The organism is Peribacillus folii (assembly GCF_030271255.1).
In the GTDB taxonomy this organism is placed as follows: Bacteria; Bacillota; Bacilli; order Bacillales; family DSM-1321; genus Peribacillus.
This window is the reverse complement of record NZ_JASJOM010000011.1, coordinates 115,343-157,684: the sequence shown is the minus strand read 5'-3', so window position 1 is coordinate 157,684 and position 42,342 is coordinate 115,343. Positions and strand designations below refer to the sequence as shown.

Below are 42,342 nucleotides of genomic sequence, written 5' to 3'. Positions count from 1 at the left end.
TACGTCCAAATGTACAAGCCATAAAAAAAGTAGACAAACTCGATTTTCATCGAGTTTGTCTACAGTCTGAAAGGAGGCCCCTCAGGCTCCTTTTTTTTTAGTTTCTCAATAGCCTTAGACTATTCAGGATAACGAGGATCGTGCTGCCTTCATGTCCAATGACGCCATAAGGCAGGTCTAGGAATTGAAGGAAGTTGGATGCGATCAGGATCATGATGACCGAAATCGAAAAAATGACGTTTTGTTTAATGATACGATTCATTTTTTTGGATAGTTTGACGGCTTCTGCGATGCGGGGCAGGTCATTCTTCATCAAGACGACATCCGCCGTTTCAAGGGCGACGTCCGTTCCTTCACCCATTGCAATCCCCACAGAAGCAGTTGCGAGTGCAGGTGCATCATTAATCCCATCTCCGACCATTGCCACCGTGCCGAAATGCTCTTTCAGCCTTTTCACTTCATGAACTTTCGTTTCAGGCAGGCATTCCGCAATATATGCATCAATATGGCTCTCCACAGCAATCGCTTTAGCCGTTTTTTCACCGTCACCTGTCAGCATCACAGTATGGATGCCCTCATTTTTTAGAGCTTCGATGGCGGCAATGGTTTCTGAACGCACGACATCTTTCAAGGTAAGTATACCTGCAATCCCTTTATCATCCTTTGCAAAAACCACTGTTTTGCCTTGTGCCGCGAAAGTCAGGGCAATGCCATCGCAGAATGCTTCAGCTTCGCTTCGACCGACGAAATCAGCTTTTCCGACTTTCCACAGCACGCCATTGATATAAGCTTGAACACCGTTTCCTGATATATCCTCCATATTTTCCGGCTTGACGATTTCAGTGGCCATTTTCGTTTTTGCATAGCGTACGATCGATGTTGCCAGAGGATGGTTCGAATAGTTCTCGACCGAGGCAATATGGAATAAGAAATCCTCTTCCGTCAAACTCTCACGGATGATGACATTGGTTACCTCTGGCTTTCCCTTTGTCAATGTCCCGGTTTTATCAAGGGCGATAGCCTGAAGATTGCCCAGGTTCTCCAGATGGATGCCGCCTTTGAATAATATGCCATGACGGGCGCCGTTTGAAATGGCGGATAAGGTAGCTGGCATAATGGAAGCCACAAGGGCACAAGGCGAAGCGACAACGAGCAGGATCATCGCTCTGTAAAATGTTTCCGTCCAGGTCCATGCCAATAAAAAGTGAGGCAGGAACATCATCAAGCCGACCACAGTAAGTACGACCTTTACGTAAGTACCTTCAAACCGTTCAATGAACAGTTGTGAAGGGGACTTTTCGCTTTGGGCCGACTGCACGAGTGTAATGATTTTTTGAAATAATGTTTCACTTGCTGCCTTGGTGATTTCCACGGTAATCGTGCCGCGAAGATTCACCGTACCGGCAAATACTTCATCGTTCAACGCTTTACTGACAGGAAGCGATTCACCGGTGATGGCGGCTTCATCGATATTGGTACGTCCGTCAATGATTTTGCCGTCCGATGGCACTCGCTCACCTGGCTTCACCAAAATCAAATCTCCAATATTTAGTTGAGATATAGATACGGTTTCTTCATATCCTTTGGTGATGCGCAACGCTTCTTCCGGCTGAAGATCCATGAGCGCCGATATTTCTTTATGGCTTTTGTTCATCGTGTAGGTTTCAAGTGCGCCGCTTAGAGCAAAGATGAATATCAATATCGCGCCTTCGGTCCAGTAGCCTATGATTGCCGATCCGATAGCCGCGAGAATCATCAGCATTTCAACATTCAATTCGCGGTCTGCAATCGTATCTTCGATGCCTTCTTTTGCTTTTGCATATCCGCCAATCAAAAAAGCAGCCAAATAAATGACGATCGAGGCGGAATCCATTCCGTTTTTTGAAAGGAGCCAGCCCAAGACTATTAATAAACCGCTGAATAATGCAGCAATAAGTTCCATATGTGGTTTTGCCTTTTCCAACCAGGTGGTTTTGCATGCAGTTGCCGGTTGGGTTAATTGTTTTGTTTCAGTAATCATAAGATTTCCCTCCCACATTCTTCTCTATTTTGTGTAATTGATATAGATTATCAGTAATATCCTATCTAATTGAGAAAGATAATCAACGTCATTTTTCTCCTTAAAATATGAAAGCTGCCATCGAAATTGCGATGACAGCAATGTTTTAAGGATCTTTTGACGAGATTTCCTTTTTGATACTATTATAGTACCACATATCATATTCAAAAATAAAGAAGAATGATTCTAATCTAGGAGAAAATATAAAGTGCCAGTTATTTCAATGTGCAAGGCTGGTTGTTAAACGACCTTACGCTTGAATAATAAATGAAGGAGTTCAGATAATAAATGAAACTACATACTTGTCACAGGCGACTTCTCCTTGAAAAGAGCCAATGCAAGGAAGACCATGAAAAGCATGATGCTGATCATATAGAAAAAACTCCCACCCTTAAAGTGATCGATGACTATTCCGCCAAAAAATGGACCGCCGATACTGCCTACACTATAGAAGATACTGCATAATAAATTTCCGGCAGGTAAAAGGTTTCGCGGCAATAGATCTGCCATATAACTGATGCCTAATGAGAAGGTGGAACCGACCATCATTCCGCCAAGCATGAAGCAGAGGAAAAGGCCAATCACTGAATGGGAGTAGATTGCGGCAAGAGTGAATATCGTAAACCCTGAAAAAATGATGAACAGTAAAGTCCTTCGCCGTCCATAGCGGTCACTGAGCATTCCAATGGGAATCTGTGTTAGCAGCGTACCGCCTGAAAACGCCGGAATGATAATCGATACGGCGGTTAAATCGATTCCCGACCGCAAAGCGAATACTGGAAAGTTGCTATTCAATGAAGCTTCGAGCACACCAAACGTGAACGGCAATAAAAAAGCGACCCAAGCGATGCGGCTCACCTTCGTAAACCTTTTGAGCGTACCAAGAAATGACGTGTTATCAAATTCATCCTGATCAGGAAGCTCATTCCTGATCAGGAATATGGTTAACCAGGTGAGCAGGCTGATTATGGATGTGATGATGAATGGCAGTGATTGATTGATTTCGAGAAGCTTCGTCATCAGCGGACCGACCATGAAGCCAAGACTGAAGAAAAGGCCGTAAATGGCAAGATTCCTTCCTCGCTTTGCTATCGGTGAAATGGCGGTTATCCATGTTTGGGTGGCAAAGTGAAGTGTATGATCGCCGATTCCAATCAAGAAACGTAGGAGAAACCAAAACCAGAATGATTTCCAAACAGGGAATAAGGCCAAAGAAAGGATGACGGTGATCCCGCCAAATAATATCAATGGTTTATATCCATATTTACGGAGGGGTGCTTCCATGAAAGGGGAAATCAACAGAATCCCAATATAAAGCGAGGCAGCATGAAATCCGTTTAAGGAAGAACTGATTCCGTCACCTTCAAAGATGATGGCAATGATCGGCAAGAGCATCCCTTGGGAAAAACCGGATATGCCGACAATTAAGATTAAAACACGTATAAGCAGTTTATGATTCATATATTCAAGTCTCCTAAGAAATGTGTATCATGTTGATGTTACATCCTAGGTACAGGGTTAAGCAATAGAATTTTGGGTAAATATTGACAAGAAGGAATACAATGATAAAATTTTCCTTTGTCAAAGTCTTAAGATTATGTATGATAGTTTTTGTCATATAAAAAGTACATATAAGATTGTGAGGAGAAGTATCTTGAATAAAATATTTTTGGGGCTTGTCGCAGTGGGTGTGCCCATATCCGTCATTGGTTCTTTGCTTCATTGGCCAAGCGTTCTCATGTTCGTCGTATATTGTTTAACGATCATTGCGCTTGCAGGCTTCATGGGCAGGGCGACGGAAAGCTTAGCGATTGTCATGGGGCCCAGGGTAGGCGGGCTATTGAACGCTACCTTTGGCAATGCAGTCGAATTGATCATATCCATCTTTTCTTTAAAAGCAGGGCTCGTGGGCGTCGTATTGGCTTCCTTGACCGGTTCCGTTTTAGGAAACCTGTTGTTGGTGGCAGGATTATCCTTTTTTATCGGCGGCACCAAATACAAACGGCAGAAATTCAACGTATTCGATGCGCGACATAATGCAGGATTGTTGGTTTTTGCTGTTATAGTGGCATTCGTGATACCGGAAGTGTTCACACAGAATATGAGTGAAGCAAGCACGATGTCGTTAAGTGTCGGAATCTCGATCATTTTGATTTTATTATATCTTGCTGCATTATTCTTTAAATTGGTTACTCACCGCGGTGTATACCAGCATAATGAAAAAAAAGAGGAGCATGAAGACGAAGTTCCGGAATGGAGCAGGAAAAAGGCCATCATCATTCTTGCCCTTGCAACAGTCGCTGTTGCTTACGTATCGGAAAAACTTGTCCATACGTTCAGCGAAGTGGGGGAAGCCTTCGGGTGGACGGAGTTATTCATCGGTGTCATCATCGTTGCGATCGTAGGTAACGCAGCTGAGCATGCATCCGCGGTTATAATGGCATATAAAAATAAAATGGATGTCGCTGTGGAGATTGCAGTCGGTTCCACGCTGCAGGTCGCGATGTTCGTGGCTCCTGTACTCGTGTTGATATCGTTATTATATCCTACGCATATGCCGCTTGTATTCACATGGCCGGAGCTCATATCGATGGTTACGGCCGTCTTCCTGATGATCATGATATCCAATGATGGTGAAACGAACTGGTTTGAAGGTCTGACGCTTTTGGCCGCTTATTTCATCATGGGAATCGGATTTTACTTATTATAAGAAAAAGGCCTTCCGTCGCGGAAGGTCGTTTTTTTCATAAATAAAAATGACTCTGCCGAGGTTAGATTTAGCAGAGTCATTTCTATATGAGTAAATTACGATTCATAAGTTAATCCAAAATTTTTCATCATGCTTTGTGAAAGTTGAGAAATATTCTAGAGTGTTACACCATCCTTTTACATCAGATTTAAGTATTGGCGATTTCGTTTTCTATCATCCTTTAAAAAGGTGTCATGGATTGTTCGATAAGCATACCCCCTGAATGTGTGATAGGTATGAACGATTTCGCCTCCTTTTTATAATGTAAATGAAGTATAACAGATTTCAAAAGAAAAGTAAATATTCTGAACTTTACAAATTCATTACAAAATCGACATTCGATTGAAATGTATAGAATGCTGCTTAGTAACAAAATCTATAAACAAAAATGAATGAACCCTTGAAAAGGAGTGCGACAGCATGAGAAGAATAATTCTTTGTACGATGATTGCTTTATTTGCTTTCATTCAGGCAAATGTAAGCTTTGCGGCCGAAAAACCCGGAGATAAGGCAGCTCCGACTAAGGTGAGCATCCCGCCTTCCGTATTGAATATTGCAAAGGAAAACACATATCCTAACCCGACTCAAGATCTTCCGATGCTGCAGCCGAGTAAGTTTGCCGAACAATTGATCGAATCATCGGATATAAAAATTGAAAATCCAGAACTTATTCATATGTTGAATGAATCGGCAATCGCCAAGGCCCCGCTTGCCTTTGGATACAGGGCAACCATTTATCTTGGTCATTGGGCTTTGAATTATGAATCGTCGGAAACGGCACCAAACTGGGAATACCAAAAGATCAATATGAATTACTATGATAACCGCGGCGGGGAAGTCCCGTATAGAATCCGTTATGTACAGGAAAGCCAGAAGGCCATAAGCGGAGGCTTGACCGCCAAAATCCCAAAAGCCGAGGATGTGCAGAAGATGATGCTCTTGAAGGCGACGGAAAAGACGAATTTGCCTTTGGCCTTCGAGACGATCGTCGGAGCTGGCACGAAAAAGGATGAAGTATACAATGTAGCTTCGAACAGGATTGGGTACCTATCGAGTTATGCCTCCGCCGTAAATGAAAAAGGCAAGGTCACTTATGGGGAAGTATATTTAAACTTGAAAGGCAATAAAAGAACGATTACGATCAAAAACATCACTTCACAAGGGATCGGGGCATGGATACCGGTCCAGGACCATGTTTCCTTTAGCTTCACAGTATCCCAGCAGCCGAGGTAAACGAAAAGAACTCGCCGGATTGGCGAGTTCTTTCTTATATGTTTGATTTTCTTGTCCTGAAATCTTCCTTCGGATAATAAGCGTTTTTGACGAGTACATTCGGCCCTAAGCATTTGACGGCCGGGCAATGGCAATTCAATTCATTGGCCAGCTTTGAATCCATCCAGGTGTCATACGATTCGGTCAATGGTTGGTCTTTGATATTACCCAAGGTTGGCGCATCACCGAAGTCGGTCACGATGACCTCACCGGTAAAAATGTTGATATTCAAGCGCGACCGTCCATCCGGGTCATTGCGGACCGTCACTTTATGCGTCCCGTAAAGACGCTGAAGCAGTTTTGTATCCTCTTTATTATCATTACAAGGATAAAATGGCAATGTACCGAAAAGCATCCAAACATTTTCATCACGGATATCGAGTAAATGATGAATCGCTTCACGCATTTTGTCCAAAGATAAAGTCTCAAGGGCCGATGCGAAATCACTTGGGTACATCGGGTGGATTTCATGCCTTTGACAGCCCATTTCATCGACGATTTGTCTGTGAATGTGCTCAAGATGGGGCAGGGTGCGTTTATTGAGCATCGTTTCTGCCGATACCAGTACACCAGCTTTCGTGAGGGCACGAGAATTTTCAATCATTTTATCGAATAATTTCTTACGCTGTTCCCGTGAAGGTTTACGATCCATCATGGCGAAGCCAATATCGATGAATTCATCAATCGTTCCCCAATTATGGGAAATGTGCAGCACATCCAAATACGGAATGATTTCCTCGTACCGTTCCAGGTCAAGGGTCAGGTTGGAATTGATTTGTGTCCGCACCCCACGGCTCCGGGCATATTTCAATAGAGGCAATACATAATTCCGCACTTGTATCCTTGATAACATCGGTTCTCCGCCTGTGATGCTGAGTGAACGAAGCAAGGGGATTTCATCAAGCCGTTGTATCAGCAATTCCAAGGGAAGAGCATCCGGGTCTTTCGGCTGCAGGGTGTAGCCGACTGCGCAATGCTCGCAGCGCATATTGCATAGGGTGGTGGTGGTGAACTCCACATTGGTCAAACTCATCTTTCCATATTGTTCAACGTCCATGTATGCTTCCCAAGGATCATACTTGGGTGTAATTGGTATTAAAAGATCTTGCTTGATAATTGACATGTTTAAAACTCCTTACGTAATAGTGCACTAACCCATTATGAACAATCCGGACAAAAATTGTCAAATAGCGAAGAGCTTAATTTTAAGCCTTGCCATTGCACTTTGAAGCAGATTTCGTTACGATATTATTGAGAATGGAAGGAGAGTGCCTCATGGGAAAGTCCATTACAGGTAAAAACGAACAATTAACTTATTTAAAAGAACGCCTCACGATGTTCATGGAGGTTCTTGACCATATCGAACCGGAAAATACGGAATTGGAAGATATAGACCGCTTGATCGGCATGCTGGATGACTTGGAAGGAAAAGTCGAACAATTCAAAACCCGCGAAGAAGAATGATATATGTTTCGATAATATGAAGTTTTCGATATTTTTATTCCCGACGGGATGGCAAGCAGCATGTGCCATCCCTTTTTCCACGGCTTCAGGCACGATCCGTGCGCATTTAATGCCCAGTCCACTCCTACTTCCCTGTATCAAGATCCACCCAAAATGCTTTCTTTAAGAAAAATAATTACTTGTTTTCGAAAGAATAGGTAAGATGTATAATAAAACGGGTGTTGTCACATCCGTTTTTAACAGGAGAACAGAGAAAAAGTTTAAACATAGGGGTAATAAGAGGGGGAAGAGAAATTTGGATATTCAAAAATTCCAAGAAAGTATGTACAGCTTAATCGTTGAAACTTCAACGAATTTGCCAAAGGATGTTCGTCGGGCGGTAAAAAGTGCAAAGCAGCGTGAAAATGCTGGAACTCGTTCAGCTTTGAGCTTGGATACGATCACCAACAATATTACGATGGCTGACGATAATGTATCGCCGATTTGCCAAGATACAGGTCTGCCAACTTTCAAAATTAAAACTCCAGTTGGCGTAAACCAACTTGAAATAAAAGAAGCAATCCGCAATGCCATCATTTTGGCAACGAAAGGCGGTAAGCTTCGTCCGAACGCCGTTGATTCCCTATCGGGTGAAAACAGCGGGGATAACCTTGGGGAAGGTCTTCCTGTCATGAAATTCGATCAGTGGGAAAAAGATTACATCGATGTCCGCCTGATATTAAAAGGTGGCGGATGTGAAAATAAAAATATTCAATACAGCCTCCCGATGGAGCTTGAGGGATTGGGAAAAGCAGGCCGTGACTTGGACGGCATCCGTAAATGCATCCTGCATTCCGTCTACCAAGCACAAGGGCAAGGCTGCAGTGCCGGATTCATCGGGGTTGGTATTGGCGGAGATCGTTCATCCGGATATGATTTGGCCAAAGCCCAACTTTTCCGCAGCAATGAAGATGTTAATCCAAATGAAGACCTTCGCAAGCTTGAAGAATACATCATGGGGACAGCAAATGAGTTGGGGATCGGTACGATGGGCTTCGGTGGCGAAACTACGCTGCTCGGCTGCAAAATTGGGGTCATGCACCGCATCCCGGCAAGCTTTTTCGTTTCCGTTGCCTATAATTGCTGGGCCTTCCGTCGATTGGGAGTGAAAGTGAATCCTGAGACAGGCGAAATCAATGAATGGCTATATCAAGAAGGTGAGAAAATCGACTTTGCTTTAGAAGCCGAAAAAGCGGCTAAGGAAGAAGTAGCGGCCGCTGTCGAAGCAGACATTGATGCACCGCGTGAAATGACCTTGCAGGCACCGATAACGGAGGAACAAATCCGTGAATTAAAAGTCGGGGATGTGGTCCATATAAACGGCAGAATGTATACCGGCCGTGACGCCATTCATAAGCACTTATCTGAAAACCCTGCACCCATCGACCTTGATGGACAAATCATCTATCATTGTGGACCGGTCATGCTGAAGGATGAGGAAGGAAAATGGCATGTGAAGGCTGCTGGTCCGACAACAAGCATTCGTGAAGAACCTTATCAAGGCGATATCATGAAGCGATTCGGCATACGTGCCGTTATCGGAAAAGGCGGAATGGGCCCAAAAACACTAGAGGCCCTTAGTGAACACGGCGGAGTTTACCTTAATGCGATCGGCGGGGCTGCCCAATATTATGCAGATTGCATCAAATCGGTCGAAGGCGTGAACTTCACCGAATTCGGGATTCCTGAAGCGATGTGGCATCTGAATGTGGAAGGATTTACAGCCGTAGTCACCATGGATTCACACGGAAACAGCCTTCATAAGGATGTTCAGCAATCTTCATTGGAAAAGCTGGCACAATTCAAACAACCGGTATTTAAGTAAGGAAGACGGAAAAGACGCTCACCAACTCGGCGGAGCGTCTTTTTCTGACCTTATTCCTCCATTTCTGGCAGTGGATCGACCTTTGAAGCATCCTCTAAATTCAAACCACTTTTCACAAAATGAACAAACAACCCTGCACCCAAGCCTAGACAAGCAACGAAACCGACAGTGATCACCCATTCAAGCATGCATCCGCCCCCCTAGTCCATGTATATGAAAAAAAAGGCGATAATTGCCTCTGAAAAGTACAATCTTTTGGAACATCCGTACATACATTAATAGAGAAAGGGGGGATTTTCATGCAGAATAATTACTTCTTATTCTTTCTTGCCATGTTAACCGGTTTTGCTTTCATCCAACTTCCTGTAGCTGGCACCATTTTCTCCGGTCTTGAAACATTCCTAGATGTAGTCGGAATTGTAATCGTTATCATTTTCGCAATTGCCATCGTTTGGAAGGCGGCACAAGCGTTATTTAAAGGATAATAAATCATGGGGCCAATCCTTTTCGAAGGAAAGGCCTTTTTTATGCTGATTCAGATCTAAATATATGGTCGGTTTGAATGAAAGGTATGGAATTTGTCCCTCAATCCAATAATTCTTCCGCACTAAAAAATCGCCCTCGCAATAGCATGCATATATATCTTCATGTTCCAAACAATAAGAAAAAGGACATGGGGGATATTTCAATGAAAAAAAAGGCGATTTTAATTGTTATTGTATGTTTGATCTGCTCTTTCGGGAGCCCGGCTATGGCGCAATCCTACAACTGGGGTCTTAATAAGGGGAGTAATGGGGTACCTGCGGATGCAGGGAAAAACTTCAATGAAATGCTTCCTAAATATGAAGCGATTTATAAAGGGGATACAACGAAGAAGGATATATATCTAACGTTTGATAACGGGTATGAAAATGGTTATACGGCACAGATATTGGATGTTTTGAAGAAGCATGAGGCTCCTGGGGCTTTTTTCGTTACGGGACATTACTTGAAAACAGCACCTGAGCTGGTTGTCCGGATGGCAAATGAAGGCCATATCGTCGGGAATCATTCGTGGAACCACCCTGATATGACGAGCGTCACGGATGATGTCATCCGCACTGAGCTGGAGCGGGTAAAAAAAGCGACGGAGAAACTAACCGGGCAACAGGGAATGAATTATTTGCGCCCGCCTCGCGGTGTATTTAACGAAAGAACGATGGAGGTTGCAAAAAAAGAAGGATATTACCATATTTTTTGGTCGCTTGCCTATAAGGACTGGATCGTAGACCAGCAGAAGGGAGCGGCATTCGCTCATGATGAAGTGCTGAAACAGATCCACCCTGGGGCGATTTTATTGCTGCATACGGTTTCCAAAGATAACGCGGAGGCACTGGATTCAATTTTGACGGATCTTGAGAAGCAAGGGTATACATTCAGCAGTCTGGATGATTTAATGATTGAAAAGCAATTGCCAAGCAGAATGCTTTATTAATGATGAAAAGCGGGTACCTGTGGTGACATTCAGGTCCCGTTTTTTTCCATTCTCTTCGATTTTAAGTATTATTCCGAGAAACATGCTATAATACGTGGAAAACTGCTAAAGGATGGATCAGTTGTGTGGACGGAAAAATTACAGGTTCAAGGGCCTTATAATTTCGATCTAGTTCTCGAACGATTATCATTAGACCCTCTTCAAGTAGTTGATTTTACGAACAGGACGGTAAAAGTTCCGCTATATATAGAAAAGGAACCTGTCGTTTTGCAGGTTCAGGCAATCGGAAGCATTGATGATCCCTTCTTTATCATAAAAGGTCAATCAGAGGTGTACAGGTCTCAAGCCATTGAACGGTTAAAAAAGGTCTTTCATTGGCATCAGCCATTGGAGAGTGTATCCCGGCATTTCCAGGAATCCGATCTAAAAGATATCTTCGAAGAACATCGCGGAACGGCGATCGTTTTGGATTTCGATTACTACAGTTGCCTCGTCAAATGCATCATACACCAGCAATTGAATTTATCATTTGCCCACACGCTTACGGAACGATTCGTAAAAACCTTTGGGTACCAAATCGATGGTGCTTGGTTTTATCCCACTCCGGCGGCGGCCGCCCAACTAAGGATCGAGCAATTGCGAGCGATTCAATTCAGCGGGCGGAAAGCGGAGTACGTCATCGGGCTTTCCGAGCAAATCGTCCATGGCCATCTTCAACTTGAAGGAATGGAAGAGCTATCCGATCAAGAGGTTATGGATACACTAATAAAAATACGCGGTATCGGCAGATGGACGGCTGAAAACTTTCTGCTTTTCGGACTCGGTAGGCCCAATCTATTTCCTAAAGCCGATATTGGCATTCAAAATGCCCTGAAAAATTTATATAGCCTGCCGCAAAAGCCTACCCAAGAAGAAATGGAAGCCTATAGCGTCAATTGGGCCCCATATTTAAGCTACGCTTCCCTGTATTTATGGAGAAGCATTGAAAAACGGAGTGAAAAGAAATGACAAACCTTCAAGATACAAAATTGGAAGTCGACCAAACCCTTCCACTGACTATTAAACGACTTGGCATTAACGGAGAGGGAGTCGGTTATTTCAAAAAGAAAGTCGTCTTCGTCCCAGGAGCCTTGCCTGGTGAGGAGATTGTAGCCTCGGTCACAAAGGTACAGCAAAATTTCACCGAGGCGAAAATTAAAACCATCCGGAAAGAATCACCGCACCGCATTGCCGCGCCATGTCCGGTATACGCAGAATGCGGCGGCTGTCAATTGCAGCATTTAAGCTATGACCAGCAGCTTGTGGAAAAACGCGATATCGTCATTCAAGCGATGGAGCGTCACACGAAGCTCCCAGTTTCTTCATTAAATATTAAAGAAACGATCGGCATGGAAGACCCTTGGAATTACCGGAATAAAAGTCAGTACCAGGTCGGTCTAAAAGATGGGAAATTGATTGCTGGCCTATACGGCTTGAATTCCCATACATTGATCGACATCCCGAACTGCCTTGTACAGCATAAGGCAACCAATAAAGTAACACGCACAGTGAAAAAGATCCTGAAAAACTTGAACATCTCGATTTATAACGAAAGAAAAAGAAAAGGCGTGATCCGCACGGTCATCACACGGGTAGGCTTTGAAACAGGCGAGGTGCAGGTCGTCCTCGTAACAGGAACGGAAGAAATTCCCCAAAAGGAGCAGCTGCTTAAACAAATTCGCGATCAGCTTCCTGAAGTGAAATCCGTCGTGCAAAACATCAACAACCGTAACACTTCGCTTATTTTTGGTGAGAAAACGATTCATTTGGCTGGCGGAAAAGTCATTAACGAAACGTTAGGGGATTTATCATACGAACTATCTGCCCGGACCTTCTTCCAGCTTAATCCCGTACAAACGGTCCGCATGTATGATGAAGTGAAAAAGGCGGCAGCCCTGACCGGAAAGGAAAAAGTGGTCGATGCCTATTGCGGCGTGGGCACGATCGGACTTTGGCTATCTGAAAATGCTAAAGAGGTTCGCGGAATGGATGTCATCAAGGAATCAATTGAAGACGCCAAGAAAAATGCAAAAAAACATAAACGAAACAATATGCACTACGAAACAGGAAAAGCGGAAAACATCCTGCCGCGCTGGATCAAAGAGGGGTGGAAGCCGGACATGCTCGTCGTCGATCCGCCAAGAACAGGTTGCGATCAAGCGCTGCTGCAAACAATCATGAAGGCCAAACCGAAAAAGATTGTGTACGTTTCCTGCAACCCGTCCACACTGGCAAAGGACCTGCAAGAATTGAGCGTATTTTACGAGGTGCAATCCATACAGCCTGTGGATATGTTCCCGCAAACGAGCCATGTCGAATGTGTCTCGCAACTCATTTTAAAAGAAGGCAACTAACCCGTTTCGGGAGTTGCCTTTTCCTTATTAATTAATCTAGGAAGATCCAGTCGAAATCCATAGCTTGCTTTTTTTGAGAATGATTTTCCTATACGTGAAAAAGTAGAATATGGAGGTTATATCCATAGTGAGAGGATTTGAGTTTGAAATGATAGATAATTTTTGGCGTGATTTACCACGGCCATTTTTTGTACTTGCACCGATGGAAGATGTCACAGATGTTGTTTTTCGTCATGTGGTAAGTGAAGCCGGGCGACCGGATGTATTTTTCACAGAGTTTACAAACTCGGATAGCTATTGTCATCCAGAGGGGATGAAAAGTGTCCGTGGGCGTTTGACGTTTACAGAAGATGAACAGCCAATGGTGGCACATATTTGGGGGGATAATCCCGAGTATTTCCGTCAAATGAGTATTGGCATGGCAGAATTGGGATTCAAGGGAATCGATATCAATATGGGCTGCCCCGTACCGAATGTGGCATCGAGAGGGAAAGGAAGCGGCCTGATTCTGCGTCCAGACGTTGCGGCAGACCTTATTCAAGCAGCCAAAGCGGGCGGGCTGCCTGTCAGTGTGAAAACTCGACTTGGCTTTGAGGATATCAATGAGTGGGAGGAGTGGCTGACGCATATCCTGAAACAGGATATAGCGAACCTTTCCATTCATTTACGGACAAGAAAGGAAATGAGCCAAGTGGATGCCCATTGGGAGATGATTCCGGAAATCAAAAAATTACGGGACCGCATTGCACCCAATACGCTGCTAACAATCAATGGAGACATTCCGGACCGTCAAACCGGGCTGCAGCTTGCTGAAAAATATGGGATTGATGGCGTTATGATCGGGCGGGGCATTTTTAAGAATCCATTCGCTTTTGAAAAAGAACCAAAAGAGCATAGCAGTAAAGAGTACCTTGATCTTTTAAGACTGCAGCTTGATCTTCAAGATCAATATGCGGAAGTGCTGCCACGTTCCATAACAGGTCTTCATCGCTTTTTCAAAATTTATGTCAAAGGATTCCGCGGAGCTGGTGAATTAAGAAACCAACTTATGAATACGAAATCAACAGATGACGTCAGGGCATTGCTTGATAACTTTTCAAAACAAAACGGCGACAGTGAAATGATGTAACTCTCAAAAGGTTTGTCGTGACGAAGCTGAAAATCCGGGTATCCGTATTGGGTCCCGGATTTTCAGCTGTGTTTATTCCCATCCATTTGTGAAATAATGAAGGTACTGTGAAAAAATGAGAAAGAAACAGGAGGTCAATGAATGCATAATCATGATATATTAATCCGGTTAAGGTATGCGCTCGACATAAAAAATAAAGATATGGTAGAGATATTCAAACTTGGGGATATTGACGTGACAAGGGAAGAAGTCATGGAGATGCTCACAAAACCAAAAGATGGTTTTGATGATGACTACGAAGATGATATCGATCATGAGGGCATAAATTGCAATAACATGATGTTGGAGTCCTTTTTAAATGGCTTGATCATTTTTAAAAGAGGGAAGCAAGAGCCAAAGCCGAACCAGCCCGAAAGTTCGGCACCAGCTCCAAGGAACAAGGAAAGCATGAATAATATTCTGCTGAAGAAATTGAAAATAGCCCTGTCGTTGACCAGTGAGGACGTGATTGACATCCTGTATGAAGCGGGAGTCATGATAACCAAAGGGGAATTGAGCGCCATCTTACGAAAAGTCGGGCATAGGAACTATAAAGAGTGCGGCGATAAATATGCGAGGAACTTCTTAAAAGGATTAGCTTATAAATACAGGGGATAAGGTTCGGCGAAGAAGCGGGGCTGCCCCACATTATCAAAATAGTGATGCGGCGTTTTTTAAAACACAGTCCGAAAAAAGCATTTAGAAAGAAGGCTTGGGCCATTGGCTCAAGCCTTTTTCCTGTATTTGTGCATGAATTGAACAAGCCATTCGCTCAATCCGGAGACCTCTACATCCACTTCCGAGCGTTTTCGTATCAGCCTGTTTTTATGGAGAATTAGCAGCCGAAAGCACCCGATATAAACGAAAATCTGACGAAATGATTGGGCGGTTTATGGCGAATTCCTATTTTCAGGAAAAGGGATAATCTGTTTCTTTTTCCGCCCTCTTATTCCAAATTACTGTATATGAAAAATTCAGAAATATATTATTATTTAAAGATATCACTTTAAATACAGTCATTACTAAAACCTACTAAAAATACTATATAAAATAGGATTGTATTAATATAGAATTATATGTATAGTTATTTAAAAATAATAATTTACAGAATGAATGATATAAGAGTTAACTTTTGGATTAAGGAGTTTTGACAAAAGATGTTTAAAGGAAAAAAGGGTAATAAAAAGAAAACGGGTATTAATGCGCATGTGTTAGTTTTCTCGTTAATCGTCATTGCGGCGGTTTTGACATATATTGTTCCTGCAGGCAAATATGAAACGGTTGATGTTAACGGACGCAGCGTCATCGATCCGGAAACATTTAGATTCATCGACAGTGAGCCAGTGGGGCTTTTGGAGCTGTTCAGTGATATTCATACAGGCATGGTCAACGGTGCAGGGACGATTTTCTTCGTTTTAATCATTGGCGGGGTATTCGGCATCATTAGCGCAACAGGGGCACTCGATACGTTTATAACATCTTTTGCCCGAAAGATGGCAAATCGCGAGAAATTGATCATTCCGGTCTTGATGCTGTTTTTTGCGATTTGTGGCGCAACGATGGGAATGTCTGATGAGACGGCAGTTTATGTAGGTTTGCTTGTGCCGCTGACGATCGCTTTAGGCTTTGATGCGGTAACAGGCTTCGCGATCGTCGTGGTCGGTGCCTCGATGGGCTTTACCGCTGGATTCATGAATCCTTTTACAGTAGGCGTTGCACAGGGCATCGCAGAGCTGCCGACCTTTTCTGGCATCGGCTATCGTCTGATCGTATTCGGTATTTTCTATATCATGGCTGTCATTTTCGTTTATCGCCATGCGATGAAGGTGAAGCAGAATCCGGAACTTGGCATTTACGGGAAATTCGGGCGTTTAAATCAGGATATCAAGCAACAGCCAGCTGTGAACATGTCTTTCCGTCATAAAGCGGTACTGGGTGTATTTTTACTTAACTTCATCATTTTGATTTACGGGGTGATGAAATATGAGTGGTATATTACCGAGATCGCCGGTCTGTTTTTGATGTTTGGCATCATCATGGGTATAATCGGTAAACTATCGCCATCCACCATTGCCGATAGCTTTGTGAAAGGTTCCGCGGAACTGATTGGCGGTGCCATCATTATCGGTTTGGCGCAAGGAGTCCTTGTCATTTTTGAATCAGGTGGATTGATGGATACAATCCTTTATTATGCTTCAGATTTATTGAATATGGTGCCTTCGGCGTTTACTGCAGTGGGCATGATGATTTTACAAATCATCATTAACTTCTTGGTCCCTTCAGGAAGCGGACAGGCTGCTCTTACGATGCCTTTGATGTCACCTCTTGCAGACCTTGTAGGTGTGACAAGGCAAACGGCTGTGCTTGCCTTTCAATTCGGGGATGGAATTGCGGCTACCTTATTCCCGACGAATGGTGCGCTCATCGCTTCTCTTACGATAGCGGGAATTCCATGGAACAAATGGGTGAAATGGTATATCCCTTTTTTCATTATTCAATTGATCGTGTGTGCGTTATTATTAGTTGTGGCAGAATGGATGAAATACGGGCCATTTTAGGAAGGAGATTTTTTTCACATGTTTGAAACGTTAGCGAAGCAGGCGGTAGCGGACCGGCGCTACCTTCATGAAAATCCAGAGCTGTCTGGCAGCGAGTGGGAAACGACGAAATTCATACGTGAGCGACTGGAATTATTGGATATCGAGATCCTGGATTTCGAGCCGCCCGGCGTCATTGGTTATATGAAGGGAACGAAGGGCGGGAAAACGATTGCCCTTCGTGCAGACATCGACGCATTGCCCATCCTTGAGGAGGGCGATAAACCGTATATCTCCAAGGTAAGGGGTGTCTCGCATGCTTGCGGACATGACGGTCATACGGCCATCCTGCTTGCGGCAGCCGAATGGTTCAAGCAACCTGGGAATGAAGTGGAACCAAACATCCTATTCATATTCCAATCGGCAGAGGAAATTACGCCAAGTGGTGCCGACCGTCTCATTAAAATGGGTGTGCTGGATAATGTGGATACGATTTTTGGCATTCATTTATGGCAAAGCATGGAAAAGGGAAGGATGGGCTTGAAGGCAGGGGCAGCAATGGCCTCAGTAGATGACTTTGAAGTGAGAATCCAAGGCTCAGGCGGTCACGGAGCAACACCGCATGAAACGGTCGATCCGATTTATATTGCTTCTCATTTAATCCAAGCATACCAAGGAATCATCAGCCGCAAGCTCGATCCTGTTCACTCTGGAGTGTTGACGGTGGGACAAATCGAAGGCGGCAGCACCTATAATGTGATTCCCGATACTGCGAAGCTAATCGGAACCATCCGCGCCCTATCAGTAGGGTCAGTAAAAACGATCCAACAGCAAATGGTTAAAATCACGGAAGGTCTTTGCCAAACTTTTGGTGCAAAAGGGCAAATTGACTTCATCGTAGGGACACCTCCACTTGTGAATGATCCGAAAGAGGCCGCATATGCGGAAACGGTCATTCGAAAAACGTTTGGTGAGGGACGTTTCCAAACGGTTGACGCATATATGGGAGCAGAAGATTTTTCCTATTACTTGCAGAAGAAGCCAGGGGCGTTTATCTTTGTGGGAATGAACAGCGAAAAGAGTGCATACCCGCATCATCATCCAAAATTTGATATCGACGAGGATGTCTTCGCTGATGCGATTGAACTTTTCACGGCGATCGTAAAAGAATATAGCAGTTAAACTGTATGACTCCGGCATTTCTGCGGGGTCATTTTTTTTGATGATGAAAGAATGGGAGTGTAGGAGAGTGTCGACGAGCGCTCCGTTTCAGTTGGAAGATGACGAAAACCCGCATTCCCTGAAATGCGGGTTACAACTCAAGATGAAGCTTTTTGATTTAGATTGATAACCAAATCCATCACTTGTTTTGCTTGATCCTCAAGATGGAGAGATTGCTTCATCAAAGAGTCCATTAACAATGCTTGTTCACTTGTAGAAGTCGCGATTTGCTGGTTTGCGCAACGAGATTCCCGTGAATCATGGAGGATGGACTCAAATACATCATGAATGGTCCTGTTCGTCTCCGTCAATTGAGATATGCTTGATTGGTAGAGACGCAATAGCTGGTTCACACCTTCGTTGGAAGAATAAATCGATCCGAATACCAGCTGCGATTCATTCGCGATTTTCGCTCCTTTTTCCACATTCATGATTGAATATTCCACTTGCTGCTGGATCAATTCCGTTTCGTCTTGAATTTTACTGACAACACGGACAATTTCCTGTGCAGATAAATCCGACTGGTTAGCGAGGTTCCTGACTTCTTCCGCAACGACTGCAAATCCCTTTCCGGCTTCTCCCGCACGTGCTGCCTCTATGGAGGCATTAAGAGCTAAAAGATTAGTCTGATCGGAAATACGGTTTATCATGATTGTGAATTGTTCGATTTCCTGGATCCGCTGTTTAAATCGGTTGAACGTCCCTGCCAACTCTGATACATGTTCATTGACTAATTCAAATTGGATATGAAGCTTCTTCATCAACTGTTGACCTGCATCCACATGACCGCTGGTCGAAACCGAGTTGTCGGAAACCTCATTCGTGCGCTTGCCAAGGTCAAGGACCTGTTCCTCCATGCTCTTCAGCTTCATCATATTGGCTTCCGTCAGGTCCAGATTGCGCTCCGTTTTTAGAGCCATGCCCTGGATATTGGCATTAATTTGGGCTGAAGCACTATTTGTTTCCTGACTCGTTCCCTTAATTTCCGAGGAGACAAGCAGCATTTCTTGTGACATCATATCCAATGCCGTAAGCAGCTCCAAGGTTTTTTGCTCGATTTTGCTGTTTTGCTCCGATAGGGTTTTTTTCATCGACTTTTTATGTAAAAGCAGGACGATTGTTGCCCCGCTAGTCAAAATTAAAAAAACAGCGTGGACCAACAGAAGCGAAAACGCATAATTGGATGTTCCGCAAAGGAGCTCCGGAAATATGAAGTAACCTGCCAGGTGTTGTATGGCAAAAATCATCGTACTCAACAGGACAAGCTGGATGGAATCAAAGAAAGCAATCAAAGCAATGACCATGAAAATTGAAAAATGATATTCAATCAAACCATTTCCCCCGGCTATCATCGATATGGATGAAAAGGTGAGGCAGAGCGTGATGAACCGCGGCAGCAATGGATGATTTATATTTTTCTTATAGAAAATACTGGCCATAACGAAGAATAGGATAGGCAGTACAAACAATATGAATAAAGAAAACGTAAGGTGAGAAGGGAGCTGAGCTATTCCCCGCATAATAAGATAGTCTTGCAGAAACCCCGTGTACCTGTGCAGGATGTGGATGAAAATCGCCATTAAAACCGTTCCTCCACTAAACAGCAACATTAAATAATTTCCTTTGAATTTATTCATGGTCAAACTCCTCAATCAGTTAATAATCCCGAAAAAAAAAGCCAACTAAACATAACGTTTAATTAGCCGGTTGCGCTACTGACTCCAAACTATCCAAGCGCCCATATACGGATAGTCCTTCAAAGTCTCAGGATTTAGATAACAACTATATCGGTTCGGATCTTGAAATATTAATGATTTAAAATAGCTCAACAAAAATATTTTCGAAGAATCTGAAATGGTTTTTTATCCATTATCTTCCTTATTTATAAGTGGCGTTTCTCCTGCTTTCATTCCGACTGACTTTTTCATTTCCGTGTTTAAAGTTACCCGTAATTTTGGCGAGAAGTAATTGGACCTCCCATCTGTTGTCTGCACAGTCATTCAGTTTTTTTATCAGCCGTTCGGCTTCTTTCGCTTTTACGATCTTGATTTGCTTCTTATTGAAGTAAATGATTATGGTCGCTTTTTTTGTAAGGATATAAGTGAAGGGTTCTTCCAATAATTTATTTCTTTTATCTGTTTTGCTCATTGCATGTCTCCTTTTCATGAAGTTTTCGCCATATGCGGCCTTTTTCATATTAAGATGCCGGTAATTTTGAGGGGGTGGGAAAAACATCCATAAATATTATTTGAAGAAAATAATATTTATTCGAAAAATTCATATTATAATACTTTATTCTTATGCTATATTATAGGGAGAATTATTTATTATCACGAAAACAAAGAATTGGAGTGATTTCAATGAAGAAACTTGGTTTACTTAGTTTGTTTTTGATTTTGACCATCTTTATCTCCGCATGTGGGAGCAATGATGGGAAAAATGCAGGTGAGGAAAAGGAAAATGAAAAAGTATATAAAGTTGGCGTGGATACGACATATCCACCGTTTGAATTCAAAGAAGGAAACGAATATAAAGGCATTGATATTGATTTAATCAAGGCAATAGCGAAAGACCAGAATTTCAAAATCAAGCTATCTCCAATGGATTTCGGCGGAATCATTCCAGCCATGCAGGCCAATCAGCTTGATGTGGCCATTGCAGGCATGAGCATTACCGAAGATAGAAAAAAAATTGTTGATTTCTCGACACCGTATTTCGATGCTGGCCTGACTGTCGTGGTTACAAAAGATAACAAGACCACTAAATCGGTTGCTGACCTAAAAGGGAAGACAGTAGCGGTCAAAAAAGGGACAACCGGTGCTAAATACGCACAGGATAATGCCAGTAAATTAAAGATTAAAGTGGTCCAGTTCAATGATTCTCCAGCGATGTTCCAGGAAGTTTCGAATGGTAATGCCGATGCACTCATCGAAGATTATCCCGTCATCTCCTATGCCATCGCCCAAAAAGACCTTGGCTTGAAAACCGTAGGTGACCGCTTGAATGGGGACCAGTATGGAATTGCTGTATTGAAAGGCGAAAACAAAGAACTATTGAAGAAAATAAATGATGGACTTGCCAATCTCAAAAAAGACGGCAAGTATGATGAAATCATAAAAACGTATCTTGCTGAATAGATTAAAGGCTCAATAAGCGCGCCTAAGGCGCGCTTTCTTTTTCGGAGGGGTGAAAGGTATGGATATTATAGCTGCGGCTTTACCTATGTTGGTAAAAGGGCTTCAGGTGACGCTTTACATCTTTGTGATTGCCATTATCCTCGGTTTTTTGATTGGTTTAGTAGTCGCTCTGCTGCGACTTGCCCCTATCAAGATCTTGAACTGGATCGCAAAGATTTATGTGGATGCAATACGAGGGACACCGTTCATCGTGCAGCTGTTTTTTATTTATTTCGGAGTGAATTCACTGAATATCATTTCATTGAACAGTACGACAGCGGGAATCATCACCGTTGCGATCAATGCGGGAGCATATTTTGCTGAAATAATAAGAGCGGGGATACAATCCATCGATAAAGGCCAAACGGAGGCGGCAAGGTCAATCGGGTTCACAGGAACTCAAACGATGCGCTATGTCGTGCTGCCGCAAGCCTTCAGGCGGATGCTCCCTACAATAACGAACCAATCGATCATTAGCTTGAAAGATACATCCTTATTGTCGGTCATCGGGATCGCCGATTTAACGCAGCAAGGCCAGATTCAAGCTTCGGCAACGTTTGAGGCATTCAAGATCTGGCTGGTCGTAGGTGTCATTTACTTTATCATCATTTATCTGATCACCCTTATTGCCAATTTCATTGAAAGGAGGGTCCAAGTGCGATGAGCATCATTACTGTAAAGAATTTGAGAAAATCCTTTGGAGCTGTAGAAGTTTTAAAAGATATTAATGCAGAAGTGCAGGAAAAGGAAGTCATTTGTGTAATCGGGCCTTCTGGATCTGGAAAAAGTACATTTTTAAGATGCCTGAACCTTCTAGAGGAGGTTACAGGCGGTGAAGTGATCGTAAACGGACATAATATCACCGATCCGAAAGGGAAAATCAATATAAATAAAGTGCGGCAAGAGGTTGGCATGGTCTTTCAGCATTTCAATCTATTTCCTCATAAGACCGTGCTCGAAAACATCACATTGGGCCCGATCAAGATCCGTGCCACCGAGAAAGCCGAGGCCGGTAAATTGGCGCTAGAGCTATTGGATAAGGTGGGCTTGCGGGAAAAGGCTAACAGCTATCCAGGGGAGCTTTCCGGCGGACAAAAGCAGCGGGTCGCGATCGCAAGGGCACTGGCAATGAATCCAAAGATCATGCTATTCGACGAGCCTACTTCAGCACTTGATCCTGAAATGGTCGGGGATGTTTTAGAGGTAATGAAGCAGCTTGCCAAGGAGGGCATGACAATGGTCGTCGTCACGCATGAGATGGGCTTTGCCCGCGAAGTCGGTGACCGCGTCATTTTCATGGATGGCGGGTACATTGTTGAAGAAAATGAACCTGGTGAATTATTCGGCAATCCTCAGCATGAAAGAACCAAATCCTTCTTGGGTAAGGTGCTATAACAAAAATCATGAGCTGGCCGGTCAAATAAGTGAGCCATGACAGAAGTTGTGCATAAAGTGTGGATAAAGGAATGTGGACATGAGGGGCAACCCGATTGTCCATCCCCTTGCCTTCACTTTGTGCATAACTTTTTTTATTTATGAAAAAGAAACCTTTTTTAGGTACATAGGGAGTTCAGCCTGTGGTGTCTCACGATGAAGCGTATTTCCCACAGGAGTCTCGTTGCCTTCCATTCCAATCCACTTACATTTAACTAAAAGATAGGAAGGTGCCTTTGCCGTATTTGACCATCAAGATTCTGCCATTGAATAGGCGGTGGATATGAATGTTTCAAACGAGTCGTTCCATTTCATCGGGGAGTACAGGTCTCTTTCCTATACCTAGCGATATTATTTGTATTTTTCATTTCAGCCACCATAAACTTCGTGAAAGAAAATATCAGTTAGTCCTGTTTCCTGACTTACCTTGAGAACTTTTATGGTTATATTTATAAATGGTTGGAAGTAACTATTATAATCAGCCGGTTTAAGCGAGTGAACTCCCCCTAAAATAATTAGTCATTTTACCTACTAAACAAGGTAAGGCCCTGATGTGATGAGTATATAAAAAGTATAGGCGGCACCAAGATGAAAATCGTGTTATGTAACGTTTTAAATGTAAGTAATGAGGAGGATCATTAATGAAATATAGCAAAGGCTCGTATATTCCCATATAAAACCCCTTGGGGGCGGATTGGTTTTACGCCTTCAGAAGTGTGATTTTGAAGCTCTTCATGCCTGGTATATTGGCAGGACTTTATGGGCATTCAGTGAGGCCGTCGGGGAAATTTCCAACTCCGGTGCTGCAGTATACGATATTCAATGGACCGATTTCCATTGAAATCATGCTGCGGAGATTCAATAAGGGGAAGGCTGCCGCTTATGGGATGGTTCAAATCAATTGTTTTCGTGCTCTTTATTTCGAACGGTTTTTTGGGGAATCAAGGTGCCAAAGGCCTAATAAAGCGGGGGTAAGAAAATGGGTAAGCTTGATGAATTTATCAAAAATGAAGGCAGTGCTTTTCCTGGGAAAACATATGCAGAAGAGCTCCTGATGCCTGTTTTTAATGATCAAAGAGATTACTTGTTTCATGCGATGTTCGATATTCATCGGGCACATGTGGTCATGCTTTCGGAACAAAAGATCATTAAGCAAACTGAAGCGAAAATTATGCTGGAGGGCATCCGGAAAGTGGCTCAGACAGATCTCACCGCGCTTGCCTATGAACCGCCATTCGAAGACTTGTTTTTCATGATGGAGGCCAAGATCGGTGATGAAATCGGCCATGAGCTAGCTGGCCAAATCCATATTGGCCGCAGTCGCAATGATATGGGGGTAGCGATGTACCGGCTTATATTAAGAGATCATCTGCTTCAATTGATCGGTCATGTAGATGGTTTGCGTGAAGTCTTCCTCCTGCAGGCAGAGAAGCATGCAGAAACTTATATAACTGGCTATACACATACTCAGCCGGCCCAGCCAACAACATTGGGCCATTATTTCCTGGCCATTCATGATGTTCTTCAAAGAGATGCAGGCAGGCTATGGGCAGCTTACGAAACGGTGAACCAGTCTCCACTTGGTGCCGCCGCATTGACAACGACGGGCTTTCCGATATGCCGTCATCGCACTGCTGAATTGCTTGGGTTCGATTCGATTATTGAAAATTCCTATGACTCGATTGCCGGTGCCGATTATTTAGTGGAAACTGCGACGGCGATCATGACGTGCATGATCGATGCCGGAAGATGGATCCAGGATTTCTTGCAGCATGTCACAAGGGAGTTTGGTACATTTCATGTGGCAGATCCATATGTCCAAGTAAGCAGCATCATGCCGCAAAAAAGGAATCCGGTTTCCATTGAACATTCCCGCTCCATTGCAAGCAGTGCGTATGGTGATGCCCTTGCTGCCATGAATATGATCCACAATACGCCATTTGGCGATATTGTCGATACGGAAGATGATTTGCAGCCGCATTTGTACCGGGCTTTTTCGAAAGCTGGCCGTGTCATGAAACTTATGTATGCCGTCATTGCCACGTTGAAGGTGAATGAAGCACATACGAAGGGAATGGCGGCAAAATCCAGTATAACGGTTACTGAGTTGGCCGATACACTCACAAGGGACCATAAGATACCATTCAGAAGTGCCCACTCGATAGCCAGTCAGATTGCAAGCCGTTCATTAAGTGAAGGGAAAGAGCTATATGATTGGGAAATAGCAGACATTAACAAGATGATGAATGAATTCGTTTCAGTAACTATTTCGGGAGATGAATGGAAAAAAGTCATCTCCCCTGAGTACTTTGTCAAGATAAGAAGCATCCAAGGCGGACCAAGCCCAAAAGAGGTATCAAGGATGATAGTGGAGAGAAAACAAAGACTGGAGAAACAGGTGCAGGATTGCAGGAACACGGTAAAAGCATTGAAGGACCGAAGGAAGGCTTTATTGGAGTTTTGATGCATCCAGGGCATAAAGGGACGTGCAAAAATCCAGTTCAACAAGCGAAAGGCCCAGTCTTATGACCGGGCCTTTTAATGTCATTTAGATGTTTGCGTTAGTAAAGAGCAGGTCATGTCTGAGCCGCCCTCTTACTGAACGCAAGGCTTACCAGGAGCATCACCAAGAAATTGACCGCTAGTGCGATGATTCCGACATTCAAATCCTTCGCCGCTTGCGGCAAGGATGGAAACAGGGTTCCAATCGTCGACTGACTGATGGTGATGCAGGTGACGATGGCCAACCCGCTGATGATGCCGGCAATTGCACCATATTTATTGATAGGATTATTTCTTTTCAAACTAAAGAGAAGGGACGGGAAGAGCTGTGTAATGAGACTGTATCCCATCAGGATCAATGCTGACATCGTATCGCCGCCGTTCAAGGTAAAGTAGACGGCGATAAGGGCTATGATGGGCACAAGAGATTTCGCCAATCTTACGATGTGCCTATCCGATGCGGCAGGTGCCATTTCCTTATAGACGTTTTTCGCGAGCAGCGTAGCGACACTCATCAATAGCATCGATCCCGGCACCAGTGCGGTCAGTAATCCTGCCCCGCCAATTATGCCGATGAACCATGGATCGAACGTTTCGATCGAAAGACGGAGCAAGGAAAGGTCGGCATCCGCACCGACGAGCCCGGGTACTTTCAATATGGCTGTGAACCCCACGAAAAACACGAATAATAGCATGAGTGTATAGATGGGGCTGATGATGGCATTTTTGCGAAAGACCTTCCCGCTGCGCGCTGAATATACCGCACTGAAAACCTGCGGCCACATATAGAATCCGAACACGAGCAGGATTACCGTGGAGATGAACCATGATACGCTAAGCCCCTCGTCAGGAAGCTTCAGAAAACCGGGTTTAGCTGCGTCAACGGCTTCAAACATCGGTTGAAAACCGCCAAAATAATGAAGGGGCAAATAAATCCCCAAAAATCCTATAATGACAATCATCAAGGTATCTTTAATGACTGCAGTCCAGACGGATCCATGTATACCGGATATCATGACATAAATGGTCAGGCTGAGGGCCCCCATCCAAACCGCCGCTGACATGGAAATGCCACCATAAGATGCTTCGGATACGATGATTCCCAACCCCTTCAGCTGTACGACGATTACTGGAATCATCGACACCACACCGACGACCGCCGCCAAAATGCCGAGGAAAGGACTTTTATATTTGCTAACAAAAAAGTCGGATTGGGACATCAGTTCATTTTCCGTGGCATATTTCCATATTTCCGGTAGGAGCCAATAAGATAAGACGTAAGACAATGTAATATAAATGAGAACATACAAGGCGGGTGCACCCTTGCCGTAGGCCCAGCCGCTGCCGCCAAGAAAGGAGAAGGTCGTATAAATTTCCCCTGCCATCAATAAAAAGACGAAGATCGCCCCAAACCCGCGTCCGCCGACTGTCCATTGCTCGAGGTTCATATCCTTTCCTCTGGAGGAGCGAATGCCTAGAAATATCGATAAAAGTAAAAATGCCAAAATAATGATAAGGGCACTATTCATTCCTGGTCACCTTCGCGATTCCTTGGATCCAGCTTATACATGATGCCCAAAATGACAGAGGTAAGGACCACCCACATCGACATCCAGAACATATTGAAGGGCATTCCCAAAACATAAGGCTCTATCCTATTCACAAAAGGCAGGAACCCTAGTATACCTATAAAAGGAACTAGTGTAAGGATATATATCATCTTCATAAAACAAACCCCTCCGTTTTATATAAAGTGAAGCGTCCGCCAACTTCCATAATCAATCGGCCGATGATATATAGCTTACACTATTTTGAAATAAAATCTAATGTGGGTGCCTACAATTTTATACGGTCCCTGCCATGGGTAGGCTTCAGCTTAATCCTACCGATTTTTATATTGATAAAGGATTGCCAATAAAATGAACCAGATCGGCGTCATCATCAGTGGGAGTCGTGTAGCTTCAGCGAATAGCATCACCAGGAGGATGAATACGAATAATCCTAGGATCAAGTAATTGATGAAGGGTGTGAGCGGTGCCCTGAAAGTCGATTCGGCCCTTAAGTCAGGTCGCGTTTTCGTATATTTGATATGGGAGATCAAGATGATGCTCCATACCCAGATGAAACAGATGGCACTGATGGTCGTCACGACCGTAAAGGCCTGTTCGGGGATCAATTTGCTTAGCAACGCCCCTAATGAGACGACGATTGTCGATGTAAATAAAGCATTGCTTGGGACAGCCTGCTTATTTAAATGTGCCAGTTTGGCAGAGGCTTCGCCATTTCGGCTTAATGTATAGAGAATGCGGCTCGTTGAAAATAAACCGCTGTTGCATGCCGAAGCGGCAGATGTCAACACAACGAAATTGATGATTCCTGCAGCGACAGGAATGCCGATTAACGCAAAGACTTCAACAAATGGGCTGCTTGTTGCATCCAACTGCGTCCAAGGGTTCACAACCAGGATGACGAATAAAGCTCCTACGTAGAACAGTAGAATCCTGACTGGTATTTTGTTGATGGCAGACGGGATGTTTTTTCTGGGGTTCGCCGTTTCCGCTGCAGAAACCCCAACGAGTTCGACGCCTACAAAAGAGAACACGACCAATTGTAAAGATAAAAGGAAGCCTGACATGCCATTTGGGAACATGCCGCCATGACTCCATAGATTCGTTACGGACACCGTTCCCGTGCTTGTTTTGAAGCCGATGATCAACAAAATGATTCCGGCGATGATCATGGCGATGATCGTGATCACCTTAATGATGGCAAACCAGAATTCCAACTCGCCAAATAGCTTGACGGTCAGAAGGTTCAGTCCTAACAAAATCACAAGGCATACAAGGGCCGGTATCCATTGAGGGATATCGAACCAGTATTGCATATAGACCCCGACGGCAATGATGTCGGCCATTGCGGTCATGATCCAACAGAACCAATAGGTCCATCCCGTAACGAATCCAGCCCACGGGCCGACATATTCGCTAGCGAATTCGGTGAATGATGTGTAACCTGCGTTGGATAAGAGCAGCTCACCTAAAGCCCTCATGACAAAAAATAAGGCTATCCCTATGAGTAGATACGAAAAGATGATGGATGGACCTGCCAATTGAATGGCTTTTCCCGACCCCAAAAATAAACCGGTTCCAATCGTTCCTCCTATTGCAATCAATTGTACGTGACGATTTTGTAAATCTCTTTTTAACTCCTGTTTAGCCATTCCGTAAGCCCCCATCTTTTCAAAGTCTTAGTAGTGAAAATCATTTCTAACCGGCATGGTCATGGAGAGAGGGACGTGAAATCCGCTTTTTTTTTACGTTCCATCAAAAAGTGAACAATAAAAAAAGAGATTGGATAATACCAATCTCTTAAAGGGTTCAGAATAACAATTTATCATTCGTTACTCTTCTGTCCTTTTGCCTGAGATTGTGAATCCTTCGGCGCTGCATCTTGTACAGTCTCTCCAGAAGCTGCTCCTGCTATAGTGTTATCCATAGCGTTCATCGCTTGCTTGTATGCGGTTGTCAACAAATGTCCTTCGCTGTAAGCTATGCCTTCACGATAAAACATTCATTATTCTTATAAAATAATATTGGAATTCTATCACTTATTATCCTATTGGTCAACCAATTATTTTTGATAGGAGACTGTTATAAACCCCAAGAAAAATCATCACTTTAAAATAATTACTATCATGAAATAAAAAATATCATTTTTTCAAAATCATAGTTTTGTAAATGTAAAATGAATAAGATATTTTTGCCAGCTGTTTTTTTGAAAAATACATTTGTATTTTTACAGAATATTAACTATTATAAGATAAGAAAATAAAATTGAACTGTTATTCAAATAATAAAACGAAAGAGACCAATAGAGAGTCAGATAGTGTGAGCTTAGAAAAATCACCAGGAGGAGTCAATCATGTCAAACAAAGATTTGAAGAGAGGACTGGAGGCACGTCATATTCAAATGATAGCCTTGGGCGGAACAATCGGGGTCGGGTTATTCATGGGATCGGCAAGCACGATCAAATGGACGGGTCCCTCCGTAATGCTTGCATATGCCATCGCAGGTATTTTTATTTTTTTCATCATGCGTTCCATGGGGGAAATGCTTTATTTGGAGCCGACTACAGGCTCTTTCGCAACCTTTGCGAGCAGTTATATCCATCCATTGGCTGGTTATATGACCGCATGGAGCAACTGGTTTCAGTGGGTGATTGTCGGAATGTCCGAGATCATTGCCGTCGGCTTGTATATGCAGTATTGGTTCCCAGGGCTGCCTGCCTGGATTCCCGGGGTGGTTGCCATGATCATTTTGGGGGCCGCCAACCTTATTTCCGTAAAGTCTTTCGGGGAATTTGAATTTTGGTTCGCACTTATCAAAATCATCACGATCGTATTGATGATCATTGCCGGTATCGGCCTCATTTTCTTCGGTATCGGAAATGACTTTAACCCTATTGGATTATCGAATCTTTGGGCAAATGGCGGCTTTTTCACCGGTGGCTGGACAGGATTCTTCTTTGCACTGTCCCTTGTGGTGGCATCCTACCAAGGGGTTGAGCTGATTGGTATTACGGCCGGTGAAGCAAAAAATCCAACAAAGACGGTTACCAAGGCGATCCAATCAATCATTTGGCGGATTTTAATTTTTTATATCGGTGCCATTTTCGTCATCGTGACAGTCTTCCCTTGGAATCAATTGGATGAGATAGGCAGTCCATTCGTTTCAACCTTTGCAAAAATTGGTATCACGGCTGCTGCAGGAATCATTAACTTTGTCGTAATAACGGCAGCTATGTCTGGCTGTAACAGCGGGATATTCAGTGCAGGAAGAATGCTTTATACGCTGGCTCAAAACGGCCAAGCACCAAAAATCTTTGCAAAAGTTTCGAAAAACGGCGTACCTGCCTATTGTACGATCGCTGTCCTATTGGGATTGGGCATCGGTGTTATCCTGAACTACATTGCACCGCCTGAAGTATTCCTTTATGTATACAGTGCAAGTGTTTTACCTGGGATGATCCCATGGTTTGTCCTGCTCATCAGTGAGCTGAGGTTCAGGAAGGTAAATGCCGCACAAATGGAAAAACATCCATTCAAAATGCCCTTGGCCCCCTTCAGCAATTATGCGACGATCGCCTTTTTACTGATGGTGCTTGTCGGTATGTGGATTAATCCGAGCACAAGGGTTTCCCTGCTTGTCGGAATCATTTTCCTGGCCTTGGTCGCGGTAAGCTATTATTTGCTGAAAATGGATAAGCGAACGCCATTACAGGATGACGAGATTTAAGATAAGTCACTCTAAAGAGAGTAGGCTTGCTGCATGAACATTTGCAGCATTGAAAAAGAAACAAAAATTTCTCAGGATAGTGCTAGATAATTTAGTTCATAAATTGTTATTGAGCTTATAGATCGAAAGTATTATAATGGAATTACAAACTCATTGATATGGGGTAACCGCAAGTTGCCTTGATATCCTGATTTTTATATGTATGACGTGATGAGATGGATAACTGGTAGGTAAACTGCTTAGTCATTAGCCCATCATAAAATAGGCTGTGTATGCAATTGTACACAATTTATTTTATGGTGGGCTTTTTTGTTTTTCCCCATGCTAATTAAATGATGCGCATATAGTTGAATCTTTTTCCAAATCGTTTGGCCATAATGATATTGAAGTTAATATAAAAGGAGTGACATGTATGCTGACACACGAAGAAATTATGAAAGCACTAAAACACGTCGAAGATCCCGAGTTGCATAAAAGTATCGTCGATTTAAATATGGTAAGAAATATTGAAATAGATGGGGCAAATGTCGAACTTGAAGTGGTATTGACGATATCCGGATGCCCTTTAAAGGCAAGGATAAAGGAGGATGTCGAAAATTCCCTTAAAGGGATAGGCGCCGCAGAAGTGTCATTGACCTTTGGCTCCATGACACCGGAGGAACGTGCTGTCTTGACGAAAACCTTGAAACAAAATGCCACAACAGAGACGGGGATGCCAAGCATGCTGCGACCGGAATCAGGTGTCCAATTCATTGCGGTGACGAGCGGGAAAGGAGGCGTGGGGAAATCGACGGTGACCGTGAACCTTGCCACCGCATTGGCCCGTATGGGAAAAAAAGTAGGTATTTTGGATGCTGATATATATGGATTCAGCATTCCAGCCATGATGGAAGTGAAACAAAAACCAACCATGCTTGATAAAACCGCCATTCCGGTTGTAAGTCACGGCGTTAAAGTGATGTCCATGGGATTCTTTACAGATAATAACAACCCGGTCATGTGGAGAGGGCCGATGCTTAATAAATGGATTCAAAATTTCCTTGCGAATACACATTGGGGCGACCTGGATTATCTTCTTCTGGATTTACCTCCGGGCACGGGAGATGTAGCGATCGATGTAGCCGCGATGATCCCCCAGGCTAGGGAAATCATCGTCACGACTCCCCATAATGTCGCTTCTTATGTTGCGTCAAGGGCAGGTGCGATGGCAAAACATACAAAACATGAGGTGATGGGGATCGTGGAGAATATGTCTTATTATGAAGAACAAGACGGTTCCAGGAATTATCTTTTCGGAAAGGGCGGCGGTGATATGCTGGCCCACCGTATTGGGTCTGAAGTCATTGCCAGGATTCCTTTTGCAAAGAGAGAGGAAAATAATCATTCGAATGTATATGATGAAGATTCGCTAACTGGTGAAATGTTCACGTCTTTAGCTCAGGACGTCGTTCATAGAGGACAAATATCATACCAGTGAATAGGGGATTATGGCCAATGTATAGCACCTATGAAAAAGTATAGAATTCTTTAAGAAGAATATAATTGTAAGGATGTTTTATAATATGAAACCAACGGTGGGGAAAAGGGAGATACTGAAATTTACCAATGGGCATATGGTTCGTGCAGAGGATGCAATTGTCACAGAGTTTCCTGTTACGGTAAAAATCAATGAACAGGAATTCGTTACGATGGTCTGTACACCGGAATATATTGAAGATATGGTCATAGGCTATTTGGCATCGGAAGGAATCATCAGGAAATACGAGGAAATTAAAGATATTTGGTATCAAGAAAAAGAAGGGTTCGTGCACGTGAAGATAGACAAGCTCAATCCTTATTATCAAAGCTTCCAAAACAAGCGCTACATTACATCTTGCTGTGGAATGAGCAGACAAGGGTTTGTTTTTGTCAATGATGCTTTGACTGCCAAGAAAATGAAGGAAATCAGGGTGAAGATAACCCCGGATGATTGTCTGCGCTTAATGAGGAATTTACAAGAATCAGCTACTATTTTTCAGGACACGGGAGGGGTCCATAACGCCGCCTTATGTGACGTGGAGGATTTCATGCTAAGCCGCATGGATATTGGAAGGCATAATGCCTTGGATAAAATATATGGCCACTGCTTGAAGCATGATATCACGATCGGTAATAAGATCATTGTTTTCAGCGGCAGGATTTCATCAGAAATTTTATTGAAGGTGGCAAAAATCGGGTGTGAAATAGTTCTGTCGAAATCAGCTCCTACCGAATTGGCGCTAGAATTGGCGGAAGGCTTAGGAATTACGACAGTAGGATTCATCCGAAATCAATCATTTAATATTTATACATGTCCTGAACGAATTGTGTACCAGTAAGAATAATGGTGTTTTCAAACTTATGGAAAAGAGCTGAGAATAGTGGAAGAAGTCATTTTGGATAAGTTACAGCGGCCCTTGAAGGATTTGCGTTTATCTGTCACGGATCGTTGTAATTTTCGCTGTCGCTACTGCATGCCTGAAGAAATCTTTGGTCCCGATTTTCCTTTTTTAGCTTCGGATAAAATTCTGTCTTTTGAAGAAATGGAACGTTTAACAAGGATATTCGTTTCTTTAGGTGTTACGAAAATCCGCATTACAGGGGGAGAACCTCTATTACGCAAGGATCTTCCCCAATTGATCCAGCGATTGAATTCAATTGCCGGAGTTAAGGATATGGGCATCACGACGAACGGATCTCTTCTTAAAAAGTTTGCCCCCCTTTTATTCGACGCCGGGTTAAGACGAGTGACAGTCAGTCTCGATTCCTTGGATGATGAGCGATTCACCAAGTTAAATGGAAACAGAAGCAAGGTTTCAAGGGTGCTGGAAGGCATTCAGGCAGCTTCTGAAGCTGGGTTAAAGGTGAAAGTGAATATGGTCGTCCAAAAAGGGAAAAACGACCAAGATATCGTACCGATGGCAAGATATTTTAAAGAGAAGAAGCATACACTTCGCTTCATCGAGTATATGGATGTAGGAAATTCAAACGGCTGGAGATTGGCGGAAGTAATGACCAAAAAAGACATTTTGGATCGAATCGGGGAAGTGATGCCACTTGAACGAATCAAGCCGAATTATATAGGAGAAGTGGCAACGAGGTATCGGTATATGGATAGCGATCAAGAAATCGGGATCATTTCATCTGTCACCGATTCTTTTTGTTCTACTTGTTCTAGAGCCCGGGTTTCTGCTGAAGGAAAATTATATACATGTTTGTTTGCATCAAGTGGTTATGACCTTCGTCATTTGCTTCGCTCTGAACAATCGGATGAGGTGATCACGAATAAAATCGCTGATATTTGGCATCATCGCGGTGATCGATATTCTGACGAACGAGCGGGTGGCAATAGGCCGAAAAGCGGTTCAAAGATAGAGATGTCCCATATTGGCGGATGATCCGTTATCCGATTTATATGGTTTCTAAACATACCAAGGAGGCAAATGATGAGCGATTTTTCACATTGGAATGAAGAAGGAAGACCTAGGATGGTCGATGTATCCCAAAAAGAGATCACTTCACGGACAGCTATTGCGCAAAGCACGATCGCTTTATCAAATGAACTGTTCGATGCAATCGAAAACAGATTGATAAAAAAGGGAGATCCGCTTCAAGTAGCACAGATTGCGGGAATAATGGCTGCCAAAAAAACAGCTGATATCATTCCGATGTGCCATCCAATCATGCTGCAGGGAAGTAACTTTACCTTTCATTATCAAAAAAATGACAAAGGCTATGAGTTGATCATACAAGCTACGGTGATATGCAATGAGAAAACAGGAGTCGAAATGGAAGCATTGACTGCCGTATCCGTTGCCGCCCTTACTTTTTATGATATGTGTAAAGCGGTGGATAAAACGATGGTCATCAAAGAAACATATTTAGTCCAAAAAACGGGCGGGAAAAGCGGGGACTTTTTTCATGAATCTTGATTACATTACGAATCTTCCGATCTGCCAGGTTATTAGTATATAAGAATTCTTGAATTTTACCGAAGTCCAACGGGACGAAGTTTGGAACAATGAGAGGCACCATCATAAATGATTTTCGTGAGAAAGTAGGAGAGTTCGTTGAACGATCGTTATTCACGGCAACAGCTGTTCAAGCAGATAGGATCAAAGGGCCAAGAAAATATCCGACATAAGCATGTGCTGGTTGTTGGAGCTGGGGCATTGGGCAGTGCAGGTGCTGAAGCTTTAGTGCGTGCAGGGATCGGGAAATTGACGATCATTGATCGAGATTATGTGGAATGGAGCAATTTGCAGCGCCAGCAGTTATATGACGAGCGTGATGCTGAAGGTCAAATTCCAAAAGCCATGGCTGCTAGAGAGCATTTGCGGCAAATCAATTCAGAGGTTGAAATTGAAGCGTTCGTAATGGATGCAAGACCGGAAAATCTCGAGGGCTTGCTAAGCGGGATTGATCTCATCATTGATGGTACGGACAATTTTGACATTCGCTTCATTTTAAATGATCTTTCGCATAAGTTTAACATTCCCTGGATATATGGCTCATGTGTAGGAAGCTATGGAGCTGCGTACACGGTCATTCCAGGGGAGACACCATGTCTGCATTGCATTCTGAAGAAGGTACCTGGCGGAGGGGCAACATGTGATACAGCAGGGATCATTGGCCCGGCTGTACAAATTGTTTCAGCTTATCAAGTAGCGGAAGCGTTCAAAATTCTAGTCGGTGATTTTTCAGCGCTGAGAAAAACGTTTTTGACATTTGATGTATGGAACAACCAGCATTACGCCATTACATTGGAAAAAATCAGAAAAGAAGACTGCCCGACCTGTGGAGCAGCTAGGATGTATCCTTATTTATCCTATGAAAACCAGACTAAAACAGAAGTATTGTGCGGGAGGAATACCGTTCAAATCAGACCTTCCAGGATGAATGAATATAACTTTGACCAATTGGAAAAGCGATTGAAAGCACACGGCACCGTTACTAGAAATCCTTATTTACTATCATGTCAGCTTCACAATCATCGCCTGGTTATATTTGGTGATGGACGTGTTTTTGTTCACGGAACGAATGATATCCAGCTTGCTAAAAATCTTTATTATCGTCTGCTGGGCTAATAGAAGGAGTGAAAGGTATGGTAGAAAAACGAACCCCGATCCAGATAGCTGAATGCGTACGTAAAGTAACGCAGTACGCCAAGAATGGCCTGAAGGAAATGATTCCTCTGGAAAAGGCTTATGGCCGGTTTCTAGCTGAAGATCTGATAGCCGATCATAATGTGCCTTCATTTGATCGTTCGCCATATGATGGATTTGCCGTTCGATACGAAGATACAAGCACTGCGACAAGCCATCATCCCTTGTCATTGAAAGTGGTGGGCGAAATAGGTGCAGGTATGGTTTTTGAGGGACAAGTCAGACCCTTTGAAGCTGTCAGGATCATGACCGGTGCTCAAATTCCCGAGGGCTGCAGTGCAGTTTTCATGCTAGAATTAGTGAAGGAATTCACGGAATCCAATCAGAAGTTCATTAAAATTAAACGTTCACTCAACAAAGGAGATAACATCTCTTTTGAAGGTGAAGATACAACACAAGGGACCATCTTGGCAAAAAGAGGTACCTATATCAATCCAGGCATTTCGGCATTATTGGCAACGTTCGGATACAGCAGGGTACCTGTTGCCAAAAAACCTGTTGTAGGTGTCATAGCCACAGGAAGTGAACTGCTTGAAGTAAGTGAACAGCTAAAACCCGGAAAGATCAGGAATAGCAACGCCTACATGATGCTTTCGCAAATCGAGAGAGCCGGAGGGGACGTTAAGTATTTCGGAAAATTGAGCGATGATTTCGATGGCTGCTTCACGGCTGTCAAAAATGCCCTGGCTGATGTGGATATGCTTATTACTACCGGCGGTGTATCGGTGGGGGACTATGATCATTTGCCGGCAATTTACGAAAAATTAGGAGCTGGTGTCCTCTTTAATAAAGTCGCGATGCGGCCTGGAAGTGTAACGACGGTGGCGCAATTGAATGGAAAGCTATTATTCGGTTTATCGGGCAATCCGTCTGCATGTTACGTTGGATTCGAGTTATTTGTAAGGCCTGTGATTCGCATCCACTTATTCAATGATCGGCCACACCTCAAAAAAGAAGCGGCATCGTTAGGGGAGGACTTTACAAAACCCAATCCGTTTACCCGATTGATAAGGGGGACGCTTTCCTATGATAAAGGCAGATTATTTGCTTCGCCTTCGGGTTTCAATAAATCTGGTGCCGTATCTTCTTTAGCGGGAGCGGATGCATTCATCGTCCTTCCAGGAGGCACGAGGGGATATCAAAAGGGAATGGCTGTCGATGTTTTATTATTGGAAGACGTACAGGGCAGTGCCTGGCCTTGGGATGACATTGTCCCATCCTACAGATCGTAGACTTTAATCAATCTCCATGGAGGTGGCGAAAAAGGTGGAACAAACGATGTTTAAAATAGTCCATGACCCCATATCCGTAGAAGAGGTAACGAACCTGGTTTCCAGAAGGGAAGCAGGAGCCATCACGGTTTTCATCGGAACCGTGAGGGAATTGACCAAAGGAAAAAGGACGCTGTCACTTGAATATCAAGCGTACGATACAATGGCGGTAAAAATGTTGGGGCAAATCGGGGAAGAAATCAAGAATAAATGGCCTGATGCCTTGGTTGCCATCACTCATAGAACAGGCAAGTTGGAAATAGCGGATATCGCCGTTGTTATTGCTGTTTCTGCGCCGCATCGGAAAACCGCATACGAAGCGAATGAATATTCCATAGAACGAATTAAACAAATCGTACCTATTTGGAAAAAAGAGTTTTGGGAGGACGGAACGATGTGGATTGGAGATCAACTAGGGCATGCCGAGTATCCGGAAGGAAGTCCGAGTAAGGAGGAATAAGAATGATCACAGTTTTATTTTTTGCAGAAATAAGGGATGTAATCGGATTGGATCGAATAGTCATAAAAAAAGATCAGATCACAGTTTTGCAGCTGAAACGATATTTTGAAAGTAAATATCCGCTATTATCTTTTGACCAATTCATGACCGCCATTAACGAAAGCTTCGTAACGGATGAAGAAATGATAAAGGATCAAGATACAGTTGCCTTTATTCCCCCGGTTAGCGGCGGATGAGGTTTGGTAAATATTGGTGTAATTTGGATTCTTTAATTCGCCCATCGCTTGGAATTCTTATTGAGCTTCCCTATGTAAAGTATTATAATGATATATGAAGATACGTATAAGGAAATCATTGATATGAGGTAACGACAACTTGCCGTAATATCCTGTTTTTCTTTTTATATTGTGGTGAGATGGATTACAAGTAGATAAAACTGCTTAGTTATTAGCCCGCCATAAAATAGAATGTGTATGACTTGTACACACTCTATTTTATGGCGGGCTTTTTTTGATTTTTTTAGAATAGGAGATTTTAAAATGGCAGAAACAGTCCGAGTGAAAATTAATGGACAGCAGCATGAAGTGAAACAGGGGACGCGAATCCTTGATTATCTTTTGGAACAAGGAATAGATCATCCACATATCTGTTATTCGGAAGTATTAGGTCCCATTCAAACGTGTGATACCTGCATGTGTGAAATTGATGGGAAAATCATGCGAGCTTGTTCGACAGACATCGAGGAAGGCATGAATATTTTAACTTCCTCAGAATTGGCAAAGGCATCGCAAATGGAAGCGATGGACCGCATTTTGGAGAACCACTTACTATATTGTACGGTTTGTGATAATAACAACGGAAACTGCCGTGTTCATAACACAGCTGAATTATTGGAAATCGAACATCAAACCCGGCCATACCGTGAAAAAGGATATGACGTGGATATGTCCCATCCGTTTTACCGATACGATCCGGATCAATGTATCCTTTGCGGCCGCTGCGTGGAAGTATGCCAAGACCTGCAGGTCAACGAAACCCTGTCCATTGATTGGGAACGTGAGATTCCCCGTGTCGTGTGGGATGATGGCAAATCCATCAATGAATCTTCATGTGTATCTTGTGGACAATGTGCCACCGTTTGTCCCTGTAACGCATTAATGGAAAAATCGATGTTGGGCGAAGCGGGGCTCATGACGGCCATTCCAAAAGATTTGTTAAATCCTATGGTTGACTTGATTAAAGAAGTCGAACCGGATTACAAAACCATTTTTGCCTTATCAGAAGTGGAAGCGGCAATGCGTGATACACGCACTAAGAAAACAAAAACGGTTTGTACATTTTGTGGCGTAGGATGCTCATTCGAGGTATGGACAAAAGGACGGGAAATCTTAAAAGTAGAACCTACGGAAAATAGTCCCGTCAACAGCGTTTCAACCTGTGTAAAAGGGAAATTCGGATGGGACTTCGTAAACAGCGAGCAACGGCTTACAACGCCTTTGATCCGAAAAGGCGATGCATTTGTCCCTGCCACATGGGAGGAAGCCTTGGCATTGATTGCAGGAAAAATGGGGGCACTAAAACAAACCTACGGAGGGCAAGCGCTTGGCTTTGTAAGCTCTTCTAAAACAACGAATGAAGACGCCTATCTTATGCAAAAGCTAGCCCGTCAAGTATTTGAATCAAACAACATTGACAACTGTTCAAGATATTGTCAGTCTCCTGCCACCGATGGATTGCTTTCGACAGTAGGATATGGAGGCGACTCCGGTACGATCAAAGATATTGCCAGTGCCGGCCTTGTCATCATCATTGGTGCGAACCCGACTGAAGGTCATCCGGTGTTGGCAACTCGGGTAAAACGTGCCAAGAAATTACATGGCCAAAAACTGATCGTTTCGGATCTTCGAAAACACGAAATGGCCGAACGTTCCGATTTGTTTTTACATCCAAAACAAGGAACCGATTATGTATGGATAACGGCCATTGCCAAATACATCATCGATCAAGGCTGGCATGATGAAGCATTCATAGAAAAACATGTAAATCAATATGGTGAATATACGGAGCTCTTAGAAACATACACGCTGGAATATGCGGAAGAAATAACAGGTCTTCCAAAAGAACAGCTTATCGAAACGGCCAAAATGATTCACAAGGCAGATGGAACATGTATTTTATGGGGAATGGGCGTCACACAAAATATCTCGGGATCGCATACATCGGCAGCCATTGCCAACCTACTATTGGTAACAGGGAACTTTGGCCGCCACGGTGCAGGGGCGTATCCTCTTCGGGGCCATAATAATGTGCAAGGCTCGTGTGACATGGGCACCCTGCCTCAATGGCTTCCAGGAAATCAACGTCTATCGGATGACAGGGCACGAGAGAAATTCGAACAATCATACGGAGTGAGCATTTCCGATAAACCAGGCCTAACGAACATCGAAATGTTAGAAGCGGTGGAGAATGGTGAACTAAAAGCGATGTACCTAATGGGAGAAGATATGGCTTGGGTGGATTCGAATTCCAATCATGTACATGAAACGCTTGGCAAACTTGAATTTTTCGTGGTCCAAGATATCTTCTTAACGAAAACGGCACAATTTGCAGATGTCGTTTTACCTGCAGCTCCTTCATTGGAGAAAGATGGAACGTTCACGAATACGGAGAGACGTATCCAACGTCTGTATCGTGTACTTGATCCATTGGGTGAATCCAAACCAGATTGGTGGATCCTGCAACAAGTTGCGAAATATATGGGTGCCAATTGGGGCTATGAACATCCAAGTGAAATCATGGATGAAATTGCAAGCTTGTCACCGCTCTTTGAAGGTGTATCGTATGAACGGCTGGAAGGATGGAAAAGTTTAATGTGGCCAGTGAAAAAGGATGGTACGGATGAGCCCCTTCTTTATACGGACCATTATAACTTCCCGGATGGAAAGGCGCGTTTATCCCTTGTGGAATACGTACCGCCCATTGAGTTTGCTCATGAATTTGATCTTACGCTGAATAATGGAAGGCTTTTGGAGCACTTCCATGAAGGAAACATGACCAATAAATCCATAGGGCTTCAGTATAAATTACCTGAAGTGTTTGTGGAGGTTTCACCGGAACTTTCCTTGGAACGCGGGGTAAAAGACGGCTCATTGGTACGCCTCGTGTCCCCTTATGGTGCGATTAAACTCCGGGCGGTGGTGACAGATCGAGTGCAAGGAAAAGAATTGTATGTACCGATGCATTCAGTAAGCCATGAAAATGCCATCAACCTATTGACCGGAAGCGTTGGCGATGTCCGAACGCAAACACCGGCGTATAAACAGACAAAAGTGAAAATGGAATTGTTGAATGTAAAAGGCAGCAAACCGCTTCCTTTATACAACCCTCGGTATGCAAAGAGGAATCCTCAGCTTGGCGTACAGGTGGAACGTAAATGGAATCGTGAAGATTATCAGCCGATTGCGCACATGAACATATCAGCAGATAGAAAGTGATAGGGGGGTAACACGCAATGGCAAAACCAATTACGAAAATAGAAGAACCGGTGTTTACTGAAAAAGAAAAGCAAACCAAAGAGCTGGAAAATGTCTTGCAGGATTTAACGAGGAATTCAGATGGAATTAAGGAAACCATCAAGCTGCTCCAGGAACTCCATGAAAGTGGAATTCTTGGGGCAATCAATAATCTGGTCGAAGCAAAGGAGGATGTGGCTAAAATTGCAGTGGGGCAAATGTTGCGACCGCCTGTAACGAATGCCCTTAATAATGCAATGGCTGCCGCTGGCGTGTTAACGGAATTGGATCCTGAGGTAACCCAAAAGCTTGTGGGCGGGTTATCGAAAGGGCTTCAAAGAGCAGAGGAGGGATTCCGGGCAAACAAAAAAGTCGGAGTCTTTGATTTGATGAAACTGCTAAAAGATCCTGACGTGAACCGTGTTATGAGATTTTCCATTGACTTATTGAAGGGACTGGGTGAAGGTCTAAAAAATTAACGTATATCAAACCATGAACTTATTGGTAAAGAACCCATCCTGCAAGTGATCGGTATCATTTATAGATGCGAGGTACAGAATGATGGTAAACAGGTGAAGGAACAGACCATACAATCTGCTAAGACGAGTTTCTAGATTTTAGCAAATGGATTCAAAAAGGAAGCTTCTAGAGTGCATGCGCATGGATTTGATTCTTGAGCATGCTCCTCATTAGAAGTGTAAGCCGTTAACAAGCTTTTTTAGTAAGAACATGATCGATAAATCGAGCAAATTGATAGGGAAAGTGAATCGAAGGAAATAAATCCTGTAAGTGAAGTGGTATAACGAAGATGGAGGATACAGATGGTTGAATCAGCTGGAAAATCGTTGATAAAACTTTATCAAATAGTATTGAATATAGCATTGATTGTTCTTAGTTTTATCCTTACTTATTTTCTTTTTAGAGAACTATATTACATTTTAAGTGATATCTTGGTCGAGAATAGAGATGTTCATGAAACGTTTAGTAAAATTTTGGTTTTTTTCTTATATTTCGGATTCATTTCAATGATTTTGACGTATTTTAAAGAAAGTCACCATTTCCCGCTAAGGTACCTTTTATATATCGGAATTACAGCGACAATTCGCTTCATTATCGTGAATAATGGGAATTCCTTTCAAAATTTATGGCTTTCCATAGTCATTCTCATGCTAACAATAAGCTATATACTATTACCCTCACCAGAAGGGCAAAAAAATAAAAGAATCAGATAGGAGAAATGGAAGTATGGAACATCAATTTAATATGTTGATTCGTGAGATACGTAAAGAATATGTAGGGAATGGACCA

At 43.3% G+C, this 42,342-nt stretch carries 38 protein-coding genes and 2 riboswitches (1 of these 40 running past the window's edge); of the genes, 29 read left to right on the top strand and 9 right to left on the bottom strand.

Annotated features, from left to right (window positions below; all coding sequences use genetic code 11):
* Positions 1–97: 97 nt before the first annotated feature.
* Together QNI08_RS18320 and QNI08_RS18315 are read right to left on the bottom strand one after the other, a co-directional pair.
* Complete coding sequence (locus QNI08_RS18320; protein ID WP_285768841.1) at positions 98–2,020, bottom strand: heavy metal translocating P-type ATPase; 1,923 nt, start codon at positions 2,018–2,020, stop codon at positions 98–100.
* A 333-nt stretch (positions 2,021–2,353) separates the two neighbouring features.
* On the bottom strand, positions 2,354–3,520 hold the full coding sequence (locus tag QNI08_RS18315) for an MFS transporter (RefSeq protein WP_285768840.1): 1,167 nt from the start codon (positions 3,518–3,520) through the stop codon (positions 2,354–2,356).
* Between the two features lie 190 nt (positions 3,521–3,710).
* Between QNI08_RS18315 and cax the strand changes: the two genes are divergently transcribed.
* Together cax and QNI08_RS18305 are read left to right on the top strand one after the other, a co-directional pair.
* A complete protein-coding gene (gene cax / locus QNI08_RS18310; RefSeq protein WP_285768845.1) occupies positions 3,711–4,769 on the top strand; it encodes a calcium/proton exchanger in 1,059 nt (352 codons plus the stop codon).
* Between the two features lie 459 nt (positions 4,770–5,228).
* Entirely contained in the window at positions 5,229–6,041 is an 813-nt protein-coding gene (locus QNI08_RS18305; RefSeq protein ID WP_285768839.1) for a YfkD famly protein, read from the top strand.
* A 34-nt stretch (positions 6,042–6,075) separates the two neighbouring features.
* Here QNI08_RS18305 and yfkAB read toward each other — a convergent pair whose 3' ends face one another.
* Positions 6,076–7,203 carry a radical SAM/CxCxxxxC motif protein YfkAB gene (gene yfkAB / locus QNI08_RS18300; RefSeq protein WP_285768838.1) on the bottom strand — a complete coding sequence of 376 codons (1,128 nt, stop codon included), beginning with the start codon at positions 7,201–7,203 and terminating at the stop codon, positions 6,076–6,078.
* A gap of 152 nt (positions 7,204–7,355) precedes the next feature.
* On the opposite strand from yfkAB, the gene QNI08_RS18295 reads away from it, so the two are divergent.
* Together QNI08_RS18295 and QNI08_RS18290 are read left to right on the top strand one after the other, a co-directional pair.
* Positions 7,356–7,544 carry an SE1561 family protein gene (locus QNI08_RS18295; protein ID WP_061143624.1) on the top strand — a complete coding sequence of 63 codons (189 nt, stop codon included), beginning with the start codon at positions 7,356–7,358 and terminating at the stop codon, positions 7,542–7,544.
* Between the two features lie 295 nt (positions 7,545–7,839).
* Positions 7,840–9,408 (top strand): fumarate hydratase, encoded by a 1,569-nt coding sequence (locus QNI08_RS18290; protein WP_285768837.1) that lies wholly within the window; start codon positions 7,840–7,842, stop codon positions 9,406–9,408.
* 50 nt (positions 9,409–9,458) lie between these two features.
* Here QNI08_RS18290 and QNI08_RS18285 read toward each other — a convergent pair whose 3' ends face one another.
* Positions 9,459–9,596, bottom strand: coding sequence for a hypothetical protein (locus QNI08_RS18285; RefSeq protein WP_285768836.1), 138 nt, complete (start codon positions 9,594–9,596; stop codon positions 9,459–9,461).
* Between the two features lie 111 nt (positions 9,597–9,707).
* Here QNI08_RS18285 and QNI08_RS18280 point away from each other — a divergent pair, with 111 nt between their 5' ends.
* The 8 genes from QNI08_RS18280 (at position 9,708) to QNI08_RS18245 (ending at position 18,162) form a co-directional block, all read left to right on the top strand.
* Positions 9,708–9,893 carry a hypothetical protein gene (locus tag QNI08_RS18280; protein WP_285768835.1) on the top strand — a complete coding sequence of 62 codons (186 nt, stop codon included), beginning with the start codon at positions 9,708–9,710 and terminating at the stop codon, positions 9,891–9,893.
* Positions 9,894–10,096: 203 nt separating this feature from the next.
* Positions 10,097–10,882: a delta-lactam-biosynthetic de-N-acetylase gene (gene pdaA, locus QNI08_RS18275; protein ID WP_285768834.1), complete on the top strand. Its 786-nt coding sequence runs from the start codon at positions 10,097–10,099 to the stop codon at positions 10,880–10,882.
* A gap of 123 nt (positions 10,883–11,005) precedes the next feature.
* The gene (locus QNI08_RS18270) at positions 11,006–11,890 is read left to right on the top strand and encodes a DNA-3-methyladenine glycosylase family protein (protein ID WP_285768833.1); all 885 of its coding nucleotides are present in this window, start codon (positions 11,006–11,008) and stop codon (positions 11,888–11,890) included.
* A complete protein-coding gene (gene rlmD / locus QNI08_RS18265) occupies positions 11,887–13,275 on the top strand; it encodes a 23S rRNA (uracil(1939)-C(5))-methyltransferase RlmD (RefSeq protein WP_285768832.1) in 1,389 nt (462 codons plus the stop codon). Before QNI08_RS18270 ends, rlmD begins: the two co-directional genes overlap by 4 nt.
* 127 nt (positions 13,276–13,402) lie before the next feature.
* Entirely contained in the window at positions 13,403–14,404 is a 1,002-nt protein-coding gene (locus QNI08_RS18260; protein WP_285768831.1) for a tRNA dihydrouridine synthase, read from the top strand.
* 141 nt (positions 14,405–14,545) lie between these two features.
* Positions 14,546–15,061: a YehS family protein gene (locus QNI08_RS18255; RefSeq protein ID WP_285768830.1), complete on the top strand. Its 516-nt coding sequence runs from the start codon at positions 14,546–14,548 to the stop codon at positions 15,059–15,061.
* A gap of 539 nt (positions 15,062–15,600) precedes the next feature.
* A complete protein-coding gene (locus QNI08_RS18250; RefSeq protein ID WP_285768829.1) occupies positions 15,601–17,001 on the top strand; it encodes a YfcC family protein in 1,401 nt (466 codons plus the stop codon).
* 18 nt (positions 17,002–17,019) lie between these two features.
* Entirely contained in the window at positions 17,020–18,162 is a 1,143-nt protein-coding gene (locus QNI08_RS18245; protein WP_285768828.1) for a M20 metallopeptidase family protein, read from the top strand.
* A gap of 137 nt (positions 18,163–18,299) precedes the next feature.
* On the opposite strand, the gene QNI08_RS18240 is transcribed toward QNI08_RS18245, so the two are convergent.
* Both QNI08_RS18240 and QNI08_RS18235 read right to left on the bottom strand, forming a co-directional pair.
* On the bottom strand, positions 18,300–19,838 hold the full coding sequence (locus QNI08_RS18240; protein WP_285768827.1) for a methyl-accepting chemotaxis protein: 1,539 nt from the start codon (positions 19,836–19,838) through the stop codon (positions 18,300–18,302).
* A 57-nt stretch (positions 19,839–19,895) separates the two neighbouring features.
* Positions 19,896–19,977: riboswitch (cyclic di-GMP riboswitch) on the bottom strand.
* Between the two features lie 102 nt (positions 19,978–20,079).
* Positions 20,080–20,349, bottom strand: coding sequence for a hypothetical protein (locus tag QNI08_RS18235; RefSeq protein ID WP_285768826.1), 270 nt, complete (start codon positions 20,347–20,349; stop codon positions 20,080–20,082).
* 212 nt (positions 20,350–20,561) lie between these two features.
* On the opposite strand from QNI08_RS18235, the gene QNI08_RS18230 reads away from it, so the two are divergent.
* From QNI08_RS18230 to argH, 4 genes are all read left to right on the top strand, one after another.
* Positions 20,562–21,338 carry a transporter substrate-binding domain-containing protein gene (locus QNI08_RS18230; protein WP_285768825.1) on the top strand — a complete coding sequence of 259 codons (777 nt, stop codon included), beginning with the start codon at positions 20,562–20,564 and terminating at the stop codon, positions 21,336–21,338.
* 58 nt (positions 21,339–21,396) lie between these two features.
* The gene (locus tag QNI08_RS18225; RefSeq protein WP_285768824.1) at positions 21,397–22,041 is read left to right on the top strand and encodes an amino acid ABC transporter permease; all 645 of its coding nucleotides are present in this window, start codon (positions 21,397–21,399) and stop codon (positions 22,039–22,041) included.
* Complete coding sequence (locus QNI08_RS18220; protein ID WP_285768823.1) at positions 22,038–22,772, top strand: amino acid ABC transporter ATP-binding protein; 735 nt, start codon at positions 22,038–22,040, stop codon at positions 22,770–22,772. The genes QNI08_RS18225 and QNI08_RS18220 overlap by 4 nt, the downstream gene beginning before the upstream one ends.
* A gap of 1,018 nt (positions 22,773–23,790) precedes the next feature.
* Positions 23,791–25,275, top strand: coding sequence for an argininosuccinate lyase (gene argH / locus QNI08_RS18215; RefSeq protein WP_285768822.1), 1,485 nt, complete (start codon positions 23,791–23,793; stop codon positions 25,273–25,275).
* Between the two features lie 112 nt (positions 25,276–25,387).
* Here the strand turns inward: argH and QNI08_RS18210 are convergent, their stop codons facing one another.
* From QNI08_RS18210 to QNI08_RS18200, 3 genes are all read right to left on the bottom strand, one after another.
* Complete coding sequence (locus QNI08_RS18210) at positions 25,388–26,842, bottom strand: sodium:solute symporter family protein (RefSeq protein WP_285768821.1); 1,455 nt, start codon at positions 26,840–26,842, stop codon at positions 25,388–25,390.
* The gene (locus tag QNI08_RS18205) at positions 26,839–27,039 is read right to left on the bottom strand and encodes a DUF3311 domain-containing protein (protein WP_064464075.1); all 201 of its coding nucleotides are present in this window, start codon (positions 27,037–27,039) and stop codon (positions 26,839–26,841) included. Before QNI08_RS18205 ends, QNI08_RS18210 begins: the two co-directional genes overlap by 4 nt.
* A 156-nt stretch (positions 27,040–27,195) precedes the next feature.
* On the bottom strand, positions 27,196–28,533 hold the full coding sequence (locus tag QNI08_RS18200) for an amino acid permease (protein WP_285768820.1): 1,338 nt from the start codon (positions 28,531–28,533) through the stop codon (positions 27,196–27,198).
* Positions 28,534–28,711: 178 nt separating this feature from the next.
* Positions 28,712–28,790: riboswitch (glycine riboswitch) on the bottom strand.
* A gap of 444 nt (positions 28,791–29,234) precedes the next feature.
* Between QNI08_RS18200 and QNI08_RS18195 the strand changes: the two genes are divergently transcribed.
* From QNI08_RS18195 to QNI08_RS18135, 13 genes are all read left to right on the top strand, one after another.
* Positions 29,235–30,608: an amino acid permease gene (locus QNI08_RS18195; RefSeq protein ID WP_285768819.1), complete on the top strand. Its 1,374-nt coding sequence runs from the start codon at positions 29,235–29,237 to the stop codon at positions 30,606–30,608.
* Positions 30,609–31,020: 412 nt separating this feature from the next.
* Positions 31,021–32,085, top strand: a complete 1,065-nt coding sequence (locus QNI08_RS18190; RefSeq protein WP_285768818.1) for a P-loop NTPase — start codon at positions 31,021–31,023, stop codon at positions 32,083–32,085.
* 85 nt (positions 32,086–32,170) lie between these two features.
* A complete protein-coding gene (gene fdhD, locus QNI08_RS18185; RefSeq protein WP_285768817.1) occupies positions 32,171–32,965 on the top strand; it encodes a formate dehydrogenase accessory sulfurtransferase FdhD in 795 nt (264 codons plus the stop codon).
* A gap of 42 nt (positions 32,966–33,007) precedes the next feature.
* Positions 33,008–34,024 carry a GTP 3',8-cyclase MoaA gene (gene moaA / locus QNI08_RS18180; protein WP_285768816.1) on the top strand — a complete coding sequence of 339 codons (1,017 nt, stop codon included), beginning with the start codon at positions 33,008–33,010 and terminating at the stop codon, positions 34,022–34,024.
* A 48-nt stretch (positions 34,025–34,072) separates the two neighbouring features.
* Entirely contained in the window at positions 34,073–34,558 is a 486-nt protein-coding gene (gene moaC, locus QNI08_RS18175; RefSeq protein ID WP_285768815.1) for a cyclic pyranopterin monophosphate synthase MoaC, read from the top strand.
* 138 nt (positions 34,559–34,696) lie between these two features.
* Entirely contained in the window at positions 34,697–35,713 is a 1,017-nt protein-coding gene (locus QNI08_RS18170) for a MoeB/ThiF family adenylyltransferase (RefSeq protein WP_285768814.1), read from the top strand.
* A gap of 17 nt (positions 35,714–35,730) precedes the next feature.
* Positions 35,731–37,023 carry a molybdopterin molybdotransferase MoeA gene (locus tag QNI08_RS18165; protein ID WP_285768813.1) on the top strand — a complete coding sequence of 431 codons (1,293 nt, stop codon included), beginning with the start codon at positions 35,731–35,733 and terminating at the stop codon, positions 37,021–37,023.
* 16 nt (positions 37,024–37,039) lie between these two features.
* Positions 37,040–37,522: a molybdenum cofactor biosynthesis protein MoaE gene (locus QNI08_RS18160; RefSeq protein WP_483313793.1), complete on the top strand. Its 483-nt coding sequence runs from the start codon at positions 37,040–37,042 to the stop codon at positions 37,520–37,522.
* Between the two features lie 2 nt (positions 37,523–37,524).
* Complete coding sequence (gene moaD / locus QNI08_RS18155; RefSeq protein WP_285768811.1) at positions 37,525–37,758, top strand: molybdopterin converting factor subunit 1; 234 nt, start codon at positions 37,525–37,527, stop codon at positions 37,756–37,758.
* 303 nt (positions 37,759–38,061) lie between these two features.
* A complete protein-coding gene (fdhF, locus tag QNI08_RS18150; RefSeq protein ID WP_285768810.1) occupies positions 38,062–41,016 on the top strand; it encodes a formate dehydrogenase subunit alpha in 2,955 nt (984 codons plus the stop codon).
* 17 nt (positions 41,017–41,033) lie between these two features.
* Entirely contained in the window at positions 41,034–41,513 is a 480-nt protein-coding gene (locus QNI08_RS18145) for a helical membrane plugin domain-containing protein (protein WP_285768809.1), read from the top strand.
* A gap of 342 nt (positions 41,514–41,855) precedes the next feature.
* Positions 41,856–42,266: a phosphate-starvation-inducible protein PsiE gene (locus QNI08_RS18140; protein ID WP_285768808.1), complete on the top strand. Its 411-nt coding sequence runs from the start codon at positions 41,856–41,858 to the stop codon at positions 42,264–42,266.
* Positions 42,267–42,279: 13 nt separating this feature from the next.
* Positions 42,280–42,342, top strand: partial view of a Na-translocating system protein MpsC family protein gene (locus QNI08_RS18135; RefSeq protein ID WP_285768807.1) — the 5' portion only. It continues 279 nt past the right edge of the window; 63 of the gene's 342 nt are visible here — the first part of the coding sequence; the start codon lies at positions 42,280–42,282; its stop codon lies off the right edge, out of view.

Coding starts and splice junctions, on each gene's coding strand:
- QNI08_RS18320 (WP_285768841.1), bottom strand. CDS start 2,020: ATGATTACTGAAACAAAACAATTAACCCAACCGGCAACTGCATGCAAA.
- QNI08_RS18315 (WP_285768840.1), bottom strand. CDS start 3,520: ATGAATCATAAACTGCTTATACGTGTTTTAATCTTAATTGTCGGCATA.
- QNI08_RS18305 (WP_285768839.1), top strand. CDS start 5,229: ATGAGAAGAATAATTCTTTGTACGATGATTGCTTTATTTGCTTTCATT.
- yfkAB (WP_285768838.1), bottom strand. CDS start 7,203: ATGTCAATTATCAAGCAAGATCTTTTAATACCAATTACACCCAAGTAT.
- QNI08_RS18295 (WP_061143624.1), top strand. CDS start 7,356: ATGGGAAAGTCCATTACAGGTAAAAACGAACAATTAACTTATTTAAAA.
- QNI08_RS18285 (WP_285768836.1), bottom strand. CDS start 9,596: ATGCTTGAATGGGTGATCACTGTCGGTTTCGTTGCTTGTCTAGGCTTG.
- QNI08_RS18280 (WP_285768835.1), top strand. CDS start 9,708: ATGCAGAATAATTACTTCTTATTCTTTCTTGCCATGTTAACCGGTTTT.
- pdaA (WP_285768834.1), top strand. CDS start 10,097: ATGAAAAAAAAGGCGATTTTAATTGTTATTGTATGTTTGATCTGCTCT.
- rlmD (WP_285768832.1), top strand. CDS start 11,887: ATGACAAACCTTCAAGATACAAAATTGGAAGTCGACCAAACCCTTCCA.
- QNI08_RS18255 (WP_285768830.1), top strand. CDS start 14,546: ATGCATAATCATGATATATTAATCCGGTTAAGGTATGCGCTCGACATA.
- QNI08_RS18250 (WP_285768829.1), top strand. CDS start 15,601: ATGTTTAAAGGAAAAAAGGGTAATAAAAAGAAAACGGGTATTAATGCG.
- QNI08_RS18245 (WP_285768828.1), top strand. CDS start 17,020: ATGTTTGAAACGTTAGCGAAGCAGGCGGTAGCGGACCGGCGCTACCTT.
- QNI08_RS18240 (WP_285768827.1), bottom strand. CDS start 19,838: ATGAATAAATTCAAAGGAAATTATTTAATGTTGCTGTTTAGTGGAGGA.
- QNI08_RS18235 (WP_285768826.1), bottom strand. CDS start 20,349: ATGAGCAAAACAGATAAAAGAAATAAATTATTGGAAGAACCCTTCACT.
- QNI08_RS18230 (WP_285768825.1), top strand. CDS start 20,562: ATGAAGAAACTTGGTTTACTTAGTTTGTTTTTGATTTTGACCATCTTT.
- QNI08_RS18225 (WP_285768824.1), top strand. CDS start 21,397: ATGGATATTATAGCTGCGGCTTTACCTATGTTGGTAAAAGGGCTTCAG.
- QNI08_RS18220 (WP_285768823.1), top strand. CDS start 22,038: ATGAGCATCATTACTGTAAAGAATTTGAGAAAATCCTTTGGAGCTGTA.
- argH (WP_285768822.1), top strand. CDS start 23,791: ATGGGTAAGCTTGATGAATTTATCAAAAATGAAGGCAGTGCTTTTCCT.
- QNI08_RS18210 (WP_285768821.1), bottom strand. CDS start 26,842: ATGAATAGTGCCCTTATCATTATTTTGGCATTTTTACTTTTATCGATA.
- QNI08_RS18205 (WP_064464075.1), bottom strand. CDS start 27,039: ATGAAGATGATATATATCCTTACACTAGTTCCTTTTATAGGTATACTA.
- QNI08_RS18200 (WP_285768820.1), bottom strand. CDS start 28,533: ATGGCTAAACAGGAGTTAAAAAGAGATTTACAAAATCGTCACGTACAA.
- QNI08_RS18195 (WP_285768819.1), top strand. CDS start 29,235: ATGTCAAACAAAGATTTGAAGAGAGGACTGGAGGCACGTCATATTCAA.
- QNI08_RS18190 (WP_285768818.1), top strand. CDS start 31,021: ATGCTGACACACGAAGAAATTATGAAAGCACTAAAACACGTCGAAGAT.
- fdhD (WP_285768817.1), top strand. CDS start 32,171: ATGAAACCAACGGTGGGGAAAAGGGAGATACTGAAATTTACCAATGGG.
- moaC (WP_285768815.1), top strand. CDS start 34,073: ATGAGCGATTTTTCACATTGGAATGAAGAAGGAAGACCTAGGATGGTC.
- QNI08_RS18165 (WP_285768813.1), top strand. CDS start 35,731: ATGGTAGAAAAACGAACCCCGATCCAGATAGCTGAATGCGTACGTAAA.
- QNI08_RS18160 (WP_483313793.1), top strand. CDS start 37,040: ATGGAGGTGGCGAAAAAGGTGGAACAAACGATGTTTAAAATAGTCCAT.
- moaD (WP_285768811.1), top strand. CDS start 37,525: ATGATCACAGTTTTATTTTTTGCAGAAATAAGGGATGTAATCGGATTG.
- fdhF (WP_285768810.1), top strand. CDS start 38,062: ATGGCAGAAACAGTCCGAGTGAAAATTAATGGACAGCAGCATGAAGTG.
- QNI08_RS18145 (WP_285768809.1), top strand. CDS start 41,034: ATGGCAAAACCAATTACGAAAATAGAAGAACCGGTGTTTACTGAAAAA.
- QNI08_RS18140 (WP_285768808.1), top strand. CDS start 41,856: ATGGTTGAATCAGCTGGAAAATCGTTGATAAAACTTTATCAAATAGTA.